Here is a 57,671-nt window from a genome sequence, read left to right as displayed (position 1 = left end):
TCTTATGATTCTAGGCTCGTGCTATGGGGCATTTGATGAGGATAGCTACATCTTTGAAGCCATTGAATACGAAGCACAAAATCAATTTGATAAAGCAAGGGATTTGTATCTTGTGCTATATGAGGAAACCAAAAAGCTAGAGTATTTTAAAGAAGCCATAATCCTCTCTTCAACGCTCAATAATCCCAATGCCACGCTTGATTTTGCTAATGAATATATTGCAAAAGGTGGGCAAAAAGATCTTGTCATACATAAGATATTTTTAGATTCTTATCTCAAATTGGGACTGACACAAGAGGCATTGCAGGAAGCAAAAATTATTGCTAAGAGTGAAGATTCTGCCCTGCTTAATGATATTTTAGGCTCACTTTATGCGACACTTGGGGATTTTAACAATGCCCTTATCCACTTTGAATCTGCATATAAAACAAGTCAATCACAAGATGTATTGCAAAAAATTGTCGCTGTGTATTTAAGCCAATCCCAAAAAGAGAAGGCGTTAAAGCTACTTAATTCTCATATTGAAACCTATGGTTGCTTTGGTAGTTTTTGTAAATTTAGCATTGAAGTGTATGGCAAATTTTCGCAACTCCCCAAGATTGAAAACATTTTTGAAAAGTCATTTCAAGCCCAGCCTACCATTGAAAATGCCCAGAATCTTATTCTTATTTACGCTCATCAAAAGAAGTTTAAACAAGCCTCTCAAATTGCCTCACAATTCCCATTTAAGCCGGAGATTCTCCTAGAGCTTTATATTGCTCAACAAGATTATGCAAACGCTGCAAAACAAGCAAAATATGCGTATGATGAGAATAAAAACCCCTATTTTCTAGCCTTAGAGCAAATTTATACTTTTGAATCTAGCAACAAAAAAGACAAAAATGCCATAGCAAATATCACTCAAAACCTCAAAAATGCCATAAAACTTATGCAAACACCCAACAAAGATATACCAAAAGATGAACGCATTGATACTACTTTGCAAAATTCACAAAGTGCCGAGCTAGGATTTTTGTTTAATTTTTTGGGCTATTTGATGATTGATTATGACATTGATGTGCAAGAGGGCATAGAATATGTCAAAAAAGCCCTTGAGATTTCCCCCCGCAATCCGGCGTATTTAGATTCTCTAGCGTGGGGATATTATAAAATCAAAGACTGCGAAAATGCCGCAAAAACTTTCAAACTTATCCCACAAGAAGACATCAAAAAAGAAAAAGAGCTACAAGAACACAAAAAGATTATTGATAAATGCTTTCAAGAAGACAACAAAAGGTTAGAATACTGAAGAAAGACTAGGATTATTATTGACAGAAACCTTTAAACCACACTATCCTTATTTAATAACTCACCCTCGTATAAAAAGATTGATGGGGTGTAATCAATGTTTTTTACATTATCTTTTTTAGCAAAAGATAAAATCAGATTCTCTTTTGCACGAGTAATTGCCACATAAAACAGCCGCCGCTCCTCTTCCAAGCTCCCGCCTTTACTCATCAACTTGCGATTTGGGAATCTCCCATCCATAAGATCTACCACATATACATTTTGAAACTCTAAGCCCTTGCTTGCGTGGATACTGAGTAGATTCACCCCGCTGCCTTCACTAGCTTCACTTGAGCCTAGAATCATCGCATTTAAAAATTTGCCCAAATCATTGTGATTTTTTGAAAGATCAAGCAAGAGAGCGCATTTGCGTTTAATAGATTCTAGAGCTTGATCAAACCTTGCAGAATCTATACTGCCATCTTTTGTTTTAGAGCGAGTTTTAGCAAGATTTTGCATAATATCAGTAAAAAATTTTGCATTCACAATGCGTTCAATCAAACTTTTTGGCTCTTTAATATGCCTAATAGAATGAAGCATTTCATAAAAATCACTTAAAAATATAGCTCCCTCTTTTTGAATCTTTGGGTGTTGCAAGAGCGGGTGCGAAGCAAAACCCTCTGTGATGTATTCATTAAACCTACCTTGAGATTCTAAAGCAAAAAAATCATCAAACAAGCCTAATTGAGTGTTTTTGGCTCTTTGCTGATAGGCTTTTATACCACTTTTTGGCTCAAACATACCCCTATGGCAATCCCCCTCACCTAAGATAAACAACGCCTCATAAATATCCTTAGCAATGCTATTGCCTATGCCTTTTCCATAGCTTAGCGTATGGATATGTGCCATCATATCGCGTGGATTATGCGTAAGGGAGCAAATATCAAGTATGAGGCTCACTTCCTTTGTGTCAAAAAAGCTCACACTTCCTTTACGCTTTGAAGGGATATTAAGCTCTCTTAAACTCGCTTCAATCCCATCGGCACTAGAATTATTGCGAAAAATAATGGCGGTATCTTCATAAGGCGTATTGCTTAGAGCTATGCGTTTAGCAATGCCCTGATACTGCAAAAATAGCTCATCATACCACACAAGCTTTGGTGGTGCAAACTCACCTTGCTTAATCACCTCTAGCCTTTTGGGATATACGCGTTCATTTTTCTCTATCACTTTATTAGCCAAATCAAGGATATGCTTACTTGAGCGATAATTTTTACTCAGCGTAAAAACTTTTGAATCTATGTATTTATCTCCAAATCCGCTAATAATACTAATATCCGCACCATTAAAGGCATAAATGCTTTGATCATAATCCCCCACACAAAACAAGCTTTGGGGTCTAAGCGCATCAAGGATAGAATCTTGCAAAGGATTTGTATCTTGATACTCATCGCACAGCACTTCCATAAATAGTGGAGATTCTAGCTCTAGTAAAGATTCACGATACAGCAAAAGCAAATCATTATAATCCGCATAATGATGTGTGCTTTTAAGTGTTTGAAACTCCTCCATTATGTCTTCATAAATGGCAATATATGACTCTTGTTGTGGGTTTTTATCCACTATCCACGCCCCAAAACCACCCTTATATGCGGCATTAACAAAAAGAGAATATATCTCATACAAATATTGTGCGGAATAAGGCTTAGTAGAATCTTGGCTAAAAACGCGTTTTTCATACAGACTTTTAAAGAGCATTTGCAATTCTTTAGGCTGTTTAAGATGGATATTTTTCATCTGTCGCAAATAGCGATACGCCACGGCGTGAAATGTGCCAGATTCTATCTCTTTAGCAAGGCTAGAGCCAAAGATTTTCCCCACTCGCTCAATCATCTCACTACTTGCCTTATTTGTGAAAGTAAGCAATAAAATATCTTTAGGCTTAAAACCCTGCTGCAAAAGATAGGCTATACGCCCCACAATGGTAGAGGTTTTACCCGTCCCAGCTGAAGCGATAATAAGATTATGTCCGCTTGGAGCGCTAACAGCAGCTAACTGCTCGGGGTTAAGATTAGAGAGTGGCATTATTTGCTAAGTGTTTGCAAAATCTCAGGAGATAAAAATTCTTTAAGGGGTTGGACTTTGCTAAACTGCGGATATTCAGCCACAGGTAGAGTGGTAACCTGCAAGCAAGATGTATTGCTTGGATTAAACACAAAAGGTGCCATAAGATTCACAATAGAATTCTCAATAGGCTTTTGCACCACCACTACACAAAATACAAGCACCCTATCGCCCCTTGTCTCATCTAAATCAAGGAGCTTTTCATCAGCGGTTGGAATAGTGAAGTTGTATTCGCAAAGTGAAAAGGGATTTACAAGCGTGATTTCAAAAGGACGCGTTCCATCAAGTGAGTGGAGCTTGCTAAAAGTCTCATCTATCTGCTCTAGCTCCACCTTTGTAACATCATCAAAGCCCAAAATTGGCATCTTTAGCTCATAAGTCATTTTTACCTCCATTTGTTTTTAGCAATTTGGTATTATAATACACCTAAAGCAAATTAAATACCACAAAGGCATTTTATGAAGAATACGACACAGGAAAAAAAGGGCTACAATTCCAAAGATATAGAATCTAGATTCTATAATATTTGTCAATCTCGGGGATATTTTGAAATTGATGGGAACAAACATATTCAAAATGGAGAAAAGTTTTGTATTATGATGCCCCCACCTAATGTTACAGGTGTTTTACACATAGGACACGCACTCACTTTTACATTGCAGGATATTATCACGCGTTTTAAAAGAATGGACGGATTTAAAACGCTCTATCAACCCGGACTTGATCACGCAGGGATTGCCACGCAAAATGTCGTGCAAAAACAACTCGCACAAGAAGGCATAAGTAAAGAATCTTTGGGTAGAGAAGCCTTTATTAAAAAAGTGTGGGAGTGGAAAGAGCAAAGCGGGGGCGCAATCCTTAATCAAATGCGTCATCTAGGCATCACTCCGGCGTGGTCGCGTCTAAGATTCACAATGGATAAGGGTTTGCAAAACGCGGTTAAAAAAGCCTTTGTGCAGTGGTATAATCAAGGCTTAATCGTGCAGGATAACTATATGATTAATTGGTGTGTCAATGATGGTGCGTTATCTGACATTGAAGTGGAATACGAGCAGAATCTTGGCAAACTCTACTATCTACGCTATCCCATAAAGGATAGCAAAAATATGAAGAATAGCACACAAGCCCTTATTGTCGCTACTACGCGTCCAGAGACATTTTTTGGCGATAGTGCGGTGATGGTAAATCCAAGCGATGAGCGATACAAGGATTGTATCGGTAAAAGCGTGATTTTGCCGCTTTTAAATAGGGAGATTCCCATTATTGCGGATTTAGCGGTGGATATGGAGTTTGGCACGGGCTGTGTGAAAGTAACTCCCGCTCACGATATTAATGACTATGAGGTAGGCAAACGCCATAATTTAGAATCTATTACCATTTTTGATGAAAAAGGTATTTTAAATGCCTATGCTGGGGAGTTTGAAGGGCAGGAAAAACTAGAAGCGCGAGAGAGCATTGTCAAAAAGCTAGAATCGCTTGGCTTTGTTGAAAAGATTGAAGATTATACAAATCAGGTTGGCAAATGCTATCGCTGTGGCAGTATAGTAGAGCCTTATATCTCAAAACAATGGTTTGTCAAAAAAGAAGTCGCACAAGAGGCTATTAAAAAAGTCAATGCGGGAGGGCTAAAGTTTTTCCCAAATCAATGGCTGAATAATTATAATGCGTGGATGAGAGAGCTGAAAGATTGGTGTATTTCACGCCAACTTTGGTGGGGGCATAGAATCCCCGTGTGGTATTGTGAATGCGGAGAAAAGATTGCGTGTGAGAGCGATAATCCCACCTGCCCCAAATGCAATGCACTCATCACAAAGCAAGATGAAGATGTGCTTGATACTTGGTTTAGCTCGGGGCTTTGGGCATTTAGCACACTTGGCTGGGGCAACATACAAGAAAGCAAAGATGATGAAAATACAGAATCTGCCAAATCTGCTGAATCTGCCCTTTTCACAGATTCTGATTTAAGCGATTTTTATCCTAATTCTTTGCTGATTACAGGCTTTGATATTTTATTTTTCTGGGTGGCTAGAATGCTTCTAAGTGGCGAATCTTTGCTAGGCTCCCTGCCCTTTAAAGATGTCTATCTTCACGCATTGGTGCGAGATGAAAAGGGGCAGAAAATGAGTAAAAGCAAGGGCAATGTCATTGATCCTTTAGAGATGATAAGCACTTATGGGGCGGATACTTTGCGTTTTACTCTAGCGATTTTATGCGCTCAAGGGCGAGATGTGAAGCTCTCCACTCAAAGCTGTGAGATTTCTAAAAATTTTACAAACAAACTTTACAATGCAACGCAGTTTCTAAAAATGTATGCCTCTCAACAAGATGAGATTCAAAGCAAAACCTTCAAAGCCTTTAAAAACTTAGATGACATAGAGATAAAAACGCCACTTGGTAAGTATATGTTTGTGCGTTTGCAAGTGGCTATTGGCGAGGTGCGTCAGGCTTTAGAATCTTATCGCTTCAATGATGGGGCAAGTATTTTGTATCGCTTTTTGTGGGGAGAGTTTTGTGATTGGGGTATTGAACTGGCAAAGGCAAGTAAAGATTCTGTGTATGAGCTTGGGGCGATTTTTAAGAGTGCATTACTGCTTTTACACCCTTATATGCCTTTTATTACCGATTGGCTTTGGCATAGTCTTAATGGAAGCGAGATAGAATCTGCAGATTCTATTATGATAACCCCTTATCCAAAAGCCAAACCCATAAGTGAAGAATTTTCTAGTATAGAGCAGACATTTAAAGTTGTTGAAGATGTGATTGTCTCAATCCGCCGACTAAAAGCAATGCTAGAGCTTGGCAATGCAAATGTGGAGGAAGTCTTTGTAAAGCTAAATGTAAGTGTTGATAAGGATATGCTAGAGCTTTTTGTATGCAAACTTGCTAAAGTTACGCGTTTGCACATTGTGCAGGGCAAACAAGATGGCTGTGTATGCGATGTGAGTGAGCTAAGTGAGAGCTATATGAATCTTAAAGGTATTGATTTAAGTGCAATTATCAAGCGTTTAAACAATCAAAAAGCAAAGCTTGAAAAAGAAATAGCAAAACTTCAAGGAATGCTAGGCAATGAAAACTTTATCAAAAATGCCCCAAAAGCTGTGCTAGAGCAAAATACACAAGCTCTTAGTCTCGCACAAGAAAGATATGCTAAGATTCAAAACGAGCTTAAAACGCTTTTGCAATCATAAAAAAGGAGAATGAAAAATGAAAAACTTACTGCAAGGAAAAAATATAAAAAACACACTTTTGGCGGTGTGCTGTGTGGCTTTCATAGGCTGTGGGGATTCAAAAATAGAGCAAGAAGATACTCACTACACGCAACTCATAAAAGCTATGCCGATGATTGTATCGCTTGAGAGTGCAAAGCTAAAGGGCGATGAAGAGGGAGCTACAAAGGCTAAGGAAGCACTTCAAGCCATCAAGCTAGATGAAAAAATAAGCCAAGATGCCTTGCAGGTTCTTAAACGCGCAGAGCAATTTGGCTATACCATTATCCTGCCAGATGAGCTTGTAAAAAATCTTGAATCTTATACGATTATAGCGACTTTACCACGCGGTGTGTATAATCTAGGGCTTATCCCTAGTGCAAAGCATTTTGAGTTTGCCCTAAGCCCTAGTTTTAATGACAATGGCAGTGAATGGAATTGGGAAGCTGATGGGCTTTCTCGCTCACAAAATGAGCTTGTATCTTTGCTTGGAGAGGATAAAAATGCCAAAATCGTGTTTTATGACAGCGGAGAGTATGGATTCTCACCTATGGGGAGTGCGGTTGTAGGGATTATGTGGGCAAAAAAACTAGGCTACAATAATGTATATTATCTTGTTGGTGGATTCAACGCGTGGAAAGATTTGAAACTGCCCATCAGCACGGAAGTACCGCATTGTTGTCAAATGTAAAGCTCTGCGTATTTTTTTATTATGGTTTGCCGTGCCACTTGTGGAATCTCCCAAGATTCTAAAAACCTTGCAAAAGGCTTCAACCTAGATGCTGAAGAGATGCAAAAATTTTCTTCAGTGCCAAATTTTGAATGGATGGAAGATAAAAATGGCATTAAAAAAGGCTATTTTACAAATCTCAACCCACGCACAAAACACATCAAACGCACGATATGGTGGGATTTTTAAAAATTCTAACTCTTTTATGCCCCTTTTTTACACTGCGGACACTTACCTATAAGCACAGCGGAAATATCACAAATGCTATATCCGCTATTTTGACTGCAATCTTGTTCCAACAAATGCGTATCAAGCCTAATATCCTCTAGCTTACCGCACACCTCACAATACACGTGCAAATGCCTATCACTACTTAGCTCATACTTTTGTTTATCTTTTGGTGCTTTAATCTCACGCAAGATATTTGCTTTACAAAGTGCGTGAATATTCTTATAAATCGTAGCAAGTGAGATAGATGGGAAAATAGAGCGAATCTGCTCATATAGCTCTTCTACACTCATATGCCCGTTTTTTTGAATCCTATCAAGCATTGCGATTCGCTGTGGTGTAATTTTGAGCTGATTCTCTCGTAGAGATTGTTCAAAATTTATCATTACAATTCCTTGCTATTTTATGGATTATTGCCCTTAAATCTTAAATATATAAGTTTGAAGCAAATAAAAGCATAATAAAAGTGATTTTTAAGTAGAATCCCAAGCTATATTAAGATTCAACTTAACTTAAAGGATACATCGTGTTTGATACACTCACAAGCTCGTTTAAAGGCATTATTAACAAGATTCGCTTTGCAGATGATGAAAAATCCTTGCAAAGAGCGTGTGATGAGCTAAAAAAGACTTTGCTGAAAAATGATGTTTATCACAAAGCTACAAAACAAATTATCCAAGAAGTTAGCCAACGCACCAAAAGCAATGGTATAGGCAAACAAAGCTTTATGAATGCCCTCCAAGAATCTTTAAATGAGATTCTAAAATCCACAAAAAGCTATGGCATTAGCCTCTCACCAACACCACCAAGCGTGATTTTGATGATGGGTTTGCAAGGAAGTGGGAAAACAACTTCAAGCGCCAAACTCGCCCTTTATCTCAAACAAAAAGGCAAGAAAGTTTTGCTTGTAGCGTGTGATTTGCATAGACTTGCAGCTATTGAGCAGCTTAGTCAGTTGGCTGCAAGCATTGAAGTAGATATTTTCACCCCTAGCCAAAGCTCACAACCTGAAAATGCTCTGCAAGTGGCTAAAGAAGCCAAGCAAAAAGCGATAAATGCACATTATGATATTGTCATTATAGATAGTGCGGGACGCTTAAGCATTGATGAAGAGCTTATGGAAGAGCTTTCACAAATTAAAGATTCTATCAATACCGCAGAATGCCTATATGTTGCAGATTCGTTAAGCGGACAAGATGGAATCCGCTCTGCACAGAACTTTAATGAAAAAATCGGCATTGATGGGGTGATTCTCTCAAAATTTGATAGCGATAGCAAAGGCGGGATTGCCCTATCTATTGCTTATCAAATCGGCGTTCCACTGAAATTTATAGGGAGTGGGGAGAAAGTAGCTGATTTTGATGTCTTTGTGCCTGAACGCATTATCTCGCGTCTTATGGGTGCGGGGGATATTGCCTCACTAGCAGAAAAAACCGCAAGTGTCATCAATCAAGATGAAGCCAAAACCATAGCCAAAAAAATCAAAAAAGGACAATTTGGCTTTGAAGACTTCATTAATCAAATTGAAAATGTCAAAAAACTTGGCTCAATGAGCTCTATTGCCTCAATGATTCCCGGACTTGGTGGAATGGCAAATGCCCTAAAAGATGTGGATTTAGACAAATCAAATGAGATTAAAAATATCCGCGCAATGGTTAATTCTATGACAAAAAAAGAAAGAGAGAATCCAGACTTGCTCAATGGCTCAAGACGCAAGAGAATCGCTCAAGGGAGCGGTTTGGAAGTGAGCGATATAAATCGTATTATTAAGCAATTTGACCAAGCGGCAAAATTAGCCAAGAAGCTTTCACAAAAAGGCGGTATGCAAGAGCTTATGAGTATGATGGGCAATATGCGTATGCCAAAATAATCGTGCTTTAAGCAAAACACATTATAATTTCAGCTTTTTAAAGAGCCAAAACAATTAATTAAGGAGCAAAAAATGGCAACAGTGATTAGACTTACTAAAATGGGACGCAAAAAGAAGCCTTTTTACCGCATCGTAGTTACAGATTCACGAAAAAAACGCGATGGAGGCTGGATAGAATCTATTGGTTGTTATAATCCTTTGGTTGAGCCTGCACTTGTTAAGTATGACGCACAACGATTGGAATATTGGAAAAGTGTCGGTGCAAAGATGAGTGAAAGGGTAGCAAAACTCACTTCAAAATAAAGAAGCGACAATGGTTCAAGATTTTGTAAGAGAATACGCAAAAAAAATAGCCAACTATCCAGAGGCGATTGAAATCAAGCTTGAAAATTTAGAAGATAATACTTGCGAGATAACTATTCTTGCTGACCCTCAAGATGTTGGGCGTTTAATTGGACGCGATGGCAAGATGGTTGGTTCGCTTAAAACTTTCATCTCAGGGCTAAAAGCTAAAGATGGAAAAAATTATAAAATCGCTATTCAAGCCCACTGATACAGCTAATCCAAAATAATGGAACATTCAAAAAAAACTTGTATGCTTTTAGTCGCTAAGATTGGGCGGCTTGTGGGCGTAAATGGGGCTTTAAAACTTCATATTATGAGTGATTTTCCCTCTATTTTCGTGCCAAAAGCGACCTTTCATCTCCAAACGCAAACTCAAACTTCCCTAGGCACACTTTGTATCCACACTTTTAATCCAACAACAAAACTCGTTACTTTTGAAGGCTATGAAAATAGAGAATCTGCTGCAAAATTGGTAAATTGTGAGCTTTACTCCACGCTTGAAGAAAGTAAGCAGATTCTAAAAAAAGGCGAAATCTTATGGCAGGAGCTTATAGATACGCCTATTAGCGATACCACAGATACAAAACAGAATCTTGGTGTTGTCAAAGACATAGAGCGTATTGGCGAAATTGATTATTTTCTTATCCACACACACGCCGAGCTTGTCTCTCAAGGGCTGCCAAAGCAGTTTTATATCCCAAATATCAGCCAATATGTCCTCTCCATCAGCACAGATTGCATTGCGACACAAAACGCTTTTTTGCTCCTACAAGAGAGTTAAGAGATTGTAATGCGTTTTTCATTTTTGACCCTTTTTCCTGCATTGATAGAATCTTACTTTACAGATTCTATTCTCAAACGCGCTATTACTGCTAATCTTATACATATTGAGACAATCAATATCCGTGATTATGCTGCCAACAAATATCAAAAGGTTGATGAGCCGCCAATCAGCGGTGGAGCAGGGCAAGTGATAAGGGCAGATGTATTAAGCAGAGCATTAGAGCCGCTTAAAGACTCACATATTATTTTCCTAAGCCCTTGTGGCAAACCTTTTAACAATAATGATGCTAAACGCTTAAGCCAAAAAACCCATATAAGCTTTGTATGTGGGCGATATGAGGGTTTTGATGAGCGTGCCATAGAAATGTATGCTAATGAAATCTTTAGCATAAGCGATTGTATTCTAACAGGTGGGGAGCTTCCAGCCCTTGTGCTGTGCGATAGTATTACAAGGCAGATTCAAGGCGTGCTTGGCAACGCAGAATCTTTGCAAGGAGAGAGCTTTGCGGAGCATTTACTTGAAGCACCAAATTTTGCCAAAAGTCCGCCATTTACCACAAGCCCAAATGAAAATTTACAAAATTTAGCTGTGCCTTCAGTGTATTCAAAGGGAAATCATAGTAAAATCGCCGACTTAAAAAAACGCTTGGCGATATGCAAGACAAAATATTTTAGACCAGATTTGTATCAAACATATCGCATTTTTACCGAGCGGATGCCAAAAAAGACTAAAAGAAAGGGTAGCCTATGAGAAATAGATATATTGAGAGCTTCAACAAAGCGCAAATCGGCGAAAGAAAAGTGCCACAATTTAAGGCAGGAGATACACTCCGTTTGGGAATAAAGATTCAAGAAGGTGATAAAAGCAGAATCCAACATTTTGAAGGTGTGTGTATCGCTATACGCGGAAATGGCGTAGATAGAACATTCACAACAAGAAAAATGGGTGCAAACAATATCGGCGTAGAAAAGACTTTCCCACTTTATAGCGAGAGTTTGGAAAGCATAGAAGTGTTGCGTATCGGTCGTGTTCGCCGTGCTAAACTCTACTACCTACGCACAAGACGCGGTAAGGCTGCGAGAATTAAAGAGCTTCGCAAATAACTCTTTCTCCACTCTGTTTAACTCCTAGATTCAGTTTTAAATCCCCAAATTGACAACGCGTTTTTTGGGGATTTGTTTTTTTTGTTAAAATACCACTTTTACAAGAATCTAATAAGATTCTTAATCTTGTAAGAATTTTCACAAAAGGGACATTATATTTGACTTCACGCTAAACTACAAAGAACAGCAATTTTTTAGATTCCAGCGATTTTGCCTATTTGTGGGGGTGATGTTTATCATACTTTTTTCTCTTTTTTGGAAAGTTTATAATATCCCAAATATCCCCACTTGGCTTGCACCCATTGGGATTGCAGCAGGAGTTATGCTCTTTTTCACAAAAAGGGCGATTTGCTAAAACAGGAATGCTTATAGGCTATGCGTGGCTTATGGCGTGTTTTATCTACTCTTTACTCTTTTTTAGCTCACTTATTGAGGTAAAAGACATAGAGCTTACATCTTTGCTTGCAGAAATAGAATCTTTTCTCCATACTCAAGGCTTCATCACACTAGAAGATATAAATGAGCTGGGGCTTACTTCGCTTCAATCCTACATATGCAATGTTTTTCTATCCGCTCATATCGGTGGGTTAATCTACTCTACCCTTGGACTTATGCTTACAATTTTGCGCTCCACACAAAAGATTTTACCCTTACTTTTTGTGGGCTTTATAGCTACCTTTTTGGCGTGAAGCTAGAATCTAGCTTGTATGCGTTGTAGCAAGAAGTGTGTAGCTCATTACCATTTTGTTTAACCCAGATTCCACAAGCTCCACGCATCGTGCGTAAAATAGAGCAATATCATCATTTGGAATATGCAACGCACATAGCATTATACTATGCAAAATATGTGAGATGCTTCCTTCAAAAAGCACTCCCACAAATGGCGTTTCTGCCGCCTTTTTAAGACTTAGAGCCTGAATCTTATCAATTCTTTCAAAAAGCTCTCTTTTTCCACGCACACTAACTTTCATCATTTGTAAAATATTCTCTTTATACGCTTTGATCTCTTGTGTGTAATGCTCCACGCCGCTTAGCACCTTATGCTTGTCCTTACACATATAACCCTTAAGCTGTGCTATGGCTTGAGCCTTATCTACTTTGGCTAACTCAAACTCATCTATCTTAGCAGAGCGACTTCCGCGGATATACGCCCCCTCGCCTAGATTCAAAACAAGCCTTGGACTAAAAGCTTCAATTGCCTTTGTCATCATCGCAGAAGAGAGTGAAAATAACGCATCAGCATACACTTCACTTTGCATATTGCCCTGCACACGATAGGCATTTTTTGGAATCTCACTTTGCTCATCGCCATAAAATGAACCCTTAGCGTGTTTTGTTTTTCCCTTGATATACCCACAATCAAGCCCACAAATCAGCACCTCTTCACTGAGCAAACACGCAAGAGCAAATCCCGCATTCCCCACATAAGGTGCGGCAAACTCCACAACACTCTTTGCCCTGCCAAAATACGCACTCGCACTACCCCCACGCATAAACATATAGGCTTCCTTAGCAAGACACAAAGCACTTGGTTGCACCATATTCCCACAAAGCAGTGTGGTATCCCCCAAAGGTGCAGATTCTAAAACGCCTTTAAGATAATCAATCCGTTCAATTTCAATTTGAAAATCCGGCTCAATTCCTGCATTTTTAAGCGGCTTTAACGCTGTCCCACAGCTAAAAATAATCATTCTATCCATATTTGCTTTGATAAAAGGCAAAAGAGAATCTAAACTCGCTCCATTCCCCACAACACATATTGGCACATTCACCCTTTGTGGCAAATGCAAAATGGGATAGGGCAGAATCTCGCTCTTACCGAGATTGCAAAAGGTATTTTTCACCCCTATCATCTCATCATCAAAGCTCCCCCAACCCCTTGAATTCATCGCATAAGCCTGTGCGACATTATCTCTAACAGCCTGAATCTTTGAGCTATCATAAAGCTGCAACTCAAGGCGGAGAAAATTATTTGTAATGCGTCTTTGCGTGAAATAATTTTGCACGAATTCCTTATGGAGCAAATCCTTCACAAAAAGGTAGCAAGAGCGATCACTCACAGATTCAAATAAAAGCGGATAATCCACAAAGTAAAGTGAGATTCTAAATAAATCAATATCTTCTTCAAAAAGTAGCAGTGAATGAAAAAAATAGCCCCTTTCAAGTAAAAATTGCAAAAACATACCGCCCAAAAGCCCAAAAAATGTGCTGCTAGGCAGGAAGTTGTTAGGGAGATGAAAGCGATTTGTCCCACCAAAATCATTTTGCATAAGCTCAATCATAGGGTTGCAGATATGAGCAGTGAGTGGAATCTTTTGTGAATCTAGCTTGTGAAGGGCGAGATGATTAGTGTAGAGTGTAAAAGCGGGATTGTTTAAAGGATTATCAGCAAAACTAAGGTTTTGAGCAATCATTGTATGCTTGGCATTTTCCACTGGATAAACAAAGGCATTATTTTGTATATCAATGATATTCAGCTCATTATCCTTACAATAAAGCGTGTATTGACTAGGCTTAGCTTGAAGTTCATTGTAAAGCTTAGCATTAATAGAGCTAAAAAAATCCATATTAATCGCATATCGCTTGGTAATATAGGTGTTAAGCAGACTTAAATCGCCACTTTGTGCAATTTGGGAGAGTGTGAGAGCTTGCTCTTTCATCTCTACCCTTTTGGAATGTATCGCATAGAATCTAAGGGGCAAGATTCTAGACTTTTATAGAATCTCCGCGCGTCCATTTCTCATTACAACCACATCTTCAATTCTCACGCCAAACTCATTTGGGAGATAAATGCCCGGCTCAATGGAAAACACCATATTATCTTCAATCCTATCTTCACTCAAGCGTGAAATGCGAGGCAGCTCGTGTATATCTAAGCCCACTCCGTGTCCTGTGCTATGCACAAAATACTTTCCATATCCACTTTTTTCAATCTCATCTCGTGCAATAGCATCAATGTCTTTGCCACTCATACCGCTTCTTGCTTTGCTTATAGTTTTTTCCTGTGCCTTCAAAACAATCTCATAAATTTTGCTATGAAGCTTGTTTTTAAACTTTTGCTCCTTACCAAAGTGTATATCCTTACATACGACCGCTGTGCGTGTCATATCCGAACAATACCGCTTATACTTAATCCCCGCATCAAAAAGCAAAATATCATTCTTTTTTAAAATACATTTGCTAGAAGGCAAGGCGTGGGGCTTTGCTCCATTGGCATTAATACCAACAATAGGCTCAAAGCTCAAATCGTATGTCCCAAAATGGCTTAGAATCTGCTTGACTTGATAATGCAGCTCTTTTTCGCTCGGGGATTGTTTTAGAATCTTAGCAATACGCTTGGCAAATGCCTTGAAAGCCTTTTTGTTTAATTTTTGCGATGTAGCAATAAGGGCAATTTCTTTTTCACTTTTGCAGATTCTAAGCTGCTGATGAAAGTTTGGTTGAGCCACAAGCTCACATTTTTGAGCTGTAAGAGATGAGATAATTTTCTCATACATCGCCACACTTAGCTCTTGAGGATTAAATGCAATTTGTTTAAGACCAAGCTTACTTATCACACCAAGCAAACTTTGAATAAAATCATTTGAGCTTATGACTTCCGTATGCTTGTTGCAAAACTGCTTTGCTTCAAGGGTGTAGCGAGAATCTGTAATGAAAAACCGCGTATCCTCCACACGCACAACAATAGCATTATCACAGCTAAAACCGCACTCATAATATTGTGCGTTTTCATCAAGTATAAAATAAGGCTGCATTATTTTTGTTGAGCTTGAGCGGCTTGCTGGGCTTTGTAGGCTTGCACTTCACTTGCAATTTGCAAGATTCCCATTAATGCCAAATGATAGCCAAAAGCACCAAATCCCGTAATTACTCCCGCACTTACCGCACCTGTATAGCTTTTGCTCCTAAACTCCTCTCGTGCGTGAATATTACTGATATGCACTTCAATCACAGGCACACCACAGCTTGCTATCGCATCAGCAATGGCAATAGAAGTATGTGAAAATGCTGCAGGATTGATAATCACGCCGACATATTCTCCACCTATACATTCTTGGAGTTTGTCAATAATCTCGCCCTCAAAATTACTTTGGAAAAACTCCAAACTTGCGTTGTTTTGTTTAGCTTGATTTTGAAGATTTGTGTGAATCTGATCAAGTGTGAAATTCCCATAAATATGCGGCTCTCTATGCCCTAATATATTAAGATTTGGTCCTTGTATGACTAAGATTTTCATATCACTCCTTTAAGCATTGTAAATTACATTTATTATAGCCAAAATCACTCATTGCTTGCTTAATTTAAGATGATTCTATGAAACTTCACATAGAATCTAAGCATACGCTGCCAAGATTCTATATTTGAGAAGAGGATTTAAGCACCCTTTGGTGGAGTGAATACGCTTATTGGCTCAAGGCTACCTTCATATTTTTTGATATTCACAAGTCCTGTATGTGCGATATTACCATTAGCAAGAGCAGAGGTTGGCATATCTAAAGTCAAAACATTTGGTGAGCCATTTTTACATATACTGCCGACTTTACCCGGCTCTTGTGGATCATACCACGCCCCTTCACACAAACGCACGACACCGGGCTTAATTGCATCAGTTACAAACGCCCCTGCTAAGACTTCGCCCCTTTGATTACTCACACTCACAATATCACCTGTTTTAATGCCCTTAGCCTGTGCGTCCTTTGGATTAATCCAAATAGGCTCTTTATCGCCAATAGCATACTCTTTACGCAGTGAAGTATTGGCAAGTTGAGAGTGCAATCTTAATGCTGGGTGAGAGGTAATAAGTGCAAATTCTGCTGGCTTATCCTTCATACCTAGCCATTCTATTGGCTCAAGCCAAGTGGGGTGTGCCGGGCAGTCTTTATACTCATATTTCTCAATCGTTTGAGAATAAATCTCAATCAAGCCAGAATCTGTCCCAAGCGGATTTAAAATTGGATCTTCTCTAAAGTCCGCATATCGCACAAATGCTTCAGATTCAACTGGAATCTCAAACTGAAGTGGCTCATTTGCCTCCCAAAACTTCGCAAAATCAGGTAGCTCTAACAACAAGCCTTTTGATTGCGTGAGGGCTTGATTATAAAATTCCTCAAGCCACTGCATTTCGCTTTTATTCTCGCTAAACTTGTCATACACACCAAATGCCTTTACTAAATCACAAAAGACTTTATAGTCATCTACGGCTCCAAACTGCTTTTCTACAAGCTGTTTCATCGGCACGATATGTAGGTTTGAGTAGTCCCCACTCATTGAAATGTCATTGCGTTCATAGCTTGTAGTAATTGGCATAACAATATCGGCGTGTCGTGCTGTTGGCGTCCAATAAATCTCATTGACTACAATCGTTCTAGGCTTTTGCCACGCTTTAAGGAAAGTGTTTGTATCTTGATGATGCACGAGCGGATTCCCACCAGCCCAATAGATAAAATCAATATCTGTATAAGTGATTGTCTTGCCATTGTGCTGTATGCTTTTACCCGGATTCAGCAATGCATCGGCTATTCGTGCTAGGGGAAAGTTATTCTCACTGCCTTGCATAAGCCACTCCGCACCACCCTGACTGACATTGCCAAGATTTATGCCACATACAACAGGAGCCGTAGCCGTAGGAGAACCACCATTACTGTAATGATATGATAAACCAAATCCGCCGCCGGGCAAACCAATCTGCCCTATCATACACGCAAGTGTTACTAAAGCCCAGTGCGTTTGTTCGCCGTGGTGAGCGCGTTGCATTCCCCAGCCAGACATTAGCATTGTGCGATTTATAAAAAAGAGTTTGGCTAAAGATTCTATTTTTTGTGCTGAAAGACCGCAAATCTTAGATGCCCACGCAGAATCTTTGACCACACCATCACTTTTGCCTAAGAGATATTGACTAAACTTATCAAAGCCCTGTGTGTAGTTTTCAATAAACTCTTTATCATATTGCTTTGCGTGGCATACAGAGCAGTTTCCAAAAGCTCTTGCGCTTCCTTATAGAGTGGCTCCACACTCTCTATCAAATCCACATTTTCACTCCATAGCTCGACACTGGCTTTTATCCACTCTTGCTTACTTTCACTCTCTTTAAAAGACTTGGTAATCTTAAATTCCACATCTGCATTTTTAGAAAATCCCGCATTTAAGATTCTGCGATTAGGGACAAAATACAATGCTACTTGCTTATCAGCCCGTGCATAACCCTCAATCTTTAATAAGACCTTATCGCCCTTTTGCTCTAGCACCTCCACTTGAGCTGTTGGAAGCAATCTCCCCACAACCCTATCACTCCCCTCTTGATAAAGAGATTTAACCTTGGAGGCATACTTCACATCTCCGGCATACGAATATGCAAACACCACACTTATACAAACTGCCACCCTTGCAAATATGCTCATTTGCTCTCCTTTACTTTGCATTATATCCACTTAAGGAGATTTAATTCTAGTTAAACTTGATTAAAATCAACTGAAAAAGCGTTATTTTAATGAGTGTTTCTTATGGGCTATGTAGCCTTTTGTATAGTGGAATAGTCGTTATTTATAAAAAAAGTTTATCGCTCATTTTGGGGCTGAGATTCTGTAATTTTGCTATTGAGTGGGAGATTCTTGCGTGGCAGCTTCATCACTAGGCGATTTATCAAAGGAGGATTGATTTGTATCGTTTGTAGAATCTTGCGTTGGCTCTTGGCTAGATTCATCGCCTTGAGCTTCATTCTCTTGCTGCAATGTCTGTGTTTGCGTAGAATCTTCATCTTGTGTGTTGGGGCTTTGTGAAGTTTTAGATTCATCATCTTTTGATTTTAAGCGGTTTGGCTCTACTTGGCGGATTTGTGATGTGATTTTTGCCGCTTTTTGAGTATCCATTTTGCCTAGAATCTTTGTCATATCTTTGACTTCCATTTGAGAGAGAATCTCCACAGCCTCAGATTCTGGCATATCGGCGAGAATTGCCGCTGCCTTGGCTTCTTTCAAACCTTTATAAGCTTTGACTATTTTATCATCTTTGACCTGTTTAATTTGGGCTAGAATCTCCTCATTTCGCGTGATTAAATCCTGCAATTCCTGCTCTTTTTGCTCTAATTCTTGGTTATTTTTCTCTTTCAAACTCGCTAATTCCGCCTTTGCCTTCTCTTGCTCTTCAGCAAAGATAACGATTTTCTCATCAATCTCTTTTTGCTTATCTTGGAGTTGGCGCTCTTTTTCATCAAGTAGCACTTGCGTAGCATTTTGCAAAACTTGTAAGGCTTGTTGCCGCTCATCTATCTCATCAAGTTGGGCTTTTACCTCATTCTTGCGCGCTTCAAAAATGGCACTGCAATCAAGCAATCGCGAGTTCTCTCCCAAAGCCTGTGAGCCTAGACACAACACAGCAAGTAAGCCACATCTCAAATACACATTCATATTGCTCTACCTCCTGCATTGCTATAAAGCATAAGTGCAATTTCATCACTCTCAAGTCTCTCTTGCTCTTTGAGCTTTTGAAGCATAGAATCTTGCTCTTTTTTTTCCAAAAATTTTACCTTTTCATATTCAATATGCGATTTTTTATACTGCTCTTGCAAAAGGGCTTTATTTGCTTGTAAAGATTCTAACTCCGCACAATGCAAGGCGATATGGGCTAAAAGCATATTTTTTGTTTCTTCAAATGCCCTAAAAGCATAAAATGCCCCGCCACTTGGCATTTTAAGCCCTAAAAATTCTTCTTGCAACGCCGCTATTTGACTTTGCTTACTCGCGATTTTATTTTCATTTTGCATAATGCTACGCTCAATCCTTTGCATATCATTTTTGCGAAGATTCACAATCGCACCAAACTTTGTTTTCATTCTTCTCAAAGCCTAATAGTATCTTCTCGCTCAGCACTTGTAGAAATCATAGAGATTTTCACACCTATGAGCTTTTCAAGCTCTTTGATATAGATTTGTGCGTTTTTTGGCAGGGCGTTAAAATCTCGGATTCCACAAGTTTTGTCCCAGCCTTCAAACTCCCTGTAAATAGGCTTCACACATTCATAATCTGTTGGGATATAGCCTATCTCCCTGCCCTCATATTCATAGCCCACACAGACTTTGATACGCCTAAATCCATCAAGCACATCAAGCTTCATAATACTTAAACTCTCACAACCATTCAACGCACACGCATACCGCACCGCCACAGCATCAAACCATCCACATCGCCTAGCCCTGCCTGTTGTCGTGCCAAACTCGCCTCCAGATTCTCTTAGTCTCTCTCCTATCTGCCCTAGCTCTTCGGTTGGGAACACGCCATTGCCCACCCTTGTGCAGTATGCCTTGGCGATGCCAATAACCTTTTGTATATCTCGTGGGGCAAGTCCGCTACCACTACAAGCCCCTGCGGCAATGGTGCTAGAGCTTGTTACATACGGATATGTGCCGTGATCAATATCTAGCATACTGCCCTGCGCCCCCTCGCATAGAATCTTCTCGCCCCTTTTTTGTGCCTCCCATAAAAGCTGTGTCGCATCTGTGATAAAAGGCAGAATCTGCTCTCTTAAAGATTCTAAATGCGAAACCACATCTTCCACACTTGGTAGCTCCACACCATAGAGACTTTCAGCATATTTGGCTTGTTGATAGATAGATTCTATTTTTGTTTTTAAGATTTGAGGGTGCTTTAAATCCATTAGTCGCACACCATTACGCGAAACCTTATCGCCATAGCAAGGTCCTATGCCCTTGCCTGTTGTGCCAATAGCATTTGTATCCTTGCTCTTTTCTTTTGCCTTATCTAAAATCTCGTGATAAGGCAAGATAATATGTGCCTTATCGCTAATAAACAATCGCCCCTGTAAATTCTCAAATGCACTCATCTCTTTTAACAACGCTTCAAGGTTAATCACAACGCCATTGCCGATGACATTTTTGCATTGTGGATACAAGATTCCAGAGGGAAGTAAATGCAAAGCGATTTTTTTAGAATCCACCACGATTGTATGTCCTGCGTTATGCCCCCCTTGGTAACGCACCACATAGTCATACCCACTAGCTAATAAATCAACAATCTTTCCCTTGCCCTCATCGCCCCACTGAATCCCCACAATCAAATCAGCCATATTTAATCTCCTTAAAAAAATAGAATCTCAAAACTTATGCCAAAAGGCACTCAACCACTTCATCAGTATATATCGCAAAGCCACACGAGCTTATACTTTCTACCCCATCTTCAAACACGCTATATTTGCCCCCTTGAAGCAAAGTCGCATTCCCCAAAAACATTCTAAAAAATAAATCCCCATAATATGAGCTAGGCGCATACGCAAGAGGGGAAAAAATACTATTTTCATACTCGCAATAACTCGCACACTCTAGCAGCCTTTCAAGCTCCCCTTTTAAAAACACAGGTGCATTTGCTATGGCTTTAATCAAATCTTGCTTAGTTTTTACGCGTGTAAGCTCTGCGATATATGAAGGCATTTGCAAAAGTTGCTCCACATTATTTGAAGCAAAGACTTCAAGATTCACACCACTATGTTTAGCACATAAAAGCGGAATCTTCATATTTGAGATTTGTAAAAATGGCTTTAGTCCAAGCTCGGCTAAGATTCCAATACCTAGGCACATTACCGGCGATAAACTCTCTCCTCCTAAATGCTCCGCTCCAATTTGATGAATTTCAGTCGTAGGATAGCTAAATACCGGCTGGATATAAAACCATTTCTTATGCTCACTGCTACGCGTTATCCGCTTCGTAACAATACGCATAGCATCAAGTGTTGTGTCATATCTTAGCCCAATTTGATGATTGCTTTCACTGCTTAGCCGCACAAGCTCACGATTAAAAATATCGCCCTGATGTTCTAAAAAGCTAAAAGTAGGTGTTACAATCTCTTTATAATCATTCTCATAAAACGCCCTAATCGCACAAGATTCTATATCTCGTTTTAACTTTGCTGAAGTATCAAAATATAGCTTGCTCCCTTGTGGTAGCTCGTGCTCTAAAATCACCCTGCCCCCTATCACATTTCTAAGATTGTATCAAAAAAGGCTGGATTATAGCATAAATATCGTTTTATGCGATTTACATAACTTTTACTTGCAAATGCTACACTCCCAAATTTTGTAACCACAAATGTTACTAAAAACTACAAAAATAAAGGGTTTTCAATGAAAAAAGTAGCATTGCTTATGAGCGGGGGCGTGGATAGCTCCTATTGCGTACATTTGCTTTTATCTCAAGGGTATGAAGTCATAGGGCTATATCTCAAACTCCACGACAAAGAGAAAAAACACGAGATTTACATTAAAAACTGCGAGCAAGTCGCTAGTCAGTTTGGAATCCACTTTGAAGTAGTGGATTTGCGTGAGGAGTTTAAAAAAAATGTCTATGATGCGTTTATCAAATCCTACAAAGCAGGGCAGACGCCAAATCCCTGTGCAGTGTGTAATCCGCTAATGAAGTTTGGCTTAGGGCTACAAAAAGCCGATGAGCTAGGCTGTGAGTTTATCGCTACGGGGCATTATGCACAGATTAAGGAGATTAATGGCATTAAACGCATAGCAAAGGCTGTTGATGATACAAAAGATCAAAGCTACTTTCTCTACGCCTTGCCACAAAGTGCGATAGATAGAATCATTTTTCCACTTGGGGCATTTACCAAAGAGGAAGTAAAAAAAACCGCCCTAAAACTTCTACCCTTCCTTGGGACATTAGAGACTTATAAAGAATCTCAAGAGATTTGTTTTGTAGAAGAGAGCTACATTGATATTTTAAAACTCCACGAAAAAGTTGATATGAAAGGCATTGTGCGGGATAGCAGCGGCAAGGCGGTTGGCACACATAAGGGCTATATGCACTACACTATCGGCAAACGCAAGGGCTTTAGCGTCTTTGGCTCACACGAGCCGCATTATGTCAAGGCGATTAATCCACAGAATAATGAAATCATTGTCGGCACAAAAGAAGAACTTGCCATAGATTCTATACAAGCCCTCAATAAAAGTCTCCCACAAGCCTTTGATGGCGGAGTGTATGATATAAAGGTGCGCTATCGCAGTGAGCCTTTAAAAGCAGAAATCAACATACAAGGCGAATATATCCACGCAAAATTACTAGAATCTGCCTATGGCGTGGCTCAAGGACAAGCCTTAGTGCTATATCAAGATGACTGCGTTTTGGGTGGAGGCGTCATCACTCAAGCGAACTAAGAGGTTTGATAACCCGTGTCAAAATAAATCTTTAACAATAAAGCCCTATATCTCTCAAGTTTAGATTCTAGCTCAAACTCTCATTTTGTCTAGAATCTAAAAATTCTAACCCTTTTCCGCATTTGACTTCTTTGACTGACACAACATAAAGTTTATGAAAACTCTTATTATTTTTATATTTTTCACTTGCCTAGATGTTTATTAAGATTCTAAAATGCCTGAAACAAACCTATCTCAATTCTCATTTTGGTTTATCTTTAAAAACTTAATAACTATTCCTATAATTAATTATATTTTAAGCTGAGTTATATTATTCTCCCGCTTTCACACATAATTTACACAAAGGAATCACAATGAAAACTCAAATGAAAACGATAAGCAGAATTTTAACGAATGGTAAAATCTTAACAACAGGAGGGCTAGTTTGTCTTTTTGGCTCATTTGCCCTAGCCGATACACTAAGCCAAACTTCCACACAAGCAGAATCTCAAGATTCAGCCTCTCGCAATGTTAGACTAAATAAATCTATTGTTACCGCCGCATCAGGGAGCGAAAAGCTTGTCAAAGATGCTCCAGCTTCTACCACCGTTATCAGCCAAGAAGAGTTGCAAACAATGCCCTATCGCGATTTAGCCGAAGCAGTAAGGAATGTGCCCGGCGTTGAGATTGACTCAAGTGCAGGGAAGCTTGGAGGATTTTCATTCCTTATACGCGGTATGCCAGCAGACTATACGCTTTTGCTTGTAGATGGCAGACGCACCAAGCCGGGCGGACAAATCGCCACAAATAATAATGGTATGGAATCTATGTATAATGCCTTTATGCCCCCCCTTAGTGCGATTGAAAGGATAGAGGTTATACGCGGACCTATGAGCACACTCTATGGCAGTGATGCAATGGGCGGTATGGTGAATATCATAACGAAAAAAATCCCAGAAAAATGGGGTGCGACACTAAGCCTTGAAGCAAATATCCCTGAATCTAAAACCTATCAATCCACCTATCAAGCCTCATTCTACGCCGCAGGGGCATTAAGCAAAAAAGTAGGTATGAACTTTAGACTACGCGATCTCTATCGCTCTGAAGCGGGAAATACCTTTAAAACAAATGATGGCAACACAACCAAAACCTTCTTTGGCGCTCAAAGCAATGCTTATAATATCGGCACAAGGCTAAACTACACGCCAGATTCTAAAAATACCTTTATCTTTGATGTGGATTATACAAAAATCACTTTTGATAATCGCAAGCAACAAGTAGGACGCCACACCACAAATAGCAATGATACGCTGACAGGCGGATATACTGATTATCTGAATGTATCTAAACTTGTAGGGCTACTTGGACACGATGGGGATTATAGCTTTGGGAAGTGGAAAACTTCATTGCAATATATGGATACACGCAATCTTGGACGCAAGGTTGTGGGCAAATACACCGCCGATCCTGATGTGGGCAAAAATCGCGATATTATAGGGCAGGATATTTATCTAGATTCACGATTATTGCTTCCATTAGGAGACTATAATAACCTTAATATTGGGGCAGAGTATCGCAGTGAGCAAATGCACGATAGAGCGGCAAATCCAAATAGATTTGGCTTTCACACTATAAGTGCGTTTGTAGAAGATGAGTGGAATATTTTTGAGCCTTTTACAATTACACTTGGATTGCGTGATACTTATAACACAAAGTTTGGCAATCACATCTCGCCTAGAATCTATGGTGTGCTTGATATAACAGATAGTCTAACGCTCAAAGGCGGCGTATCCACAGGGTATAAAACCCCTTATACCAACCAGCTTGTAAGCGGTGTGTATGGCTATGGGAGTCAAGGAAAATTAGGCTTTTTGGGGAATCCGGACTTAAAGCCAGAAACTTCAATCAACTATGAGCTAGGCTTGGTGTTTGATAATGACTATGTGGATTTTAGCGTTACAGGATTTAGGAATAACTTTTCTAACAAAATCACTTTACAGGAAGTAACTTCTGGAGAGGCATTTAATGCTTATTGTGGTGGTAGTAGTAGTAAAATTTATGATAATGGTTGTAATCAACTCTATAACGCCGATACTGCCTATACACAAGGGGTTGAAAGCACCTTTGGGATTAAGCCCATTTATGGCGTGGGCTTTGATATAAGCTATGTTTGGACAGACACAGAAGTAACTTCAGGCAAGACAAAAGGGCAAAAGCTCTCCTTTATCCCCGAGCATTCACTCAATGCAAAGGTAAGCTATATGTATAAAGATTTTAGTGCCTATTTACGCACAGAATACAAAGCAAAAACGCCAAATAATAATTTTTATGGGAATAACAGTAAACTTACTTACAAAGAATACTACAAAGACTATGTCGTGCTAACCCTTGGCGCACAATATAGGATTAATGACTTTGTTCGCCTAAATGCTGGAATCTACAATCTTTTAAATCATAGCTTTATTGATTTTGATTATGTCGGCACAAGCAATAATACTGCAGTGTATGCCAACAACTACCGCTTTATCCTTGATGGACGAAGATATTGGCTCAATGTAACGCTTGATTTTTAATCACACAAAATGTTTTTAGAATCTACAAACTTCAAAATGACAAAAAGCTTGAAACAAAACTTTGGGGTTTTGCCCCAAGGTGTATAAAGCTGATATATTTCTTAAAATTTTTTAAAGGATTTGTAAAAAACATCTCTCTTATCTTAAAAAAATGTAAAAAATTATAGCTTTTAGATTCTTTTCAGTTTCTAAGGCATAGAATCACGCCTTAGTTATCACAATGTGGTAACACCATCTCACCCAAAGGAGTTTATTATGGGAAAACGCGTAGAACACGATTTTATAGGAGAACTAGAAATTGCTGATGATGTGTATTATGGAGTGCAAACTTTTAGAGCTTTGCAAAACTTCAACATCACAGGCGATAAGCTTAGTAGCTACCCAAGCTTTATTAAAGCTTTCGCACAGGTAAAAAAGGCGGCAGCTCTAGCAAATAATGAGCTAAAACTACTAGATAGCACAAAAAAAGATGCCATTTGTAAGGCTTGTGATAGGCTTATCGCTGGGGAATTACGCGATCAATTTGTCGTAGATATGATCCAAGGTGGTGCAGGAACTAGCACAAATATGAATACCAATGAAGTGGTAGCAAACCTTGCTTTAGAGATTATGGGGCATAAAAAGGGCGATTATCAACACTGCCACCCAAACGACCATGTGAATCTCTCTCAATCTACAAACGACTCTTACCCAACAGCTATCCATGTAGCCCTTTATGATGAGTTATCCGCCCTTGCTAAAGATATGGAAGTGCTTAAAAAATCCTTTGAAAATAAATCAAAAGAGTTTAAAGATGTGCTAAAAATGGGACGCACACAGCTCCAAGACGCTGTGCCTATGACTTTAGGGCAGGAGTTTCATACATTTGCGGTGATGATGGGCGAGGATATTGCTAGAGTTTTAGAGGCAAGAAGTCTTGTAACAGAAATCAATATGGGCGGCACAGCGATTGGCACGGGGATAAACTCTCACCCAAACTATCCAAAAATCGTGCAAAAATATCTTTGCGAAGTTACAGGACACCCTTTCAAAACCGCTGATGATTTGATTGAAGCGACACAAGATACGGGTGCTTATGTGCAAGTAAGCGGTGTGCTAAAAAGAGTAGCGGTAAAACTCTCTAAAGTATGTAATGACTTGCGACTTTTAAGCTCTGGACCGCGTGCTGGGCTAAATGAGATAAATCTCCCTAAAATGCAACCCGGAAGCTCCATAATGCCCGGAAAAGTAAATCCCGTGATTCCAGAAGTGGTGAATCAAGTGTGCTATGCGGTTATTGGTAATGATGTAACTGTGAGCTTTGCGAGTGAAGGCGGACAATTACAACTCAATGTATTTGAGCCGGTTATTGCCTATGGACTCTTTAACTCTATCTCTATGATGAGAAATGCAATGCTTACCCTTGCAAGCAAATGTGTCGATGGAATCACAGCAAATGAAAAGGTATGTAGCGACTTTGTGTATAACAGCATAGGTATCGTTACTGCCCTAAATCCATATATCGGCTATGAAAACTCTGCATCCATCGCTAAAGAATCTTTGCAAACAGGCAAACCGGTAAAAGAAATCGCATTAGAGCGAAAGCTTTTAAGCAAAGAGCAGTTAGATGAGATTTTCCAACCAAAAAATATGCTAAATCCTCATATGAGTGCGGAAGATAAGGCGAAGTTTCAAAAAAATTCGCCATTTGCGTAAGAAATTTAGGCTTTGAGTGCAAAGGCAAGAGCCTAAAATTTTGATTTTTGGGAAGTTTCTCATAAACCGCAATATTAGCTTAAGTAGCTACATTATTATGCGATAGCCCAAAATACACCTTAAAGATACTTCCGCAAGTATTCATATTAGTATCTTGTATGGAATCTAGATTCTTGTCATATTGAGCCGTAGGCGAAATATCTTTTTTAGATTTTAAAGTTTTAGATACTTCGCCTAAAGGCTCAGTATGACAAGCTGTTTTAGATTCTAGATTCTAACAACTTGTTATGTTTGAGCGAAGCGAACCGCCTAAGAGTTTGGATTTCAAAATAAATTTAAATTAAAAGGTATTTCATCAAATGCTTAATATAACAAGAGTTTAGATTCTAGGTTTTTACTAGGCAATACTTATTTTTGTGTTTTTTAAGGCAAGAACTACTCTATGTGCGAATTGCTATCTTAAAAAACACAAATTTAGATTGAACACAAAGTAAAACTTGTGAATCTTTAAAGTAGATTCTAAAACTTTTTAATGCAAAAATCAAAGGATTACAATGGAAATATTAGTGCTTATACTTCAAGTTGTCGTGCTACTTGGAGCTATTTTTATCGGTATTCGGCTTGGCGGTATGGCGATAGGCTACGCTGGTGGTTTTGGCGTAGTTGTGCTTTGTCTCTTTTTGGGTATGAAGCCCGGAGCTATTCCTTGGGATGTTATCCTTATCATTATGTCAGTTATTGCAGCTATTGCGGCAATGCAGCTTGCCGGTGGGCTTGACTATATGGTGCAGGTGGCTGAAAAGATTCTAAGAAAGAATCCAAAATACATTAACTACCTTGCCCCAAGCGTTACTTACTTTTTGACATTTTTAGCAGGGACAGGGCATACGGCGTTTTCTATGATACCTGTGATTGTAGAAGTGGCAAAGGAGCAAAATATTAAGCCCTCCGCCCCGCTTTCAATCGCTGTGGTTTCTAGCCAAATCGCCATTACCGCAAGTCCGGTAAGTGCGGCGGTAGTGTATATGACCGGCGTGTTAGAGCCTTTAGGCTGGAGCTATCCTACTTTGCTTTTAGTATGGCTTATCACAACCTTTAGTGCGTGTATGCTAACTGCTTTTGTAGTAAGCAAGTTTTTCCCACTTAATTTGAGTAAAGACCCCGTGTATCAAGAGCGGCTAAAAGCTGGGCTTGTAAAACCCACAAGCGGTGCAGCACATATTGAGCTAAAAAAGGGTGCAAAACTAAGTGTTGGGATATTCCTTGCAGGAGTGCTTTGCGTGGTGATTTATGCGACTTCAATATCTGATGTTGTGCGTAAGCCTATGCTAGATTCTGTTAGCAAAAATATCCCTGTGTATGTGGATAATGAGCTAGATTCTATCAAAAAAGAGGCGACTGCCCTTCTAGCTTTCAAAGATAGTGAGCAATCAAAGCTAGAAAAACAAAACCTTGTTGCACCGCTAGAATCTTTAAAGAAAACTTATTTAGATTCTATCCCTGCCATTAAGGCAAATCCAAGTGATACACAAAACTTACAAAATGCCTTTGTTGCGGCAAAAGATGAGATTAATGCCATTACTAAAAATGAGCATAATGAAAAAGCCCTTGAACTAATAGAATCTAAGCTAGATTCTATGGTAGGGGAGCTAGATTCTATCCTGCTAGACTTCGCACAAAAAGATGGAATGTTAGCAAACTTATCAGCGATGGTAAAAAGCTATATTGATCCTGTGCGATTGCCACGCGATGGGGCGATTATGAGCTTTATGCTGATGATTGCAACTTTGATTGTGATTTTCTGTAAGGTAGAAACCGGTAAACTGCTTGATGCAAGCACATTTAAGGCGGGAATGACAGCTTGTGTGTGCGTTTTAGGTGTGGCTTGGCTTGGCAATACTTTTGTTGATGGCTACAAAGCAGAGATTGGCGATTTAGCCGGCAAACTTGTGGGCGATTATCCCGCACTTTTGGCAGTAGCACTATTTTTTGCAAGTATGTTGCTTTACTCACAAGCGGCTACGGCTAAGGCGATTATGCCGGTTGTGATTGCTGCACTCGGTATCACCGCTACAAATGCGGATTCTGCGTATATTTTGGTAGCAAGTTTTGCGGCTGTGTCGGCGTTGTTTGTGCTTCCTACATATCCTACGCTACTTGGAGCGGTGCAAATGGACGATACCGGCTCTACTCGCATTGGTAAGTTTGTCTTTAACCATAGCTTCATACTTCCGGGTATTATAGCTATCGTGTTTGCGGTAGCCTTGGGCTTTGCCATCGCTCCATTATTCTAAAAACTACAACATAGAATCTGCTTAGATTCTATGTTGCGTTTTTTATCCTTTTACTTAGTCTTACGCCAAAACTATGTTTTGCCTATCTTTCTTTTGGCTCTAAATTTTGTAGCTCCCTGATATGCTTATGCAAATCTTCAACAATCTCATCATATTTAAAACTTAGCAACACACGCTTATAAAGTTCTGGCTTATGCTTTCGCCAATTTCTCAAAGTCTTTGGCGTAACATCAATAATACGCGCCATATCCTGCTGTGTGTATTTCATCATATCCCTTAGATTCTTTTGGGTTGGAATCTACACAAAAAGTTTTTTAAATCAAATTAGGTAAATATTTTCTAAATAAATATTATTTTAAGTATTTTTTACCTAGAATCTCCAGCTCTCTTAAGAGAAACTACAAAACAAGGAGAAAAAATGAATACAAAAATTGTATCTCATACGCATAAAGTCGTTATAGGAGCAACCTTAGCTTTGTTTATGACAGGTTGTTTTGGACCAACCGTGCCTTATGCACCAAAAGAGCTTGAAAAACAAGCAAGGAGCGTAACCGTAGCCAAAAACACACCATACAACTGCAGACTTTTGGGTGAAGCAGAAGGGCAAGATAGTGCTGAGGGTAAAATTGAACCTTCTTATGAAAAAATAAGGGAAGGAGCATTAAATGACTTGCGAAACACAGCCGCTGATGTAGCACATGGCAAAAGAGCGATGGTTGCACCGACACGCGAACAATTAATGTGCAGTTCCGTTGGTTTCTTTGGTGGGAGAAGCACACCTTTTGAGTGCAAACCTAGTGCATTAACCAAAAAAGTTGTTGTTCAAAATTATAGAATCCACGCTCAAGTTTTTGATTGCGGAGAAAAATAAGCCCATTTTCTTACCACATAGTCTTATAAATATTTACAATAAAAGGAGATTCTGCAATGGAATCTCCTTTTACCAAATAGCCTTACTAAGCGACACTCACCCTAAAATCCCAAGCAATTTTGTTTCATTTTTTCAAATGCGTTGCTTACCTTTTGAACAAGGTGAGTTTGAGAGGTAAAAAGTAGGGTTTCAAAGTTATTCTCAAAAGCATTTTTGCTCCAATTTGCCGAACCTAAAGCAAGAATCTCATCATCAATAATCGCCATTTTTTGATGCATTATCCCATAATACTTGCCATTTCTTGCTTTCACCCCACTGAGCAGACACACAGAGATGTTATTATACTTTGCCAAATAGCCGATGACAGAGCTTCTATTATCCACATTGCTTTCTTTATCAAAGATAATCTCTACTTTCACTCCCCTTTTTGCGACATCTCTTAAAATCTTGGCAATATCATTATTTGTAAAGCTATAAATACTTATCTTTATCTCATTTTTTGCATTGCTTAACGCCCCTTGCAATGCATTGATAGCTTGTTTTTGCTCATAAGGTAGCATATACAATGTGTCATTTGAGGCAGAAAAGACAAATTGGACAAATAAAAAAGTGTGTAATATGCCTACAATCACATATTTTCTTAATATTTTTGTCATTTTTACTTGCATTTTATTCCTTTGTGCTATGGATTTGGCTATAATGATAGGTTATTATTACACAAAAAGCAATAAAAGCGGGGAATGTATATGAAATTTTTACTCATCAACACTAATCAAATCGTTCAAAAACTCGTTGAAATCACAGCCAAAAAAGCGGGGGCAAATCTCACTACAATAACAGAATCTAGCCAACTCACAGATTTAGAGCAATATGATTATATTCTTGTTGATGATGATTGCTTTAGGCTAGATTCACAAGCCTATACAGATGCACTTAAAGATAAACGCAAATGTCTCATTTACAACAAGCAAGGCACACGCATTGAAGGCTTTGATGACTATGTGCAAAAGCCTTTTTTGCCAACAAGCATTTTAGATATTTTTACCGCACAGCTAAACAAACAAGCCCCTACACAAAACCCTGAAAAAACGCCTTTAGATTCAGTAGATTCAGCACTTGGAGCGGAGCTTGATGCAGCATTAAATGGAGAAAATTTAGATAGCACAGAGAATGCCTCTATTGAGCTTGATAACCTAGATAAAGAGCTAGAAGAGATTGACAACTTGCTTGATGATAACCTTGAGAATGCAGAATCTAGCCTAACAGATTCTAGTGATGTGATTAAGCAAGAATCTGCTGAAGCGGAAAATAACGATGATGGGGATTCTCAAGCGGATAGTGCGGCAGACAAGGAGATGGCACTTGAAGAACCAACCCTTGATATAGAAGCGGGCGATGGGCTAAACCCTGAAGTAACTTTAGATGAAGGATTGGATATTGATCTTGATTTAAGCAACCTTGATGAGCCTGATGGCTTTAATGATGAGGAGGAAAAGACTGATACTGCTGAATCTATGGAAGATTCACAAGAGACAGAAGAGAAAACAAAAGAAGCAAGTGAAGTGAAAGATACGGCGGATTTAGATAATTTAGGGGATCTAAGCGGTTTAGATGACTTGACACAAGATGAAAATTTGACTAAAAGCACTGCAGATTCCATAACTGAAGAGAATTCTACCGACACACAAGATGAAACAGAATCTTTAAGCTTAGATGATGAGCTTAACCTTGATGAGCTGGATTTGGCAAATGAGACAAAAGAAGATTCTAAAGATTCAACACAAGAAAACATAAAGACAGAATCTCAGGGCTTAGATGATTTGGGGGATTTGGATAATGAGATAGCAGGGCTAGATTCTACACAAGAAATTGCAGAAACACAAAGTTCCGAATCTACACAAGATGAGCTGGGCGGTTTAGATGATTTGGAAAATCTCAATGATGACACAGGGGGAAATGACAATCTAGGAGAAACAAAACAAACACAAAACGCTAATGATTTGGGCGAGTTAGATAACTTAGATGATTTGGATAGTTTGGGAGATTTGGCAGGGCTTGAAAATGAGCTAGGACAAACGGAGTTAGACGACATAGGATCTCAAAATGAAATGGAACACAATATAGAATCTGCAGATTCTGCTGGTGAAAACTTAGGTGGAGAATCTTTGAGCGAAGAGAATGAAGAAAATTTGGAAGCAGAAAATACAGAATCTTTAAGCAATTTGGACGATGAAGCACTTAGCCTTGATGAGTTAGATGAGCTAGATTCCCTTGATACAAATGATGAAACACAACAAGACACCACACAAGAAGCTACAGATTCTCCTATGCCGCTTGATGATGAGTTTTTAACTGAAGGTTTGTTAGAGAATGACTTGCTTGATGATGTAGAAAAAATTGCTTTAGATGAGCCTGTGCTTGATAAAGAGCAAGTAAGCGAGGTGAGCAAAGCTCTTCAATCTCTTGACGAGGAGAGTGCGGACTTTACCTCGCTTAAAGAGCCACAAATCGCTCAAGCACTCGGCGAGAAGCTTCCAGAAGAGCTACTCTCTCTTAACGAATTAAATGAAAGTGATGATGAAGCCCTTGATGAGAGTTTTGGAAATATGTCTCCAAACTCACACGATCAAGCAGAATCTTCTTTGGCACAAAATAACCACGAGCAAGGCACACAGCCTCAAGAGATTGTCAAAAATATGATAGCAAACTCTGTGCAGAGCAGTATCTCAAGCTTGAGTTCAAACAATCTCAAATCAATGCTTGATGGGCTTGAAGTAACCATAAACATCAGCTTTAAGGACAAAAGCAAATGAGCAAAGAATCTTTAGGGCAAAAAGGAGCCGTGCTTATCATATCCGGACCAAGCGGCTGTGGTAAAAGCACACTTACAAAGGCGATTATGGATTCTGTCCCTGATGTGTATTTTTCAATCTCTACTACTACACGCCCTATCCGCGATGGTGAGATTGATGGGGTGCATTATCACTTTGTTGATAAAGATAAATTCCTTGCTGATATAAAAAATAATGTCTTTTTAGAATGGGCGGAGGTGCATACAAATTTCTATGGCACTTCATTAGAGCCTGTAAAAGCCGCTCTAGCACAAGATAAAATTGTGCTTTTTGATGTAGATGTGCAAGGACATCACAGCATTAAGGAATATTTTGGTGATTTTGCTAAATCCGTGTTTATCACCACAAAGAACAAAGAGATTCTAAAACAACGACTTATTGCACGGCAAACTGATGACTTGCAAACCATTGAGTTTCGCCTGATACAAGCACATAATGAAATGCAGCATATTGATGATTTTGACTATCTTATTATTAATGATGATATACATACCGCTAAGGAAGCTATGCTCTCTATTGTGCGTTCGCTCAAATATCAGCAGATTGAGCGTTTTTCACATATTATCCAAAAGTGGCAGGACTAATATGGCGGAGCTAATCATTTAGGCAAGATTTGGTATAATATTTTAACTTAACACAAAGGAGTTCCTATGACACACCCAAGTATATGGCAGATTGTTTTAATTTTAGTGATTGTGTTGTTGCTTTTTGGTGGCAAGAAGATTCCAGAGCTTGCTAAAGGCTTAGGCAGTGGGATTAAAAACTTTAAAAAAGCGGTAAAAGAGGAAGATGAGGAGTCTTCGAAAAATCAAGAGGAAACCTCGCAGATTAAACAAACTCAAGCAAGTGAATCTAGCCCCTCAAATGTAAAAGCAGATTCTCAAAAGCAAGATTCCTAATGTATCAACGCATTAAGGCTGTTTTAGCCCAAAGCTGTGGCATTGAAAATCAAAATGAGATTGCCCTAGAAAAGCCTAAGAACAAGGATTTAGGGCATTTAGCCACGCCACTTGCCTTTAGTCTTGCAAAAATAAAAAGACAAAATCCCAAAATTTTGGCTGAAGAACTCGCACAATCTCTTACTAAAAATAAAGCATTTAGCAAGGTAGAATCCCTTAATGGCTTTATTAATCTCACACTTTCTACGGACTTTCTATATGAACTAAGCAAGGCAGAATCCGTAACGACTACACAAAAAGAGAGTATTTTGCTTGAATTTGTGAGTGCCAACCCAACGGGACCTTTGCATATAGGACACGCTCGCGGTGCTGTGTATGGCGATGCATTAGCACGAGTTGGTAGGCATTTGGGCTATGATATTACCACGGAATATTACATAAATGACGCAGGCTCGCAGATTCAAATGCTTGGACTATCTCTACTTCTTGCGGGGCAGGAGCATATTTTAAAGCGTGAAGTGGAATATCCAGAGAGTTATTATCGTGGAGAATACATTATAGATTTGGCTTATGAGTGTCAAAAGCATTTTGGAGAAAGCATTTTTGAGAGTGAAGATTCTATCCCCGCACTTGCGGATTTTGGCAAAAATGCTATGCTTCAGGAAATTAAAGACAATCTCTTGCAAGTTGGTATTAGCTTTGATAACTTTGTGAGTGAAAAAGCCCTCTATGAACGCTGGGATACCACACTGCAAACTTTAAAGCAAAATAATGGAATCTACACAAAAGATTCAAAAGTATGGATAGCCTCTTCAAGTCTTAATGATGAAAAAGATCGTGTTATCGTGCGTGAGAGCGGTGAGCCAACCTACCTAGCAGGGGATATTATCTATCATCAAGATAAGTTTCAACGCAACTTTAAACGCTATATCAATATTTGGGGTGCAGACCATCACGGCTATATCCCAAGGGTTAAGGCAGCGATACATTTTCTAGGCTATGATGAGAATAAGCTTGAGGTGCTACTCTCTCAAATGGTAAGTCTCCTTAAAGGTGGACAACCCTATAAGATGAGTAAAAGGGCTGGGAATTTTATCCTTATGAAAGATGTTGTTGATGATATTGGCAGTGATGCCTTGCGATTTATCTTTCTCTCCAAAAAGCCCGATACACACCTTGAATTTGACATTGATGAGCTAAAAAAACAAGATTCAAGCAATCCCATTTACTATATTAACTATGCCAATGCGAGAATCCACACAATTTTTGAAAAAGCTAATATGACTATGCAGGATTTGAGGCAAAATATTCAAGGTTTAAGCTTTGATTCTGCGGTTGAAGATTCTGCAAAACATTTGCTTTTTGAATCTTTGTGTCTTACACATATTTTAGAATCAAGCTTCCGCGATAGAGAAATGCAAAAAATATGCGAGTATCTTAAGAATCTTGCCGCAAGTTTGCATAGCTTTTATAACACGCATAAAATCCTGCAAACCCCAAATCAAAACGATATTTTATATGTATTGCAAGTCGTTAGCCAAACGCTCACACACGCTCTAGCCCTGCTTGGCATTGAAGCAAAAACAAGAATGTAAAATGCCAAAAAATGCCCTGCCTGCGTTGAAAGACGCATTCCCACATACTATTCCTATTTTACTTGGCTATGTGTTTATGAGTATGGTATTTGGAATCTTACTTCAAAAGGCAGGTTATGGGGCATTATGGGCATTTATTATGGCAATAGTCATTTATGGTGGGACGACACAATTTATCGCTGTTGGGCTTATGGCAAGTGGTGCTGGGCTATGGGAAAGCTTCGTGCTTATCTCAATGATTAATGCAAGGCAGATTTTCTATTCCATCAGTATGCTAGATCGTTTTAAGCAAATGGGCAAAAAGTCTTATTATATGATTTATTCTCTCACTGATGAAACCCTTGCCTTGCTTAATCTCAAAAATCCAAAACCGCACATTGATAAGCATTGGTTTGATTTTTTTATCGCTCTACTTAATCATAGCTATTGGATTATAGGCTGCACACTTGGGGCGATTCTAGGGGGTTTGGTGGAGTTTGAACCAAAGGGGCTTGATTTTGTAATGAGTGCGATTTTTGTAGTGATTTTTATAGAGCAGTGGCGAAACAAAGCAATGAGAACACCCGCACTTATTGGGATTCTTGTTAGTCTTGTGTGTTTGTATATTTTTAAAGCAGAGCATTTTTTGCTTCCAGCCCTTGTTGGAATCTGTATCATTCTCACACTAAAGAGAGGCGCTCTTGAATCCTGAAGTCTATCATTCTATGTTGCTTGTTGCTCTTATTGCATTAAATACCTTTCTAAGCAGATTCTTGCCCTTTATTATTTTTGCCAAATCCACGCCAAGCTACATTGTCTTTTTGGGCAAAGTGCTGCCTAGTGCGATTATTGCAATGCTTATTGTGTATTGCTTGAAGGATACAAACTTCTCACAAATGCCTTATGGACTAAATGAGATTATCGCGGTATTTATTGTAAGTAGCATACATATTCTTTTTAGAATCCCTGTACTTAGCATTGTATGTGGAACAATAAGCTATATGATGCTGGTGCAGAGTGAGATTCTTAACTCCATAATAAGCACAATGTAAAAAATTAAAATTCTAACGCCAAAGCAAATTGGCGTTTTTAAAATTTAAGCAAAAGCGTTTTTTAGGCTATCAATCCACGCTGCAATTCTTTGCTCTGTATTTTCTTCTTGATTGACTTCATCAATGACTAATCCCACAAACTTACCATCAACTACCGCTTCGCTATCATCAAAGGTATAACCATCTGTGCTTGTTTGCCCAACGATTTTGCCTTGCTTTGAAACTTTTTTATAAATATGGGCTATCCCATTACAAAAAGTATCACTATAAATATCCTGATCTCCGAGTCCTAAAAGTGCAATTGTCTTGCCGCTAAAGGCACTTTCATCAAGGCTAGATAAGAAGCTATCCCAATCATCTTGCAAATCTCCAGAGCCATAAGTTGGCGTAGCAAAGATAAGATTATCAAATCCACTCACATCTTCAACACTACAAGATGCCACATCAAACATTTGGCAATCCCCGAGCTTATCGGCAACCTTTTGTGCTACCTCTTGTGTTGTCCCACCATCACTGCCATAAAATAAACCGACTTTTTTCATATACACTCCTTTAAAATTGAAATGGAAAATCTAGCTTATATCATAAAAGATAACAAAAGGTAAAATATTAAAATAAGAATTGTTTTCATAATATTTTCAGCGTCCTTAACCTACAATTCACATTTTCACTTGGAGTATCAATAATGAAAACAAATACCATTTATTTGAGAGTATTTTTGCTCTATATGCTAATACATATTGCCCTGTATGCTACAGAAGATTCTGCTACCACGCAACAAAGAAATGTTAAACTTTCCACTTCTATCGTTGTAGCTACACCCCCTACAACAACCTATCAAAGTGGCTCAAATCTCAACAAAAATATGCTGAATGCCAACCCGAGTGGTAATGGCGACATTACCTCAATATTAAAAATAATTCCTAATGTTCAGTTTGATAACGCCCAGCTCAAGTCCTCCACACCCGGTGAAATTGACCCTGCAAATATAAGCATTAGCGGCGGTCTCTTTTATCAAAACAATTTTCAGCTTGATGGCTTTAATATAAACAATGACCTAGATCCAAATGGTGGAACAACAAATGGACCAAATGCGTTAAGAAGTGGGAGAAGTCAAGGTTTAGCGGTGGATACAAGCCTTCTAGAATCTATTCAAGTGCAAGATTCTAATATCTCGGCTGCTTATGGGGGCTTTACAGGTGGTGTTATAGAAAGCAATGTGCGAAAGCCAAGACGCGATAATGGCGGTTTATATGGGTGGCACGGAGGGCTAAGCTACCAATTTACAGGGAGTGATTTGACACAATACTTCATAGACCCTAGCCAAGAGGCAAACTTTATCACAAGCTCAAATGAAAACTATCAACCAAATTTTACAAAGCACCTTATCCGTGCCAATATTGAAGGCTATGCTACGCAGAATCTAGGTATTATCGCAAGCTTTTCTACTACACGAAGCTTTATCCCGCTAAAAGGCTATTCGTTTAATATCGGCACAGAAGCAAATGCTACAAGAGAGCAGCATCGCTATATTGATAACTACTATATTAAAACACATTATAATCCAAGCGAAAAGCTAACGCTTGAAGCAAGTCTAGCCTATATGCCCCAAGATAACACCTACTACAGCAATACATCAAAAAATAGTTTTTATAGTATGAAAAGTGGTGGGATTCAAAGTGGGATTAAAGCTCTATATGATAGCGATTTAGGGCTATGGAGCAATACTTTAAGCTACTCTTTTATGCAAAACTCAAGAGAGAGTGAGAAAAACTACTTTATGTCGTGGTATTATTCACAAGGAGACAAAGACTGGGCAGGGACAAATAGCAAAAGTCCAAGGGCGAGTGAGGGTGGATTTGGCGATATGGAGCAGATTCAAAACACACTGAATTACAAATCAAATATGAACTTTGAATCTTGGGATTTATGGAAAAGCGAGCATACGCTTAGCATAGGCGTTGAGGCAAACTACACGCACGCTTATCGCAATCGCAAAAATCCCTACTATGCGTTTGGCAATCCTATGAATTTAAACGGCAGCACTTGCAGTCCTGATAGTATGTTTGACTTTGAGACCTGCTCTAGTACACAAACGCAAGGCAATGGTCAATCTCCAAACACACCTTCGCAAGGACAATATTTTAATAAAGTTACAGAAAGCAAAATCGGTGAAATAGCCCTTGATAACCTCGCGTATGGAATCTATGCTGAGGATTCTGCCCTGCTTGATTTAGAATTGCTAGGCAAGATTCAAACAAGGCTTGGAATGCGTCTAGATGGCGATACCTATATGCAAAAGCACACTTTAGCCCCACGATTGTCTCTTAACTACACTGCCCCTTGGGAAAAGTATAAAAGTGAGCTTATCTTTGGGGTAAATCGCTACTATGGACGCAATCTTTTGAGCTACCGCCTCTATGGGCTTGTCGCAAACAATACACAAGAATACAAGAGGAGCGATCCTACTTCACCTTGGCTACCAAGCACAACAAAAGAGGGCAAATCAAGCTATGACTTTCAAAGGCTCAATATCCCTTATAGCGATGAGCTTGTAGGAGGCATAATACAGAATCTTGGGCTTTTTAGCTTAAGTGCTAAATACATCTATCGCCACGGACAAGATGAAGTAATGCAGAAAAGTATTAAGCAAAATAAAAGCTCTATAACCACTTGGTCAAATGATGGAGAAAGCCAAAGCCACATCATTACCCTTAGCCTACAAAATACCAAACCTTTAGAGCTATATGGCGTGAAAAATCACATACTTTTTGCCTTTGACTACACAAAAACAATACGAAGTTACAATCTCTACTCCGCCGATGATGCCTACCTTGATAATGATGAGATTATTTATGATGGAGAGCGTATCAAGTATAGGGATCGTCCTACGGAAAATTTCGCACGACCCTTTACCTTGCGACTTTCCACAACACATACTTTTGATGTATGGAAAACAAGGTGGCTTCTTAATAATTTCTTCCGCTATCGTGGTGGATATGAGGCTATGGTGCTTTTAAACAAAACAAGCCCGGGCTATAATCCAAGCTCAACTTTAAAGCAATATGGTAAAATGCACTTTGATGGGGCTTTTACTTGGGATATGCGGTTTGGCTTTGAAGTCAATGTATGGAAAGGTAATATTTTATTTATGAATTTTGATATTTATAATGTGCTTAACACTCGCAATAAGGCTGCATTAAGTGGGACAAATGGTGCGGTGATACCCGGTATTGCTTCAAGTACTTCTGTGGCAGTATATGAAATAGGGCGACAATTTTGGATTCAAGGGGGATATAAATTTTGAAAAACTTTTTACATAATAGCAGACACAAGACAATCGCAATCGTTTGTGTGCTTGGCATAAGCTCAGCCTATGCTATGCCAAAAAATATACAAGCCCTGCGAAAAATGTATCTCTCTCCCAAATCTCAATGGCAAAAGCCACAAGTAGATTCTAGTGTGTTGTGGGAAGAGCTATCCGCCCTGCCAGATACACCGCCCTATCCAGAATCTAATCCCTATTCATTAGCTAAAGCAAAGCTTGGGGAAAGGCTCTTTTTTGACCCTATCCTTTCTCAAAGCAAACAAATTGCTTGTGCGAATTGCCACGATAAAGAGCTTGGGTTTGCCGATGGACGAAGTGTGAGCTATGGACATAATCGCCAACTTGGCAAACGCAACGCACCAAGCGTTGTAATGTCAGCATTTGGAAAGGAAAAGTTTTGGGACGGGAGGGCAAAAGACTTAGAATCTCAAGCTCTTTTTCCCATAGCTGACCCAAAGGAAATGGCGTATTCCCCACAAAAGGCAGTCAAAAGATTGGCTAAAGATGCTAGTTATAAAGCGATGTTTAAAGAGGCTTTTGGGAGTGATGAGATTACCACGGAGCGTTTAGCCCAAGCTATTGCCACTTATGAACGCTCTCTTATGCCAAAACATAGTCGTTTTGATAAGTTTATGAAAGGACAAGCTCAAGCTCTCAACGACAAAGAAGTATGGGGACTACATCTCTTTCGCACCAAAGCTCGTTGTATGAATTGCCACTATGGAGCAAGTTTTAGCGATGATACTTTTCATAATCTTGGGCTTACTTACTATGGAAGAAAATATGAGGATTTGGGATACTACCACACCACAGGCAAAATAGAAGACATAGGCAAATTTAAAACGCCAAGCCTTAGAAGTGTCGCAAAAACAGCTCCCTATATGCATAACGGGCTTTTTCCACATCTACGCGGTGTGTTGAACGCCTACAATGGAGGAATGTTCCACCCAAAGGGCAAGGCAAAAGAAAATCTCCCCTATCCTAAGACAGATTCACTACTTCAACCACTTGGCTTAAGCCAAGATGAGATTGAAGCACTTGAAGCATTTTTGAATACGCTCTAGTTTTTACTCAAGCTTTCAAGCAAGTTACTCGAAGTCTGCTCTAAGCTGCTTACACTTTGGATAATCTCCGTAGAGTTACTTTGTGTAATCTCCTGCCCAATAAATGATGTAGCCTTAGTAGAATCTACAGAGAGTTTGTGGGTTATCTCATCTGCTTTACTTTGTGGCAAGAGCGTATGAATCACACTTTGCGTATCTTCATTATCAAGCAAACGGGAGATGGGATTAAGCGAGGCAAGATTCTCGTTTTTCTCCTGTGTATTAAGACAGAGATAGAGATTTGATTTAAACAAAATATGATCAAGCTTTGTTACTGATAGCACTAACTGCTTATAAAGCTGGGCAAATATCTCATCTAAAGAAGCACTATTGGCTTCCATTTTATCAAACACCTCATTAAATGTATGAAGCTTAGATTCAGACACAGAGGCGATTTTACTTACCTCATCACCACTTTCTTCAATGCTTCCCACCTCTTGCTGCATACTTTGAATGGAGATAGAAATTTCATTTGTAGCTTTCTGTGTTTTTTCAGCAAGCTTTCTTACCTCATCAGCCACTACCGCAAAACCTCTTCCGTGTTCCCCAGCACGAGCCGCCTCAATAGCAGCATTGAGTGCTAAAAGATTTGTTTGATTAGCTATATCATCAATAAGTGCGACTACATTGCCAATATCGCGTGATTTTTCAGCAAGGCTTTGGATAGATTGATTATTTGTCTCAATGAGTGAGAGTAACTTGCTAATAGATTCTGTCAAATTACTCACATATTCACGGCTTTCTATTGAAGCATCACGAATATCGCGGATATTTAAATCCACCTTTTTCATATAGACAATATCATCATTGAGCGTATTTGCTATACTATCAAGATTCGTGTTTTGACTCTTTAGGCTAAGATTCATCAAATTCTTAGACAATGCATTGCGGATAGAATCTTTGGCGTTTTCCTCAATCGCGCTTAGAGCTTTGTTGATGCCTTCAATATTTTGTGCCAATGTGCCATTTAGCCCACCAGCAAGTCCTTTGCGATAGTATCGTCCCTCTTGTGAGCTTTCAATGGAGCTTTTTACCTCACGCAAAAACGCCTCCAAATGGTCGGCAAAATCATTCAAATGCTCACAAATCTCCACAACAGCACCACTACCCTTAATGTGCGTAATGCGTGAATCAAACTTGCCTAAAGCATATTCTTTTGTCGTGTAAGCCAAAGTTTTAAAAAGTCGCTCATCGTGCCTTGCCATATAGAATCTCACGCACACAATTCCAGCAAGGAGTGCAAAAATAAGACTTGCTAAACTAAATCCATTACAATAGCCATCAATACCAATGCCTACCAAAAGAAGCACAGCAGAAATGATGTTAATCTTACTCATATAGTCCCCTTACGCCTTATCTTGCATCGCTAAGACAAGCTGATTGTAATTCATTTTGCTTTCATCTAAAATCTTATGAAGCACGGCTAAACTTACCTCTAAAGATTGAGATTCTGCATTTTTCATCTCTCTATACACCTCTGCGATTTTCTCCACCGCCTTTGCATTTGGCTTTCTTCGCACGGAGTAATACCCCACGATTTGATTGTTTGTATCAAATGATGGAATAACATTAGCAAACACCCAATAATGCCCACCACTTTTGGTTTTATTTTTCACAAAGGCAAAAATCTCCTCTCCCCTTTGCACATAATCCCACAAAAGCTTAAAAACCGCTCTAGGCATATCGCTATGTCGCACAATGCTGTGAGGCTTGCCAAAAATCTCCCATTCCTTGTAGCCGCTGTATTGTATAAAATCCTTATTGCAATATACAACCTTGCCTTTTAAATCTGTCTTTGAAGTTATCAATGTAGAATTACTTAGCTCTTTTCCCAAATCAACCATTCCCTAATCCTTAAACTTATTGTATGAATTATTTTATATATTTATGAGACAAAGGCGGGATTGTAGCAAATATTAATTAACTGATAAACTTTTTTTAACTTGAAGCAATAGAAGTCATAGTGGTATCCTGCAGAATCTATCAAGATTCTGCAAAATGGCTTAAAACGCAGGAACTATTTCACCTTTATATTGCGTCTCAATAAAATCTTTTACCTTTTGGCTTTGCAGTGCATTTTTAAGCTTTTGCAAGGTCTCATCATTCACCCTAGATTCCTGCACGACAAGGATATTGGCATAAGGAGATTCTTTACCCTCTAGCACCAACGCATCACCGCTTTTAAGCCCAGCTTGCAACGCGTAGTTGCCATTGATTACAGCTACATCAACATCATTAAGTGTGCGAGGCAAAAGTGCGGCTTCAACGGGCTTAATTTTAATGCCCTTAGCATTTTCTACAATATCAAGTTCAGTTGAAGTGAGATTGCTAGAATCTTTAAGCTTAATCAAACCCTTTGCCTCAAGTAAGAGCAAAGCCCTACCGCCATTGCTTGGATCATTTGGAATAGCTATAGTCGCATTTTGAGGTAGCTCATCAATGCTTTTAATTTTGCTAGAATATAGCCCAAGTGGCTCAATGTGGATTGTTGCAATAGATTCTAACTTTAAGCCCTTATCCGCTTTAAGAGAATCTAAAAATGGCTTGTGCTGATGAAAATTCGCATCAAGTGAGCCATCATTCAGGCTAATATTAGGCAAAACATAATCGGTAAAAGACACCACTTGCAAATCAATGCCCTGCTCTGCCAAATCAGGCTTTACAAACTCCAAAATCTCCGCGTGTGGCACAGGGGTAGCACCAACTTTTAGCACGATTTTATCTTGCTTTTCTGTCTTGTTAGAATCGCTAGAATCCGCACTCTTATCCTTATCATCACCACAACCAACAAACGCCAAACTCGCCACAAAAATCAAAGAAAGTAACTTTTTCATTTTTATCTCCTTTTTTATTTATAGAATCTCTTTTTAAGATTCACCTAATTTGCCTCGCCCACAGGGATAATCTCGCCCTTATATTTTGAAAGGATAAACTCACGCGTTTCCTTGCTTAAAAGCACATCTTTCAGCTTAGAAATACGCTCATCATCTTTATTATCCTCTCGTGCCACTAGCACATTTACATATGCACTCTTATCATTTTCGTGAAAAATAGCTGATTTTAAGCTCATTTTTGCCTGCAAGGCATAGTTTGCATTAATCACAGCACCATCAACACTATCAAGCACTAATGGCAAAGAAGCCGCTTCCATAGGCTTGAAAACAATCTTTTTTGGATTCTCCACAATATCAAGTTCAGTTGTGCTAAGGTTACTAGGATCTTTAATCTTTATTACCCCATTATCGTGGAGCAAAATGAATGCTCTTGCCATATTTGACGCATCACCGGGAATAGCAATGCTTGCTCCTTGTGGAATCTCATCAATGCTTTTTACCTTTTGTGAGTAAAAGCCCAAAGGCACGACATATACAGGTGTAAGAGCAGTAAGCTTATAGCCTTTCTCTTCATTTGTTTTATCCATAAAAGGCTTATGTTGATACAAATTCGCATCACTACTTCCCTCTGCCAAAGAAGTGTTAGGCACGACATAATCAGTAAAGTTTTGAATCTGAATATCCACGCCTTTTGCTTGAAGTTGAGGTTTAATAAACTCCAAAATCTCCGCAGCAGGCACGGGAGTAGCACCAACTTTTAATGGGGCATTTTGACTAGTCTCATCTTTGCTAGATTGAGAGCCTTTCTCATCTCCACAGGCTACAAGCCCCACACTCAAAGCTATTGCAAAAGCTAAACTTACGACTTTTTTCATTCACTGCCTCCTTTTTTAAGTTTTTAGATTCTAACGATATTGACGCAAACGCTTGACAAACAAATCACCACTTGATTGGATACATTGCACCATAATGATGATACATATAACCGCATAAGTTAAAACATCAGGTTTAAAGGACTGAAATCCTATGCGATAAGCCAAATCACCTAGCCCACCAGCCCCAACGACCCCAGCCATTGCAGAAAAGCCAACAAGGCTTACTGAAGTAATTGTTATGGCATTAACAATAGAGGGCAAAGATTCACAAATCATCATAAAAATTACAACTCTTTTACTCGCACCCATACTCATCGTAGCCTCCACTAGCCCTTTATCTACCTCATCAAATGCACCTTCAAAAAGTCGTGCAATAAATGGAGTAGCTGTTATCACAAGGGGGATAATTGCCGCCGTGCTGCCAATGCTTGTGCCAATGAGCATTTTTGAGAGCGGCAAAAGCAAAAAGATAAGCACAATAAAAGGAAAAGAACGCACTACATTGACAATCGCACTCAAGATTCTATATAAATTTGGGGCTGCCATAATGCCTGAGGGCTTAATCACGCTTAAAAACACTCCTAAAGGTAACCCAAAAATCACAGCAAATAATGTAGAGAAAAACACCATATAGATTGTTTCATAACACGACTTTGCAAGAGAAAAAGCAATAGGGTTACTAAAAACACTCCCCAATAGCTCCAAAAACTGCTTTTCAAAAAAGTTTAAAAAGTCAAGCATTATTTGCCTCCTTTAGCAGAATCTTCACTGCTAGAAGCATTACTAGAATCTTGAGCTAAAGATTCTATACTCACACCTTGTTCTTGCAACCATCTAAGCGAATCTCGCACAACAGAATCTTTAGCGATAAATTTTAAGACCAAATGCCCCACTTCACCCGTGGTAAGTTCATCAATATTACCACTTAAAATATTCACATCAATATCAAATTTACGAATCATCTGCGAAACAAGGGGGCTTTGTGCATACGGACCTGTAAAAATAATCTTATATACATTGTCTTTATTTTGCAAATGCGAAATAACACGCTCTTCATCTTGGGGCAAAAATGAAATCAACTCCTTTGTAATGGCGTGTTTTGGCGAGGCAAATACAGAATCTACACTACCCCGCTCTACTATCTCTCCTCCGCTCACTACGCACATCTTATTGCAAATCTCACGCACCACTTCAATTTGATGTGTGATAAGCACCACACTTAAGCCTAATTTTTGCTGTATATCACGCAAAAGTTCAAGGATAGACTTTGTGCTTTTAGTATCAAGTGCAGAAGTTGCCTCATCGCACAAAAGCACCTTTGGGTGATTTGCCAATGCCCTAGCAATAGCCACTCTTTGTTTTTGTCCGCCACTTAGCTGACTTGGATAGAGGCACGCCTTATCACTTAACCCCACAAGCTCTAAAAGCTCACTTACACGCTTAGCGATGTCATTTTTTTTCCACTTTGCTATATGCAGAGCAAAAGCCACATTCTCAAAGACATTTTTCGCACTCAAAAGATTAAAATGCTGAAAAATCATACCTATTTTTTGACGCTCTTTTTGCAATGCCTTTTCCTTGAGACTCAACAAATCTACACCATCAATGTGAATCTCCCCACTGCTTGGCTCTTCAAGGCGATTAATAATGCGAATAAGGGTGCTTTTTCCCGCACCAGAATAACCAATAATCCCCATAATATCGCCCTTTTCCACACTCAAATCTATATTTTTTAGTGCTACAAAGCCATTAGGGTAGGTTTTGTTAATGCCACGAAGCTCTATCACACGCGTTCCTTTATGCTATAAAAATTGGGATTATATCACATTTTTTTAAAAATACAATATGTAATTAAAAATTTATGCTTATTCTTTCGCAACACACCATTATCTTATCAATGCCGAGATTCAATCTTTTTGCTTTCCTTTGTAGAATGCTCTTTTAAAAATGTATGCAAACTCTTGTATTCTTCTTTTGTAAAGTATCGCTTCTTACCACAAGGCAGGGCATTAAGATTCACAAAGCCATAAGCTATGCGGCGTAAATCTAACACTTCTCTGCCAAATACCCCAAAAAATCGCCTTAATTCCCTATTTTTTCCCTCTGTAATACTCACTTTAAGCTTAGAATATTTTTTATCATTTTTCAAAATCTCATAATATGCAAATGCTGCAAACTCCATTGCAACAATCTCACTTTTGCTATGCCCACCAACCCTTGCATCTTCGCTTACTAAGCCCTCTTCCATAGCATTTATCATCTCTTTTGTAACTTCACCATCAATTTTGATAAGATAAGTCCGCTCTAAGTGAGATTCCATTAAAGCCTTAGCAACAGGTGTGCTATCTGTCAAAATAAGCAACCCCTCACTTGCAAAATCCAATCGCCCTACATACACAAAATGCTTGAAGCGACTTTCAAGACTATCATAAATCACTCTCCGCCCACGCTCATCGCTTTTACTTACAAGCTCACCTTTTTGTTTGTGATAGACAATGCAGGTAAATTGCTCCTTTGGCACGATTCTTTTGCCATCAATAAAAACACTCGCACCCTCTTGTAGCACACTTTGTAATGTCGCTTTAGTTTTTTCAATATTCACTCGTCCAGATTCTATGAGCTTATCAGCCTCACGCCGAGAATATTTTGTATGATGAGCAATATATTGATTAAGACGCATTACTTCAAACCAAAGAAGTTATTCCCCGCACTCACACTTCCTCTTGTTCTCATCAGCGAATAGTTATTACACCCAGATTCTATACCATAATCACACGCTAAACCAAAAAGCTCAATGGCTTTGCGTTTATCCTGTCTTACGCCAAATCCACCATCATACAGCACACCTAGATTATTGCAGCTTTGAATATGTCCGCTATCACACGCGAGAGTAAAATATTTTGCTGCGTTATAGTAGCTTTTTTCAGCTCCGCTTGAGCCTGTGGCATACATCCAGCCAAGATTCCCACAACCCACAATATCACCTTGCTGACACGCTACATAGTTCATCTCCACATAGCTCATTTTATCCTTTGTCATACCATAAATATTGTAAGTATTACTCATAAGCCCTAGATTGTAACAGCCCAAATCACTCCCTAGCTGACACGCACTATTATAATATGCCAAAGCTTTTTGATAGTCTTTTTTCACACCAACCCCATTAGCATACATCCAGCCAATATTTGTGCAGCCTAGTGAATCTCCACCTTGACACGCCACTTCATAAAGCTGAGAGGCTTGCTCCTTATCTTCCTTAACACCTTGTCCATTATCATACGCCATAGCAAGATTTGCACACGCAACCGCATCGCCACCCACACAGGCTTTGTAATAATAATCTACTGCTTTTTGGGGATTAGGCACTCCAGAATTTGCCCCATACATATAGATAAGCCCCGAGCCAAAACACCCAGCCGCATTACCTTGGTCGCAAGATTGTGCGAAAAGCTGCAATGCACTCTCATAATCCCCCTGCTTTGCAAAGCTCATTGCCGATTTAAGTGCAGTATTTGATTCATTAACATTTTCAAGCATATCATCAAGCGGAGCACCTGTAATTTGATTAGCAGGAGTGAGGGACTGTGAGCCTAAAAGTCCGCTTGGTGCATTCTCTTGTGTGCTAGGAGTTTGATTGACTTCTCCAGTAGTCTCCTGTGGCTCTGCAAGTAGCACATTAACCGCTATTGCCATACAAAAAAGCATACAAAGTTTTTTCATCGTGTATCCTATGACTTAGAAAAATTGCCTAAAGCTTGTAGCTTCTAAAGCAAAAATAGTGCCACATCGCATAAGCCCATACAACAAAGATTCTCCCCCTTAAGATTCTTAATGCAACGCACTATTGAGTTCAATCTTACGATTGCTTCTAAAAGCTATCATTTTGCCACTTTGAGAATCGCATCTAAAGTGGATTCCGTGTTTGCCAGAGAGTTCCTTGCCCTTATAGAGATTGCTTTCTTTAAGGACAAAGGTATCATTAATCTCTGCAATTTTTGCCGCCTCCTCAGGCTTAATGTAAAATACCCCACCAGCTAAAACTGCAATGCCACCATCTACAATACAGCCATCACCTAGGCTAATTCCTGTGGCGCTATTAACGCCCAACAAACAATTTTTACCAATACTGATTGGCTCGCTATTACCCCCACTTAACACACCTAAAATACTCGCTCCTCCGCCAATATCCGTACCTTCACCCACAACAACACTTGAGCTAATGCGTCCCTCATTCATACACGCACCCATAGCACCTGCATTAAAATTCACATAACTTGCTCCGGGCATTTGTGTATATCCACCGCTGCCAAGATACGCACCAAAGCGTGTTTTAGCAGAATCTAAAAGACGGATATTGTCATATTGCGGAATGACTTGCATTAAGTATCGTGGGAATTTATCTACAAAGTCAATATGTGGGAATTCGCCCTCCATTTTTAGGCGGATTTCATTCTCTCGTAGCCATTCTAACTCGTAAGGTTTATTCCCGCTCCACGCGACATTTTGCAAAAGCCCAAAGATTCCATCAAGCTGTAAGGAACGCAATGGGGCTTTGCCAAGCGAGAGTGCAAGAAGTTTTAAATACGCAGATTCCACACTCTCACACTTTTCATCTTTATAAATGATACACAATCTATATCTTGCCCTGCCACCTTTTGTTTTGAGCTTACCTTTATTGGCTTGTTTTTTAAGCTCTAATATTACTTGAATATTTTTGTGTGCTGATGGATCGCTTAAAGCCTCGCTTAAAAACGGCTCATATAGCTCTAAAGCCTTATTAACAAACTCTTGATTAATGCCATACACCGCTTCATTTTCAGTTGCAGAGATTTGCTCCGCCTCCTTTGCACTTTGACATAGCACCGCATAAGTGCCGAGATTTTCACCTTTCCAATTCATTGTAGAATAAGTCGCACAAAGCACTGCTTTAGACTTTTTGCCAATCTCCACGCGTGAGATTCCAAAGCCTAGTGGCTCTTTGTATTCCCCACTTTTTTGATACTCATCAACAAATACTTTAAATCTTTCTACACCCATAATTTACTCCTTAAGTTTTTTAGCTGATTTTTGGCATTGTATAGAATCTAAACTACATTTTGGTATATTTACAAGCTTTCACCATAAACATACCTAGCCCCACAAGCACAACAAGCGCCACACATAGTCCCGCAAAAAACCACATAAGAGCAAAAAGCCTATAATGCAATAAAAACAAAATAAGCCCTGTAAAAACAATATAACCTAGCATTCTTAAAAGTGAAAAGCTCATTTGTGTGCCAAGCACAAAACGAGCGGAAAAGGTTGAATTATCCTGATTTGCCTGATTGCGAGACTCTTTAGATTCTTCTGCAAGTTGTGAATCTTGGGGCTGTGAATCTTGTGTGAGATTCTGCCGTGAATCTAAAGAGATAGAATCTTGAGAAATACAATCTTGCTGTTGGGCTCTTACTCTTCTTAGCACACCTACAAATGAACCTCCCACGACAAACAAAAATCCCAAAAATGCCACCTCAAAGCTCAATAATGCCCCCACACTAAAAAACCAAGCCACAATTCCCCCAAGCAAAGCTATGCCTAAAACAATTAAGCCTATTTGCAAGATTTTAGTAGTATTTGCCATTTTCTTCCTCATCATCATCTTGGGCTTTTTTTGATGTGTTGTGTGGTTTATACGCATAGCGTGGATTTTTGGCTAATTCTTGTGCGTCTCTTTGCTGTCTTTGATAGGCTTTGTAGATATTTAAAATCGCCGCTCCAATGCCCCAAGCTACACCAAGCCAAAAGCTCCATCTAGCCCCGCTTAGATATTCTAGCCCAATGCCTATGCCAATGCCTAAAGCCACTGCCACCACAATGGATATGCCCAAACTTAGCTCATTTGCACCGCTAACTACCGCACTTAAACGCGGTTTTTGCGATTCTTGTGTGGCTTTTTGTGTAGAATCTTGTATAGATTCTTGTGTGGATTCTAGGCTAGATACTTTTGAATCTTGTGAGTGTGAATCTAGCGTTGAGTGAGTTGCTTCAAGCTTAATAGAATCTAGATTCTGCTTTTTATCTATATTTTCCACTTTTTAGCCTTCAAAATGTATCTCTTTAAAGCTCTCTCTTGCCTTTTGTATCACTTCTTCAATCATCGCTTCATTCATCGCACTGCAAATAAAACCTGTCTCAAACTGCGAGCAGGCAAAATACACACCCTTTTCTAGCATTTTTTGATGAAACTTCGCATATATCGCTACATCACTCTTTTTCGCATCATCAAAATTTTTTACCATTTCACTATGAAAGAAAAAGCCAAACATACTGCCACGATAATCCACCTGCAATGGAATCTTATATTCCTGTGCAACAGATTTTAGCCCTTCTACCAAAGTTTTTGCCAAAGATTCTAAGTCGTTGTATAAATTTGGCTTTGATTTGATAAGAGAGAGTGTAGCTATCCCTGCACTTACGGCAATGGGGTTGCCACTTAATGTTCCAGCTTGATACACACCGCCAATGGGAGAGAGCATATCCATAATTTCAGCCCTCCCACCAAAAGCTGCCAAAGGCAAACCACCCCCAATGACTTTGCCATAAGTAACCAAATCCGCCTCAATACCATAAATCCCCAATGCTCCATTTAGCCCCGCTCTAAAGCCACTCATCACTTCATCTATAATCAAAAGTGCTTGATACTCATCACACAATGCTCGTAATGCGTGGATAAACTCCCTATCTGCAGGGACAAAGCCCATATTCCCAGCCAACGGCTCAATAATCACACACGCCACATTTTTGCTCTTTTGAAAACACGCTCTCACAGAATCTATATCATTATATCTCGCTACAAGCGTATGCTTTGAAAGATCGCTTGGCACGCCCGGTGAGCTAGGAGTCCCAAATGTCGCACAGCCACTGCCTGCAGAAACTAGTAAGCTATCAGAATGCCCGTGATAGCAACCATCAAACTTAATAATATCATCTTTGTTAGCAAATGCTCTAGCCAAACGCAAAGCACTCATAGTCGCTTCAGTCCCCGAGCTTACAAGTCGCATTTTCTCCACACTCCCAGTAAGAGAGATAATCTGCTTAACAAGTGTTGTCTCCTTTTCCGTTGGCGCACCAAAACTAAGCCCATCTTTGAGCGCAAGAACAACGGCAGATTCTACGAACTCATCAGCGTGTCCAAATATCAATGGTCCCCAGCTTTGCACAAAGTCAATATAGGCATTATCATCTTCATCATAAATATACGCTCCCTTGCCTCTAGCGATAAATCGCGGTGTGCCACCCACAGAGCCAAATGCCCTAACAGGAGAATTCACCCCACCGGGAATAACCTGCTTTGCTTCATTAAAGTCATTAATACTGTGTAAAATCTCCATATTTGTCCTTTACTTGCAGAATTTCTGACATTATAACAAGATTCTGCTTACATTATTTGTGAGAGCCAATTTATGATACCCGCTATCAAACTGCTTTATAATTTTTATCGTTACTTCATTACTCACAATACTTGAAGTTTAAATAACATTAGAAGGCTATTTGCATTTTTAATGGAAAATAAATATCGCAAGTATTGCAATAAACTTTTTCAAAGGAGACAAAAATGAAAAAAATCATCATGGGAATAGCTCTCATAGGTAGCATAGCGTGTGCGGCAACTATTGATGCACAAAAGGCAGAAGTTCAATGGACAGCATTTAAAACACCAGCTAAAATAGGTGTAAAAGGTAAATTTGATGATGTGCAGTTTAAATTTGGCACACCAAACAAAACTCAAAGCCTAGAATCTCAACTCAATAACGCCACAGCGACTATTGATATTATGAAAGTCAATACCAATGACGCGGGTAGAGATGAGACTTTACGCAAAAACTTTTTTGATAATTTCAACAAAAAAGAGCCTATTAAAGTAACTTTCAAAGATGTAATTGAAGGCAAAGATAAAGGCACGATTTTGGCAAATGTGCGAATGAATGGCAAAAGTCAAAAAGTGCCGATGCAATATGAGATTGTAAGCAAAAAGCTCGTCGCAAAAGGTGTGCTTGATTTAAGTGAGTTTGGACTTGAAAATGCGCGTACAAGCTTGCAAAAAGCAGTGGCAGATTTACACGAGAATCTTACTTGGTCGCAGGTGGAAATCGCCCTTGAAGCCCCACTCAAATAATCTCTCAAATAAAACACCCCCAAAGGCTACTTAAAATAAGTAGCCTTAGATACACTTAGATTCCACAACAAAACTAGAAAACAAAAAAAACATAGTTAGGCATTTCATGAATAGGCTAAAAAATGTATGGTGTCAAAGGGGGGACTTGAACCCCCGACCTCCGGCTTATGAGACCAGCACTCTAAACCAGCTGAGCTACTTTGACCTCTAAATCAAGAATCTATAAAGATTAAGAATCTAACAGAAAGCATTGAAGAAACAAAAGTCGCAATTCTAAGCAAAAAGCAACAATAAGTCAAGCGTTTTTCCACAAAAGCCCAATTTCACACTTTTACACACTTTGTCTCACTTTGCCAAAGATTCTAAAAATAGCTTTGTACAACACGGCGACACTCCCTAGCCCTAGCCACATCTTAAATCTATCACATAAAGTCATTTGGCACAGCCCCTGAAATCTTAAAGGCATATTGAGATTCCAGCACTTTATCGTAGGCATTTTTATAGCGATTAATAAAATCATCAATATTCTTCTGCTCCACTCCAAAAGCCCTTTGTGCTTGAATCTTTTGATTATCAAGCCCATTTTGCTCCATATTTTTAGAATCTCTGCCTTGATAAAACTCTGTGAAGCGATACAGACTTTGAGCCATAAGCATTTTTTCCATTTCACTCATTCCTTCACTCGCCCACAAAAATGCCTTATATTCCTCATCACTCATTAGCTCTAGCACCTTTAGCCCATAGGTAATGCGATTTTTATGCCCCTCTAAATCCTCCATTTTTGGGGCATTTGGCTCAATCTCGCTTGATTGCTTTACTTCTTGTGTGGTGCTTTCACCCACATTTTGCGTGTCAATTTTAGCAGCCGTGCTTTTTTGATAATACTCTTTTGTTTTTTCTTCTTTTAAAGATTTAGAATCTGTGGTATAAGATTCATTATTACTGATACTAAAATTATCTTTATTCCTTACATAGCTCGTGTTTATGGGCATTTGAGAATGATTGAGATTCTGAATCTGCATTAAAGTCCTTTGGTATTCTGTGGCGTATTTCGCACAAAACATTAGCAAAAATCGCTCCACATATCACAAAAAATTTAAACTCTTAATGTAAAATCAACGCCTTTTATATTTTAGGTATCAATGGGGGCAAGGTAATGGAATTTTCACATATACAAGGGCTTGACGAAGAATTTGTATTGCACACTTATTCGCGTTTTAAAGTCGCTTTCACACACGGAGAAAATGCGACACTCTATGACACGCAAAATAGAGATTATATTGACTTTGGCTCGGGCATTGGCGTAGTGAGTGTGGGACACAATAATCCAAAGCTCACTCAAGCCATCACCAAACAAGCTGCAAAGCTTTTGCACACTTCAAATCTCTACTATATTCAAAATCAAGCCGCCCTAGCACACAATCTCATCACACTTTATCGTGATAATGCTCCCTTGCCTATGCGTGCGTTTTTTGCCAACTCCGGAGCAGAAGCAAATGAATGTGCTATAAAAATAGCTAGAAAATATGGCAAACAACGCAATGCCTATAAAATTATCACGCTAGATTCTAGCTTCCACGGACGCACAATCACTTCGCTCAAAGCCACCGCACAAGAGAAAATGCACGAGCATTTTGGTCCATTCCCTGATGGTTTTGTGTATGCCAAGGATATTAAAGACATCTACAACCTTATAGATTCAAGCACCTGTGCAGTTTTACTAGAGCTCGTGCAGGGAGAGGGGGGTGTATGCCCCTTAGATAAGACCCAGATTCAAGCCCTTGCCTCGCATTTAAAGCAAAAGCAGATTCTCCTTATGATAGATGAAGTGCAGAGTGGAATCTACCGCTGCGGCGAGATTTTTGCCTCAAAAGTTTATGACATTAGCCCTGAAGTCATCACAACTGCAAAAGGTTTGGGCGGTGGTGTGCCTATCGGTGCAGTTTTAACAACACTCACTGATATTTTTGCCCCAAGTGATCACGGCTCAACTTTTGGGGGCAATGCTTTAAGCTGTGCAGCGGGGCTTTGTGTGCTTGAGATTCTAAGTCAAATGCACGAAAATGGGACATTGAAAGAGACTATCAGTTACTTTGATACCAAGCTAGATTCTCTTGTGGCGGCATTCCCGCAGATTTTTAGCCATAAAGTGGGTTTAGGGCTAATGTGTGGAATCCACACGCAAAATTCTAATTTACTCCCTAACATTGTAGAATCTGCCCTAAACCACGGCGTTTTGGTGCTGAAATCGGGCAAGGGCGTTTTGCGTTTGCTCCCACCTTTAAGTATAAATAAAGATGAGATTGACTTAGGATTCTCTCGTTTAGAATCTGCCCTAAAAACCTTGTGAAAGCAATGCTCCCTTTTAGCGAATTTATGTCCCAAAGCCTTTATGGAGAGAGCGGCTATTACGCAGATTCTAGCAGGGTAAGCAAAACAGGGGATTTCTACACTTCTGTGAGTGTGAGTAAGTTTTTTGGCGGCTCAATTGCCTCTTATATCCTTTCACTTTTAGAATCTAATGCCCTAAGTCTGCCCTTAAGGATTGTAGAAATCGGGGCGGATAAGGGCTATCTGCTAGGCGATATTGCCTTATTCCTTGATGCCTTGAGCGAAGTTTTGCCCCAATGTGAGTTCATTATCATTGAGCCACTCTCCACCTTAGCACAAACACAAAAGGCGTATTTGAGAGGCTTAAAGTTTTCTTGTGTTTTGGACTTTAAGATTGTTGAAAGCTTTGAAGCACTCTCGCAAAATAAAGATTCAAACCTTTTTATCATCAGCAATGAGCTTTTTGATAGCTTCCCTTGCGATGTGTTAGATTCAGGCAAAATGCTTTGTGTAAGCCAAGATTCTAAATGGTGTGGAATCTGGCAGAACCTAAATGCCAAAAATCTCTCCACCCTTTTACCGCGACAAAGCCTTGAGATTTTAGACAAACTCAAATGCAATCCTTTGGAGTTTTGCGGTGTCCTGCCACAATGGCAGGATTTTATTTGCAATCTCTCACGCTTTGCTAAAGCCCATAAAAATAGCTATTTTGTGAGCTTTGACTATGGCAGGGAGAATCTTAGCCAAACGCAGAATCCTAACGCCAAATACTACAATCCGCTACATCATAACCCAAGATTCTATAAATCCCATCAAGTGCTAAGTTTAAAAGACTTTTTAGAGCAAGGTGGGGATTTTCACACACTTTATCAAAATGCGGATATAACCTACGATGTGGATTTTACACTGCTAGATTCCCTCCTATGTGAGAATGGATTTCAAAAAATCTTTTGCGATACACAAGCAAAAGTGTTGATTGAAAAAATGCAGATTCTAGAATTATTACAGACTTTTTCACAACAATGCGGATATAATACTTATCTTAAAGAAATTCACAAGCTTAAAACGCTCTTGCATACGCTAGGAGAGCGGTTTTTAGGTATATGCTACACATTCTCTCAATAGTCTCTCAAAAACACGCAAAAATATAAACAAAACTTAAACTTCAAAAAGATAGAATCCCACCTTACAAAAATCTTACAAACAACAAACCTCAAGGAGACATTATGTTTCGTTCATTAAGTGGAAAGCTTACTATCGGGGCAGTAGCGATATTCTCTATCATCATTATCATCATTAGTGCCTTTAATTTTAATAAGACAAAAAATGATGTAACAGAAATCTATCAAGGTATTCAAGCACAAACACTAGAATCAGCCTATCGTAGCATTATGATAACAATGGGCGATGAAGCACAGGAGCATTTAAGGGTATTAGCAAGAGATATTGTCAATACTGATAAAAATAATGTCGTGCAGCAAAGAATTATTCTTAATTCAGCTTCATCACTCATCAAATATCCCTTAATGTTTATCGTATATGAAGATGATGGAAAGGTGATTTTGCAGGATTATAATCAACACGGCACAATGTCCTTTTCATCAAATTGGGAAGATGTGGGCGGTATAGATTTACGCAAACGCCCTTGGTATGTAGAAACAAAGGCAAAACAAGCTGGGATCATCACGCCTGTATATGTCAGTGAAGTAGGTAAGCACAAGGGAGAATCTTTTGCGACCGCTACAATGCCTCTCATCAAAAATGGCAAGTTTGTTGGCGTTATGGGATTTGACATTGGTGTGAGTGATTTTCAGACAAGATTTAGCTCCTTTAAGAATCCAGAATTGCCCTCAATGAGTGTGTTTTTAACAGATTCAAGTGGAGCGATTTTCTCACACGAGGATATGGATTTTGTGAAAAGTGGCTTGTCAAAAGAAGTAGAGAATGCACTTAAAGATGCACTTACAAAAGATAAAAAAGGCTTTATTGATTATAACTTAACCTTGAGAAATGGGCAGGTGGTTGATGAGTTTGGATATTATAAGCAATTCCCATTTGGCTGGACTATCGTTTCTACAGCCGATAAAGCTGACTACACAGAAGCTATCAATAAAAGTCTTGTAGAAACAATTATCTTAGCTACGATAATGATCGTGCTAGGAGCAGTGGCGATTTTCTTCCTTATTAGGGTTTTCACAAATCCTATCAATACGATTAAAGAGTCTTTGGTGGCATTCTTTAGATATTTGAACCACGAAATCAAAACTGCTCCGCAACCGCTAAACATTAACACAAAAGATGAAGTAGGCATTATGGCTCGTGCCATTAACGAAAACATAGAAAAAACAAAGCTAGGCTTAGAATCCGACCAAGCCCTTGTGGCACAATCTCTCCAAGTCATAGATAGAGCTAAACAAGGTTATACTGGTA

The 57,671-nt window shown here is 39.2% G+C and carries 54 protein-coding genes, 1 tRNA gene and 3 pseudogenes (1 of these 58 running past the window's edge); 29 read left to right on the top strand and 29 right to left on the bottom strand.

Annotated features, from left to right (window positions below):
- Window positions 1-1,288 carry the 3' portion of a tetratricopeptide repeat protein gene (locus EBF12_RS04545; RefSeq protein ID WP_121726608.1) on the top strand. Its footprint begins 29 nt before the window's first position, so 1,288 of the gene's 1,317 nt are visible here — the last part of the coding sequence; its start codon lies beyond the left edge, outside the window; the stop codon is at window positions 1,286-1,288.
- Window positions 1,289-1,320: 32 nt separating this feature from the next.
- Here the strand turns inward: EBF12_RS04545 and EBF12_RS04540 are convergent, their stop codons facing one another.
- Window positions 1,321-3,351: an ATP-dependent helicase gene (locus tag EBF12_RS04540; protein ID WP_121726607.1), complete on the bottom strand. Its 2,031-nt coding sequence runs from the start codon at window positions 3,349-3,351 to the stop codon at window positions 1,321-1,323.
- Window positions 3,351-3,773 (bottom strand): flagellar assembly protein FliW, encoded by a 423-nt coding sequence (gene fliW, locus EBF12_RS04535; protein ID WP_121726606.1) that lies wholly within the window; start codon window positions 3,771-3,773, stop codon window positions 3,351-3,353. Before fliW ends, EBF12_RS04540 begins: the two co-directional genes overlap by 1 nt.
- A gap of 75 nt (window positions 3,774-3,848) precedes the next feature.
- Here fliW and EBF12_RS04530 point away from each other — a divergent pair, with 75 nt between their 5' ends.
- Genes EBF12_RS04530 through EBF12_RS04520 form a run of 3 tightly spaced genes read left to right on the top strand, consistent with a single transcriptional unit; the run spans window position 3,849 to window position 7,515 of the window.
- Window positions 3,849-6,578, top strand: a complete 2,730-nt coding sequence (locus EBF12_RS04530; protein WP_121726605.1) for a valine--tRNA ligase — start codon at window positions 3,849-3,851, stop codon at window positions 6,576-6,578.
- A 16-nt stretch (window positions 6,579-6,594) separates the two neighbouring features.
- Window positions 6,595-7,287 carry a rhodanese-like domain-containing protein gene (locus EBF12_RS04525; RefSeq protein ID WP_244196365.1) on the top strand — a complete coding sequence of 231 codons (693 nt, stop codon included), beginning with the start codon at window positions 6,595-6,597 and terminating at the stop codon, window positions 7,285-7,287.
- 21 nt (window positions 7,288-7,308) lie between these two features.
- Window positions 7,309-7,515, top strand: a complete 207-nt coding sequence (locus EBF12_RS04520) for a hypothetical protein (protein WP_244196364.1) — start codon at window positions 7,309-7,311, stop codon at window positions 7,513-7,515.
- A gap of 14 nt (window positions 7,516-7,529) precedes the next feature.
- Here the strand turns inward: EBF12_RS04520 and EBF12_RS04515 are convergent, their stop codons facing one another.
- Entirely contained in the window at window positions 7,530-7,940 is a 411-nt protein-coding gene (locus EBF12_RS04515) for a Fur family transcriptional regulator (protein ID WP_121726604.1), read from the bottom strand.
- 140 nt (window positions 7,941-8,080) lie between these two features.
- Here EBF12_RS04515 and ffh point away from each other — a divergent pair, with 140 nt between their 5' ends.
- The 7 genes from ffh (at window position 8,081) to EBF12_RS04480 (ending at window position 12,345) form a co-directional block, all read left to right on the top strand.
- A complete protein-coding gene (gene ffh, locus EBF12_RS04510) occupies window positions 8,081-9,424 on the top strand; it encodes a signal recognition particle protein (RefSeq protein ID WP_121726603.1) in 1,344 nt (447 codons plus the stop codon).
- Between the two features lie 72 nt (window positions 9,425-9,496).
- On the top strand, window positions 9,497-9,727 hold the full coding sequence (gene rpsP, locus EBF12_RS04505; protein WP_121726602.1) for a 30S ribosomal protein S16: 231 nt from the start codon (window positions 9,497-9,499) through the stop codon (window positions 9,725-9,727).
- A 10-nt stretch (window positions 9,728-9,737) separates the two neighbouring features.
- Window positions 9,738-9,977: a KH domain-containing protein gene (locus EBF12_RS04500; RefSeq protein ID WP_121726601.1), complete on the top strand. Its 240-nt coding sequence runs from the start codon at window positions 9,738-9,740 to the stop codon at window positions 9,975-9,977.
- Window positions 9,978-9,995: 18 nt separating this feature from the next.
- On the top strand, window positions 9,996-10,550 hold the full coding sequence (rimM, locus tag EBF12_RS04495) for a ribosome maturation factor RimM (protein WP_121726600.1): 555 nt from the start codon (window positions 9,996-9,998) through the stop codon (window positions 10,548-10,550).
- A gap of 9 nt (window positions 10,551-10,559) precedes the next feature.
- Window positions 10,560-11,303: a tRNA (guanosine(37)-N1)-methyltransferase TrmD gene (gene trmD, locus EBF12_RS04490; protein ID WP_121726599.1), complete on the top strand. Its 744-nt coding sequence runs from the start codon at window positions 10,560-10,562 to the stop codon at window positions 11,301-11,303.
- On the top strand, window positions 11,300-11,656 hold the full coding sequence (gene rplS, locus EBF12_RS04485) for a 50S ribosomal protein L19 (protein WP_121726598.1): 357 nt from the start codon (window positions 11,300-11,302) through the stop codon (window positions 11,654-11,656). The genes trmD and rplS overlap by 4 nt, the downstream gene beginning before the upstream one ends.
- Before the next feature lie 302 nt (window positions 11,657-11,958).
- Entirely contained in the window at window positions 11,959-12,345 is a 387-nt protein-coding gene (locus tag EBF12_RS04480) for a hypothetical protein (RefSeq protein ID WP_244196363.1), read from the top strand.
- Window positions 12,346-12,354: 9 nt separating this feature from the next.
- Here the strand turns inward: EBF12_RS04480 and EBF12_RS04475 are convergent, their stop codons facing one another.
- The 9 genes and pseudogenes from EBF12_RS04475 to EBF12_RS04435 form a co-directional block, all read right to left on the bottom strand.
- Window positions 12,355-14,316: a 6-hydroxymethylpterin diphosphokinase MptE-like protein gene (locus tag EBF12_RS04475; protein WP_121726597.1), complete on the bottom strand. Its 1,962-nt coding sequence runs from the start codon at window positions 14,314-14,316 to the stop codon at window positions 12,355-12,357.
- 54 nt (window positions 14,317-14,370) lie between these two features.
- Entirely contained in the window at window positions 14,371-15,411 is a 1,041-nt protein-coding gene (locus EBF12_RS04470) for a M24 family metallopeptidase (protein WP_208630944.1), read from the bottom strand.
- Entirely contained in the window at window positions 15,411-15,893 is a 483-nt protein-coding gene (aroQ, locus tag EBF12_RS04465) for a type II 3-dehydroquinate dehydratase (RefSeq protein WP_121726595.1), read from the bottom strand. The genes EBF12_RS04470 and aroQ overlap by 1 nt, the downstream gene beginning before the upstream one ends.
- 137 nt (window positions 15,894-16,030) lie before the next feature.
- Window positions 16,031-17,605: pseudogene (locus EBF12_RS04460) on the bottom strand (molybdopterin-dependent oxidoreductase); the annotation flags it as partial.
- A complete protein-coding gene (locus tag EBF12_RS04455) occupies window positions 17,539-18,054 on the bottom strand; it encodes a heme-binding protein (protein ID WP_244196362.1) in 516 nt (171 codons plus the stop codon). The gene EBF12_RS04455 and the pseudogene EBF12_RS04460, both read right to left, overlap by 67 nt.
- 192 nt (window positions 18,055-18,246) lie before the next feature.
- Window positions 18,247-19,059, bottom strand: a complete 813-nt coding sequence (locus EBF12_RS04450; protein WP_244196361.1) for a MotE family protein — start codon at window positions 19,057-19,059, stop codon at window positions 18,247-18,249.
- Window positions 19,056-19,484 (bottom strand): flagellar export protein FliJ, encoded by a 429-nt coding sequence (locus tag EBF12_RS04445; protein ID WP_121726594.1) that lies wholly within the window; start codon window positions 19,482-19,484, stop codon window positions 19,056-19,058. The genes EBF12_RS04450 and EBF12_RS04445 overlap by 4 nt, the downstream gene beginning before the upstream one ends.
- A gap of 5 nt (window positions 19,485-19,489) precedes the next feature.
- Window positions 19,490-20,734 (bottom strand): adenylosuccinate synthase, encoded by a 1,245-nt coding sequence (locus EBF12_RS04440; RefSeq protein ID WP_121726593.1) that lies wholly within the window; start codon window positions 20,732-20,734, stop codon window positions 19,490-19,492.
- Between the two features lie 34 nt (window positions 20,735-20,768).
- Entirely contained in the window at window positions 20,769-21,626 is an 858-nt protein-coding gene (locus EBF12_RS04435) for an ATP phosphoribosyltransferase regulatory subunit (protein WP_121726592.1), read from the bottom strand.
- A 159-nt stretch (window positions 21,627-21,785) separates the two neighbouring features.
- Between EBF12_RS04435 and mnmA the strand changes: the two genes are divergently transcribed.
- From mnmA to EBF12_RS12265, 5 genes and pseudogenes are all read left to right on the top strand, one after another.
- On the top strand, window positions 21,786-22,826 hold the full coding sequence (gene mnmA / locus EBF12_RS04430) for a tRNA 2-thiouridine(34) synthase MnmA (RefSeq protein ID WP_121726591.1): 1,041 nt from the start codon (window positions 21,786-21,788) through the stop codon (window positions 22,824-22,826).
- A gap of 353 nt (window positions 22,827-23,179) precedes the next feature.
- Window positions 23,180-25,378 (top strand): TonB-dependent receptor domain-containing protein, encoded by a 2,199-nt coding sequence (locus EBF12_RS04425; RefSeq protein ID WP_244196360.1) that lies wholly within the window; start codon window positions 23,180-23,182, stop codon window positions 25,376-25,378.
- 255 nt (window positions 25,379-25,633) lie between these two features.
- Complete coding sequence (gene aspA / locus EBF12_RS04420; protein ID WP_002955830.1) at window positions 25,634-27,073, top strand: aspartate ammonia-lyase; 1,440 nt, start codon at window positions 25,634-25,636, stop codon at window positions 27,071-27,073.
- Between the two features lie 554 nt (window positions 27,074-27,627).
- Window positions 27,628-28,392, top strand: a pseudogene (locus tag EBF12_RS12270) (anaerobic C4-dicarboxylate transporter family protein); the annotation flags it as partial.
- 402 nt (window positions 28,393-28,794) lie between these two features.
- Window positions 28,795-29,367: pseudogene (locus EBF12_RS12265) on the top strand (anaerobic C4-dicarboxylate transporter family protein); the annotation flags it as partial.
- An 82-nt stretch (window positions 29,368-29,449) separates the two neighbouring features.
- On the opposite strand, the gene EBF12_RS04410 reads toward EBF12_RS12265, so the two are convergent.
- Complete coding sequence (locus EBF12_RS04410) at window positions 29,450-29,635, bottom strand: hypothetical protein (RefSeq protein ID WP_034586030.1); 186 nt, start codon at window positions 29,633-29,635, stop codon at window positions 29,450-29,452.
- A gap of 150 nt (window positions 29,636-29,785) precedes the next feature.
- Here EBF12_RS04410 and EBF12_RS04405 point away from each other — a divergent pair, with 150 nt between their 5' ends.
- On the top strand, window positions 29,786-30,238 hold the full coding sequence (locus EBF12_RS04405; RefSeq protein WP_121726590.1) for a DUF4156 domain-containing protein: 453 nt from the start codon (window positions 29,786-29,788) through the stop codon (window positions 30,236-30,238).
- 101 nt (window positions 30,239-30,339) lie between these two features.
- On the opposite strand, the gene EBF12_RS04400 is transcribed toward EBF12_RS04405, so the two are convergent.
- Window positions 30,340-30,894 (bottom strand): phospholipase D-like domain-containing protein, encoded by a 555-nt coding sequence (locus EBF12_RS04400; RefSeq protein ID WP_415580105.1) that lies wholly within the window; start codon window positions 30,892-30,894, stop codon window positions 30,340-30,342.
- Window positions 30,895-30,984: 90 nt separating this feature from the next.
- On the opposite strand from EBF12_RS04400, the gene EBF12_RS04395 reads away from it, so the two are divergent.
- The 6 genes from EBF12_RS04395 to EBF12_RS04370 all read left to right on the top strand — a co-directional run bounded on the left by EBF12_RS04395 (window position 30,985) and on the right by EBF12_RS04370 (window position 36,615).
- A complete protein-coding gene (locus tag EBF12_RS04395; RefSeq protein WP_244196359.1) occupies window positions 30,985-33,051 on the top strand; it encodes a midas domain-containing protein in 2,067 nt (688 codons plus the stop codon).
- Complete coding sequence (gene gmk, locus EBF12_RS04390) at window positions 33,048-33,674, top strand: guanylate kinase (protein ID WP_121726587.1); 627 nt, start codon at window positions 33,048-33,050, stop codon at window positions 33,672-33,674. Before EBF12_RS04395 ends, gmk begins: the two co-directional genes overlap by 4 nt.
- A gap of 66 nt (window positions 33,675-33,740) precedes the next feature.
- Window positions 33,741-33,989 (top strand): twin-arginine translocase TatA/TatE family subunit, encoded by a 249-nt coding sequence (locus EBF12_RS04385; RefSeq protein WP_121726586.1) that lies wholly within the window; start codon window positions 33,741-33,743, stop codon window positions 33,987-33,989.
- Window positions 33,989-35,584 (top strand): arginine--tRNA ligase, encoded by a 1,596-nt coding sequence (gene argS / locus EBF12_RS04380; protein WP_121726585.1) that lies wholly within the window; start codon window positions 33,989-33,991, stop codon window positions 35,582-35,584. The genes EBF12_RS04385 and argS overlap by 1 nt, the downstream gene beginning before the upstream one ends.
- 1 nt (window position 35,585) lies before the next feature.
- Window positions 35,586-36,275, top strand: coding sequence for an AzlC family ABC transporter permease (locus EBF12_RS04375; RefSeq protein ID WP_121726584.1), 690 nt, complete (start codon window positions 35,586-35,588; stop codon window positions 36,273-36,275).
- Window positions 36,265-36,615, top strand: coding sequence for a branched-chain amino acid transporter permease (locus EBF12_RS04370; RefSeq protein ID WP_121726583.1), 351 nt, complete (start codon window positions 36,265-36,267; stop codon window positions 36,613-36,615). Before EBF12_RS04375 ends, EBF12_RS04370 begins: the two co-directional genes overlap by 11 nt.
- A 44-nt stretch (window positions 36,616-36,659) precedes the next feature.
- On the opposite strand, the gene EBF12_RS04365 is transcribed toward EBF12_RS04370, so the two are convergent.
- Window positions 36,660-37,157, bottom strand: coding sequence for a flavodoxin (locus EBF12_RS04365; RefSeq protein WP_121726582.1), 498 nt, complete (start codon window positions 37,155-37,157; stop codon window positions 36,660-36,662).
- 143 nt (window positions 37,158-37,300) lie between these two features.
- Here EBF12_RS04365 and EBF12_RS04360 point away from each other — a divergent pair, with 143 nt between their 5' ends.
- Window positions 37,301-39,922, top strand: a complete 2,622-nt coding sequence (locus EBF12_RS04360) for a TonB-dependent receptor (RefSeq protein ID WP_121726581.1) — start codon at window positions 37,301-37,303, stop codon at window positions 39,920-39,922.
- On the top strand, window positions 39,919-41,007 hold the full coding sequence (locus EBF12_RS04355; RefSeq protein ID WP_121726580.1) for a cytochrome-c peroxidase: 1,089 nt from the start codon (window positions 39,919-39,921) through the stop codon (window positions 41,005-41,007). Before EBF12_RS04360 ends, EBF12_RS04355 begins: the two co-directional genes overlap by 4 nt.
- Here EBF12_RS04355 and EBF12_RS12165 read toward each other — a convergent pair.
- The 12 genes from EBF12_RS12165 to hemL form a co-directional block, all read right to left on the bottom strand.
- Entirely contained in the window at window positions 41,004-42,383 is a 1,380-nt protein-coding gene (locus EBF12_RS12165; RefSeq protein ID WP_121726579.1) for a methyl-accepting chemotaxis protein, read from the bottom strand. The two genes, EBF12_RS04355 and EBF12_RS12165, sit on opposite strands and share 4 nt — an antisense overlap.
- Before the next feature lie 9 nt (window positions 42,384-42,392).
- Entirely contained in the window at window positions 42,393-42,890 is a 498-nt protein-coding gene (locus EBF12_RS04345) for a PAS domain-containing protein (protein ID WP_121726578.1), read from the bottom strand.
- Window positions 42,891-43,049: 159 nt separating this feature from the next.
- Window positions 43,050-43,880: a MetQ/NlpA family ABC transporter substrate-binding protein gene (locus EBF12_RS04340; RefSeq protein WP_121726577.1), complete on the bottom strand. Its 831-nt coding sequence runs from the start codon at window positions 43,878-43,880 to the stop codon at window positions 43,050-43,052.
- Window positions 43,881-43,924: 44 nt separating this feature from the next.
- Window positions 43,925-44,755: a MetQ/NlpA family ABC transporter substrate-binding protein gene (locus EBF12_RS04335; protein ID WP_121726576.1), complete on the bottom strand. Its 831-nt coding sequence runs from the start codon at window positions 44,753-44,755 to the stop codon at window positions 43,925-43,927.
- Between the two features lie 30 nt (window positions 44,756-44,785).
- The gene (locus EBF12_RS04330; RefSeq protein WP_121726575.1) at window positions 44,786-45,496 is read right to left on the bottom strand and encodes a methionine ABC transporter permease; all 711 of its coding nucleotides are present in this window, start codon (window positions 45,494-45,496) and stop codon (window positions 44,786-44,788) included.
- The gene (locus tag EBF12_RS04325; RefSeq protein ID WP_121726574.1) at window positions 45,496-46,542 is read right to left on the bottom strand and encodes a methionine ABC transporter ATP-binding protein; all 1,047 of its coding nucleotides are present in this window, start codon (window positions 46,540-46,542) and stop codon (window positions 45,496-45,498) included. Before EBF12_RS04325 ends, EBF12_RS04330 begins: the two co-directional genes overlap by 1 nt.
- A 107-nt stretch (window positions 46,543-46,649) precedes the next feature.
- Window positions 46,650-47,435, bottom strand: a complete 786-nt coding sequence (locus tag EBF12_RS04320) for a pseudouridine synthase (RefSeq protein WP_121726573.1) — start codon at window positions 47,433-47,435, stop codon at window positions 46,650-46,652.
- A complete protein-coding gene (locus tag EBF12_RS12160) occupies window positions 47,435-48,475 on the bottom strand; it encodes a tetratricopeptide repeat protein (protein ID WP_121726572.1) in 1,041 nt (346 codons plus the stop codon). The genes EBF12_RS04320 and EBF12_RS12160 overlap by 1 nt, the downstream gene beginning before the upstream one ends.
- A 108-nt stretch (window positions 48,476-48,583) precedes the next feature.
- Window positions 48,584-49,792: a 2,3,4,5-tetrahydropyridine-2,6-carboxylate N-succinyltransferase gene (locus EBF12_RS04310; RefSeq protein WP_121726571.1), complete on the bottom strand. Its 1,209-nt coding sequence runs from the start codon at window positions 49,790-49,792 to the stop codon at window positions 48,584-48,586.
- 52 nt (window positions 49,793-49,844) lie between these two features.
- Window positions 49,845-50,375 (bottom strand): hypothetical protein, encoded by a 531-nt coding sequence (locus EBF12_RS04305; RefSeq protein WP_121726570.1) that lies wholly within the window; start codon window positions 50,373-50,375, stop codon window positions 49,845-49,847.
- Window positions 50,359-50,826, bottom strand: a complete 468-nt coding sequence (locus EBF12_RS04300) for an AtpZ/AtpI family protein (protein WP_121726569.1) — start codon at window positions 50,824-50,826, stop codon at window positions 50,359-50,361. Before EBF12_RS04300 ends, EBF12_RS04305 begins: the two co-directional genes overlap by 17 nt.
- A gap of 3 nt (window positions 50,827-50,829) precedes the next feature.
- Entirely contained in the window at window positions 50,830-52,125 is a 1,296-nt protein-coding gene (gene hemL, locus EBF12_RS04295; RefSeq protein ID WP_121726568.1) for a glutamate-1-semialdehyde 2,1-aminomutase, read from the bottom strand.
- Between the two features lie 224 nt (window positions 52,126-52,349).
- On the opposite strand from hemL, the gene EBF12_RS04290 reads away from it, so the two are divergent.
- A complete protein-coding gene (locus EBF12_RS04290; RefSeq protein WP_002955865.1) occupies window positions 52,350-52,910 on the top strand; it encodes a YceI family protein in 561 nt (186 codons plus the stop codon).
- A 127-nt stretch (window positions 52,911-53,037) separates the two neighbouring features.
- Here the strand turns inward: EBF12_RS04290 and EBF12_RS04285 are convergent.
- Together EBF12_RS04285 and EBF12_RS04280 are read right to left on the bottom strand one after the other, a co-directional pair.
- Window positions 53,038-53,115: transfer RNA gene (locus EBF12_RS04285), tRNA-Met, on the bottom strand.
- Window positions 53,116-53,332: 217 nt separating this feature from the next.
- Entirely contained in the window at window positions 53,333-53,974 is a 642-nt protein-coding gene (locus EBF12_RS04280; RefSeq protein WP_167444789.1) for an HP1233 family protein, read from the bottom strand.
- Between the two features lie 92 nt (window positions 53,975-54,066).
- On the opposite strand from EBF12_RS04280, the gene EBF12_RS04275 reads away from it, so the two are divergent.
- From EBF12_RS04275 to EBF12_RS04265, 3 genes are all read left to right on the top strand, one after another.
- A complete protein-coding gene (locus EBF12_RS04275; protein WP_121726566.1) occupies window positions 54,067-55,260 on the top strand; it encodes an aspartate aminotransferase family protein in 1,194 nt (397 codons plus the stop codon).
- Between the two features lie 26 nt (window positions 55,261-55,286).
- The gene (locus EBF12_RS04270; protein WP_244196358.1) at window positions 55,287-56,366 is read left to right on the top strand and encodes an SAM-dependent methyltransferase; all 1,080 of its coding nucleotides are present in this window, start codon (window positions 55,287-55,289) and stop codon (window positions 56,364-56,366) included.
- A 101-nt stretch (window positions 56,367-56,467) separates the two neighbouring features.
- Window positions 56,468-57,671: HAMP domain-containing protein (locus EBF12_RS04265; protein WP_157979049.1), on the top strand; the 1,204-nt coding region annotated here is incomplete at its 3' end.

Source organism: Helicobacter labetoulli, assembly GCF_003670275.1.
GTDB classification, from domain to species: Bacteria; Campylobacterota; Campylobacteria; order Campylobacterales; family Helicobacteraceae; genus Helicobacter_C; species Helicobacter_C labetoulli.
Note: the sequence above shows the minus strand (reverse complement) of the source record. Positions and strands in the feature narration are given on the sequence as shown.

Excerpts from the sequence above, each read along its gene's own strand:
- EBF12_RS04540 (WP_121726607.1), bottom strand. The coding sequence starts at position 3,351 with ATGCCACTCTCTAATCTTAACCCCGAGCAGTTAGCTGCTGTTAGCGCT.
- fliW (WP_121726606.1), bottom strand. The coding sequence starts at position 3,773 with ATGACTTATGAGCTAAAGATGCCAATTTTGGGCTTTGATGATGTTACA.
- EBF12_RS04530 (WP_121726605.1), top strand. The coding sequence starts at position 3,849 with ATGAAGAATACGACACAGGAAAAAAAGGGCTACAATTCCAAAGATATA.
- EBF12_RS04525 (WP_244196365.1), top strand. The coding sequence starts at position 6,595 with ATGAAAAACTTACTGCAAGGAAAAAATATAAAAAACACACTTTTGGCG.
- EBF12_RS04520 (WP_244196364.1), top strand. The coding sequence starts at position 7,309 with ATGGTTTGCCGTGCCACTTGTGGAATCTCCCAAGATTCTAAAAACCTT.
- EBF12_RS04515 (WP_121726604.1), bottom strand. The coding sequence starts at position 7,940 with ATGATAAATTTTGAACAATCTCTACGAGAGAATCAGCTCAAAATTACA.
- rpsP (WP_121726602.1), top strand. The coding sequence starts at position 9,497 with ATGGCAACAGTGATTAGACTTACTAAAATGGGACGCAAAAAGAAGCCT.
- EBF12_RS04500 (WP_121726601.1), top strand. The coding sequence starts at position 9,738 with ATGGTTCAAGATTTTGTAAGAGAATACGCAAAAAAAATAGCCAACTAT.
- rimM (WP_121726600.1), top strand. The coding sequence starts at position 9,996 with ATGGAACATTCAAAAAAAACTTGTATGCTTTTAGTCGCTAAGATTGGG.
- trmD (WP_121726599.1), top strand. The coding sequence starts at position 10,560 with ATGCGTTTTTCATTTTTGACCCTTTTTCCTGCATTGATAGAATCTTAC.
- rplS (WP_121726598.1), top strand. The coding sequence starts at position 11,300 with ATGAGAAATAGATATATTGAGAGCTTCAACAAAGCGCAAATCGGCGAA.
- EBF12_RS04475 (WP_121726597.1), bottom strand. The coding sequence starts at position 14,316 with ATGAAAGAGCAAGCTCTCACACTCTCCCAAATTGCACAAAGTGGCGAT.
- EBF12_RS04470 (WP_208630944.1), bottom strand. The coding sequence starts at position 15,411 with ATGCAGCCTTATTTTATACTTGATGAAAACGCACAATATTATGAGTGC.
- aroQ (WP_121726595.1), bottom strand. The coding sequence starts at position 15,893 with ATGAAAATCTTAGTCATACAAGGACCAAATCTTAATATATTAGGGCAT.
- EBF12_RS04455 (WP_244196362.1), bottom strand. The coding sequence starts at position 18,054 with ATGAGCATATTTGCAAGGGTGGCAGTTTGTATAAGTGTGGTGTTTGCA.
- EBF12_RS04450 (WP_244196361.1), bottom strand. The coding sequence starts at position 19,059 with ATGAATGTGTATTTGAGATGTGGCTTACTTGCTGTGTTGTGTCTAGGC.
- EBF12_RS04445 (WP_121726594.1), bottom strand. The coding sequence starts at position 19,484 with ATGAAAACAAAGTTTGGTGCGATTGTGAATCTTCGCAAAAATGATATG.
- EBF12_RS04440 (WP_121726593.1), bottom strand. The coding sequence starts at position 20,734 with ATGGCTGATTTGATTGTGGGGATTCAGTGGGGCGATGAGGGCAAGGGA.
- mnmA (WP_121726591.1), top strand. The coding sequence starts at position 21,786 with ATGAAAAAAGTAGCATTGCTTATGAGCGGGGGCGTGGATAGCTCCTAT.
- EBF12_RS04425 (WP_244196360.1), top strand. The coding sequence starts at position 23,180 with ATGAAAACTCAAATGAAAACGATAAGCAGAATTTTAACGAATGGTAAA.
- aspA (WP_002955830.1), top strand. The coding sequence starts at position 25,634 with ATGGGAAAACGCGTAGAACACGATTTTATAGGAGAACTAGAAATTGCT.
- EBF12_RS04410 (WP_034586030.1), bottom strand. The coding sequence starts at position 29,635 with ATGAAATACACACAGCAGGATATGGCGCGTATTATTGATGTTACGCCA.
- EBF12_RS04405 (WP_121726590.1), top strand. The coding sequence starts at position 29,786 with ATGAATACAAAAATTGTATCTCATACGCATAAAGTCGTTATAGGAGCA.
- EBF12_RS04400 (WP_415580105.1), bottom strand. The coding sequence starts at position 30,894 with ATGACAAAAATATTAAGAAAATATGTGATTGTAGGCATATTACACACT.
- EBF12_RS04395 (WP_244196359.1), top strand. The coding sequence starts at position 30,985 with ATGAAATTTTTACTCATCAACACTAATCAAATCGTTCAAAAACTCGTT.
- gmk (WP_121726587.1), top strand. The coding sequence starts at position 33,048 with ATGAGCAAAGAATCTTTAGGGCAAAAAGGAGCCGTGCTTATCATATCC.
- EBF12_RS04385 (WP_121726586.1), top strand. The coding sequence starts at position 33,741 with ATGACACACCCAAGTATATGGCAGATTGTTTTAATTTTAGTGATTGTG.
- argS (WP_121726585.1), top strand. The coding sequence starts at position 33,989 with ATGTATCAACGCATTAAGGCTGTTTTAGCCCAAAGCTGTGGCATTGAA.
- EBF12_RS04375 (WP_121726584.1), top strand. The coding sequence starts at position 35,586 with ATGCCAAAAAATGCCCTGCCTGCGTTGAAAGACGCATTCCCACATACT.
- EBF12_RS04365 (WP_121726582.1), bottom strand. The coding sequence starts at position 37,157 with ATGAAAAAAGTCGGTTTATTTTATGGCAGTGATGGTGGGACAACACAA.
- EBF12_RS04360 (WP_121726581.1), top strand. The coding sequence starts at position 37,301 with ATGAAAACAAATACCATTTATTTGAGAGTATTTTTGCTCTATATGCTA.
- EBF12_RS12165 (WP_121726579.1), bottom strand. The coding sequence starts at position 42,383 with ATGAGTAAGATTAACATCATTTCTGCTGTGCTTCTTTTGGTAGGCATT.
- EBF12_RS04345 (WP_121726578.1), bottom strand. The coding sequence starts at position 42,890 with ATGGTTGATTTGGGAAAAGAGCTAAGTAATTCTACATTGATAACTTCA.
- EBF12_RS04340 (WP_121726577.1), bottom strand. The coding sequence starts at position 43,880 with ATGAAAAAGTTACTTTCTTTGATTTTTGTGGCGAGTTTGGCGTTTGTT.
- EBF12_RS04335 (WP_121726576.1), bottom strand. The coding sequence starts at position 44,755 with ATGAAAAAAGTCGTAAGTTTAGCTTTTGCAATAGCTTTGAGTGTGGGG.
- EBF12_RS04330 (WP_121726575.1), bottom strand. The coding sequence starts at position 45,496 with ATGCTTGACTTTTTAAACTTTTTTGAAAAGCAGTTTTTGGAGCTATTG.
- EBF12_RS04320 (WP_121726573.1), bottom strand. The coding sequence starts at position 47,435 with ATGCGTCTTAATCAATATATTGCTCATCATACAAAATATTCTCGGCGT.
- EBF12_RS12160 (WP_121726572.1), bottom strand. The coding sequence starts at position 48,475 with ATGAAAAAACTTTGTATGCTTTTTTGTATGGCAATAGCGGTTAATGTG.
- EBF12_RS04310 (WP_121726571.1), bottom strand. The coding sequence starts at position 49,792 with ATGGGTGTAGAAAGATTTAAAGTATTTGTTGATGAGTATCAAAAAAGT.
- EBF12_RS04305 (WP_121726570.1), bottom strand. The coding sequence starts at position 50,375 with ATGGCAAATACTACTAAAATCTTGCAAATAGGCTTAATTGTTTTAGGC.
- hemL (WP_121726568.1), bottom strand. The coding sequence starts at position 52,125 with ATGGAGATTTTACACAGTATTAATGACTTTAATGAAGCAAAGCAGGTT.
- EBF12_RS04290 (WP_002955865.1), top strand. The coding sequence starts at position 52,350 with ATGAAAAAAATCATCATGGGAATAGCTCTCATAGGTAGCATAGCGTGT.
- EBF12_RS04280 (WP_167444789.1), bottom strand. The coding sequence starts at position 53,974 with ATGTTTTGTGCGAAATACGCCACAGAATACCAAAGGACTTTAATGCAG.
- EBF12_RS04275 (WP_121726566.1), top strand. The coding sequence starts at position 54,067 with ATGGAATTTTCACATATACAAGGGCTTGACGAAGAATTTGTATTGCAC.
- EBF12_RS04270 (WP_244196358.1), top strand. The coding sequence starts at position 55,287 with ATGTCCCAAAGCCTTTATGGAGAGAGCGGCTATTACGCAGATTCTAGC.